This window comes from Ignavibacteria bacterium, assembly GCA_041649015.1.
Classification (GTDB): Bacteria; Bacteroidota; Ignavibacteria; order Tepidaquicellales; family Tepidaquicellaceae; genus CAIKZJ01.
Window position 1 is genome coordinate 403,701 of sequence record JBAZNU010000001.1, and the last position, 57,671, is coordinate 461,371.

Annotated in this window: 52 protein-coding genes (2 of these 52 cut by a window edge); 27 read left to right on the top strand and 25 right to left on the bottom strand. The window is 36.1% G+C overall.

Annotation, left to right across the window (positions count from 1 at the left end):
* The 3 genes from WC644_01755 to WC644_01765 form a co-directional block, all read left to right on the top strand.
* On the top strand, positions 1-623 hold the 3' portion of the coding sequence (locus WC644_01755) for a hypothetical protein (protein ID MFA5010653.1). The gene continues 184 nt to the left of window position 1, outside the view; the window shows 623 of its 807 coding nt (coding positions 185-807); its start codon lies off the left edge, out of view; its stop codon occupies positions 621-623.
* A gap of 415 nt (positions 624-1,038) precedes the next feature.
* Entirely contained in the window at positions 1,039-1,812 is a 774-nt protein-coding gene (locus tag WC644_01760) for a hypothetical protein (protein ID MFA5010654.1), read from the top strand.
* A gap of 38 nt (positions 1,813-1,850) precedes the next feature.
* Positions 1,851-2,483, top strand: a complete 633-nt coding sequence (locus WC644_01765; GenBank protein ID MFA5010655.1) for a hypothetical protein — start codon at positions 1,851-1,853, stop codon at positions 2,481-2,483.
* Positions 2,484-2,501: 18 nt separating this feature from the next.
* On the opposite strand, the gene WC644_01770 is transcribed toward WC644_01765, so the two are convergent.
* From WC644_01770 to WC644_01780, 3 genes are all read right to left on the bottom strand, one after another.
* Positions 2,502-3,473: an agmatine deiminase family protein gene (locus WC644_01770; protein ID MFA5010656.1), complete on the bottom strand. Its 972-nt coding sequence runs from the start codon at positions 3,471-3,473 to the stop codon at positions 2,502-2,504.
* Positions 3,474-3,605: 132 nt separating this feature from the next.
* Complete coding sequence (locus WC644_01775) at positions 3,606-4,445, bottom strand: SIMPL domain-containing protein (protein ID MFA5010657.1); 840 nt, start codon at positions 4,443-4,445, stop codon at positions 3,606-3,608.
* Positions 4,405-5,199 (bottom strand): hypothetical protein, encoded by a 795-nt coding sequence (locus WC644_01780; protein MFA5010658.1) that lies wholly within the window; start codon positions 5,197-5,199, stop codon positions 4,405-4,407. Before WC644_01780 ends, WC644_01775 begins: the two co-directional genes overlap by 41 nt.
* Positions 5,200-5,482: 283 nt before the next feature.
* Here WC644_01780 and WC644_01785 point away from each other — a divergent pair, with 283 nt between their 5' ends.
* A complete protein-coding gene (locus tag WC644_01785; GenBank protein ID MFA5010659.1) occupies positions 5,483-5,971 on the top strand; it encodes a hypothetical protein in 489 nt (162 codons plus the stop codon).
* A gap of 27 nt (positions 5,972-5,998) precedes the next feature.
* The gene (locus WC644_01790) at positions 5,999-6,817 is read left to right on the top strand and encodes a hypothetical protein (GenBank protein MFA5010660.1); all 819 of its coding nucleotides are present in this window, start codon (positions 5,999-6,001) and stop codon (positions 6,815-6,817) included.
* Positions 6,818-6,931: 114 nt separating this feature from the next.
* On the opposite strand, the gene WC644_01795 is transcribed toward WC644_01790, so the two are convergent.
* The gene (locus WC644_01795) at positions 6,932-7,726 is read right to left on the bottom strand and encodes a hypothetical protein (GenBank protein MFA5010661.1); all 795 of its coding nucleotides are present in this window, start codon (positions 7,724-7,726) and stop codon (positions 6,932-6,934) included.
* A 132-nt stretch (positions 7,727-7,858) separates the two neighbouring features.
* Here WC644_01795 and WC644_01800 point away from each other — a divergent pair, with 132 nt between their 5' ends.
* Positions 7,859-8,848, top strand: coding sequence for a WYL domain-containing protein (locus tag WC644_01800; protein MFA5010662.1), 990 nt, complete (start codon positions 7,859-7,861; stop codon positions 8,846-8,848).
* Here the strand turns inward: WC644_01800 and WC644_01805 are convergent.
* Positions 8,839-9,507 (bottom strand): hypothetical protein, encoded by a 669-nt coding sequence (locus tag WC644_01805; protein ID MFA5010663.1) that lies wholly within the window; start codon positions 9,505-9,507, stop codon positions 8,839-8,841. The genes WC644_01800 and WC644_01805 overlap by 10 nt on opposite strands.
* Before the next feature lie 163 nt (positions 9,508-9,670).
* Here WC644_01805 and WC644_01810 point away from each other — a divergent pair, with 163 nt between their 5' ends.
* The 3 genes from WC644_01810 (at position 9,671) to WC644_01820 (ending at position 11,686) form a co-directional block, all read left to right on the top strand.
* On the top strand, positions 9,671-10,936 hold the full coding sequence (locus WC644_01810) for an ATP-binding protein (protein ID MFA5010664.1): 1,266 nt from the start codon (positions 9,671-9,673) through the stop codon (positions 10,934-10,936).
* A gap of 128 nt (positions 10,937-11,064) precedes the next feature.
* On the top strand, positions 11,065-11,232 hold the full coding sequence (locus tag WC644_01815; protein MFA5010665.1) for a hypothetical protein: 168 nt from the start codon (positions 11,065-11,067) through the stop codon (positions 11,230-11,232).
* A 34-nt stretch (positions 11,233-11,266) separates the two neighbouring features.
* Positions 11,267-11,686 (top strand): hypothetical protein, encoded by a 420-nt coding sequence (locus WC644_01820; GenBank protein ID MFA5010666.1) that lies wholly within the window; start codon positions 11,267-11,269, stop codon positions 11,684-11,686.
* A gap of 71 nt (positions 11,687-11,757) precedes the next feature.
* On the opposite strand, the gene WC644_01825 is transcribed toward WC644_01820, so the two are convergent.
* Both WC644_01825 and WC644_01830 read right to left on the bottom strand, forming a co-directional pair.
* A complete protein-coding gene (locus WC644_01825; GenBank protein ID MFA5010667.1) occupies positions 11,758-12,549 on the bottom strand; it encodes an ADP-ribosylglycohydrolase family protein in 792 nt (263 codons plus the stop codon).
* 114 nt (positions 12,550-12,663) lie between these two features.
* Positions 12,664-12,990 carry a DIP1984 family protein gene (locus WC644_01830; protein MFA5010668.1) on the bottom strand — a complete coding sequence of 109 codons (327 nt, stop codon included), beginning with the start codon at positions 12,988-12,990 and terminating at the stop codon, positions 12,664-12,666.
* A 263-nt stretch (positions 12,991-13,253) separates the two neighbouring features.
* Here WC644_01830 and WC644_01835 point away from each other — a divergent pair, with 263 nt between their 5' ends.
* The 3 genes from WC644_01835 (at position 13,254) to WC644_01845 (ending at position 15,841) form a co-directional block, all read left to right on the top strand.
* Positions 13,254-14,195 carry a hypothetical protein gene (locus WC644_01835; protein ID MFA5010669.1) on the top strand — a complete coding sequence of 314 codons (942 nt, stop codon included), beginning with the start codon at positions 13,254-13,256 and terminating at the stop codon, positions 14,193-14,195.
* Between the two features lie 161 nt (positions 14,196-14,356).
* Positions 14,357-14,947, top strand: coding sequence for a hypothetical protein (locus tag WC644_01840; GenBank protein MFA5010670.1), 591 nt, complete (start codon positions 14,357-14,359; stop codon positions 14,945-14,947).
* A gap of 387 nt (positions 14,948-15,334) precedes the next feature.
* Entirely contained in the window at positions 15,335-15,841 is a 507-nt protein-coding gene (locus WC644_01845; protein ID MFA5010671.1) for a hypothetical protein, read from the top strand.
* A 135-nt stretch (positions 15,842-15,976) separates the two neighbouring features.
* Here WC644_01845 and WC644_01850 read toward each other — a convergent pair whose 3' ends face one another.
* From WC644_01850 to WC644_01880, 7 genes are all read right to left on the bottom strand, one after another.
* On the bottom strand, positions 15,977-19,084 hold the full coding sequence (locus tag WC644_01850) for a type ISP restriction/modification enzyme (protein ID MFA5010672.1): 3,108 nt from the start codon (positions 19,082-19,084) through the stop codon (positions 15,977-15,979).
* 502 nt (positions 19,085-19,586) lie between these two features.
* Positions 19,587-20,117, bottom strand: a complete 531-nt coding sequence (locus WC644_01855) for a hypothetical protein (GenBank protein ID MFA5010673.1) — start codon at positions 20,115-20,117, stop codon at positions 19,587-19,589.
* Between the two features lie 9 nt (positions 20,118-20,126).
* The gene (locus WC644_01860) at positions 20,127-20,831 is read right to left on the bottom strand and encodes an ImmA/IrrE family metallo-endopeptidase (protein ID MFA5010674.1); all 705 of its coding nucleotides are present in this window, start codon (positions 20,829-20,831) and stop codon (positions 20,127-20,129) included.
* A complete protein-coding gene (locus WC644_01865) occupies positions 20,828-21,172 on the bottom strand; it encodes a helix-turn-helix transcriptional regulator (GenBank protein MFA5010675.1) in 345 nt (114 codons plus the stop codon). Before WC644_01865 ends, WC644_01860 begins: the two co-directional genes overlap by 4 nt.
* Positions 21,173-21,308: 136 nt before the next feature.
* A complete protein-coding gene (locus tag WC644_01870) occupies positions 21,309-22,070 on the bottom strand; it encodes an ImmA/IrrE family metallo-endopeptidase (protein ID MFA5010676.1) in 762 nt (253 codons plus the stop codon).
* Positions 22,067-22,444 carry a hypothetical protein gene (locus WC644_01875; GenBank protein ID MFA5010677.1) on the bottom strand — a complete coding sequence of 126 codons (378 nt, stop codon included), beginning with the start codon at positions 22,442-22,444 and terminating at the stop codon, positions 22,067-22,069. The genes WC644_01870 and WC644_01875 overlap by 4 nt, the downstream gene beginning before the upstream one ends.
* A gap of 40 nt (positions 22,445-22,484) precedes the next feature.
* Positions 22,485-23,228, bottom strand: a complete 744-nt coding sequence (locus tag WC644_01880; protein ID MFA5010678.1) for a hypothetical protein — start codon at positions 23,226-23,228, stop codon at positions 22,485-22,487.
* Positions 23,229-24,186: 958 nt separating this feature from the next.
* On the opposite strand from WC644_01880, the gene WC644_01885 reads away from it, so the two are divergent.
* From WC644_01885 to WC644_01900, 4 genes are all read left to right on the top strand, one after another.
* Positions 24,187-24,873, top strand: coding sequence for a hypothetical protein (locus WC644_01885; GenBank protein MFA5010679.1), 687 nt, complete (start codon positions 24,187-24,189; stop codon positions 24,871-24,873).
* Between the two features lie 404 nt (positions 24,874-25,277).
* Positions 25,278-26,009 (top strand): hypothetical protein, encoded by a 732-nt coding sequence (locus WC644_01890; GenBank protein MFA5010680.1) that lies wholly within the window; start codon positions 25,278-25,280, stop codon positions 26,007-26,009.
* Between the two features lie 611 nt (positions 26,010-26,620).
* Positions 26,621-27,724, top strand: a complete 1,104-nt coding sequence (locus WC644_01895; GenBank protein MFA5010681.1) for a C1 family peptidase — start codon at positions 26,621-26,623, stop codon at positions 27,722-27,724.
* A 140-nt stretch (positions 27,725-27,864) separates the two neighbouring features.
* Complete coding sequence (locus WC644_01900; GenBank protein ID MFA5010682.1) at positions 27,865-28,542, top strand: metallophosphoesterase family protein; 678 nt, start codon at positions 27,865-27,867, stop codon at positions 28,540-28,542.
* Between the two features lie 142 nt (positions 28,543-28,684).
* Here the strand turns inward: WC644_01900 and WC644_01905 are convergent, their stop codons facing one another.
* The 4 genes from WC644_01905 to pstS form a co-directional block, all read right to left on the bottom strand.
* Positions 28,685-30,361 carry a T9SS type A sorting domain-containing protein gene (locus WC644_01905; protein ID MFA5010683.1) on the bottom strand — a complete coding sequence of 559 codons (1,677 nt, stop codon included), beginning with the start codon at positions 30,359-30,361 and terminating at the stop codon, positions 28,685-28,687.
* 35 nt (positions 30,362-30,396) lie between these two features.
* Positions 30,397-33,171 carry a TonB-dependent receptor gene (locus tag WC644_01910; protein ID MFA5010684.1) on the bottom strand — a complete coding sequence of 925 codons (2,775 nt, stop codon included), beginning with the start codon at positions 33,169-33,171 and terminating at the stop codon, positions 30,397-30,399.
* A gap of 171 nt (positions 33,172-33,342) precedes the next feature.
* Positions 33,343-34,650: a hypothetical protein gene (locus tag WC644_01915; protein MFA5010685.1), complete on the bottom strand. Its 1,308-nt coding sequence runs from the start codon at positions 34,648-34,650 to the stop codon at positions 33,343-33,345.
* A gap of 454 nt (positions 34,651-35,104) precedes the next feature.
* A complete protein-coding gene (gene pstS, locus WC644_01920; protein ID MFA5010686.1) occupies positions 35,105-36,139 on the bottom strand; it encodes a phosphate ABC transporter substrate-binding protein PstS in 1,035 nt (344 codons plus the stop codon).
* A gap of 1,003 nt (positions 36,140-37,142) precedes the next feature.
* Between pstS and WC644_01925 the strand changes: the two genes are divergently transcribed.
* Together WC644_01925 and WC644_01930 are read left to right on the top strand one after the other, a co-directional pair.
* Positions 37,143-37,529 carry a DUF2203 domain-containing protein gene (locus WC644_01925; protein ID MFA5010687.1) on the top strand — a complete coding sequence of 129 codons (387 nt, stop codon included), beginning with the start codon at positions 37,143-37,145 and terminating at the stop codon, positions 37,527-37,529.
* 11 nt (positions 37,530-37,540) lie between these two features.
* Positions 37,541-38,437, top strand: a complete 897-nt coding sequence (locus WC644_01930) for a proline dehydrogenase family protein (GenBank protein MFA5010688.1) — start codon at positions 37,541-37,543, stop codon at positions 38,435-38,437.
* A gap of 592 nt (positions 38,438-39,029) precedes the next feature.
* On the opposite strand, the gene WC644_01935 is transcribed toward WC644_01930, so the two are convergent.
* From WC644_01935 to WC644_01945, 3 genes are all read right to left on the bottom strand, one after another.
* Positions 39,030-39,653 (bottom strand): RecX family transcriptional regulator, encoded by a 624-nt coding sequence (locus tag WC644_01935; protein MFA5010689.1) that lies wholly within the window; start codon positions 39,651-39,653, stop codon positions 39,030-39,032.
* Positions 39,654-39,699: 46 nt separating this feature from the next.
* The gene (gene recA, locus WC644_01940; protein ID MFA5010690.1) at positions 39,700-40,767 is read right to left on the bottom strand and encodes a recombinase RecA; all 1,068 of its coding nucleotides are present in this window, start codon (positions 40,765-40,767) and stop codon (positions 39,700-39,702) included.
* Positions 40,768-40,873: 106 nt separating this feature from the next.
* Complete coding sequence (locus WC644_01945) at positions 40,874-42,538, bottom strand: T9SS type A sorting domain-containing protein (protein MFA5010691.1); 1,665 nt, start codon at positions 42,536-42,538, stop codon at positions 40,874-40,876.
* A gap of 517 nt (positions 42,539-43,055) precedes the next feature.
* Here WC644_01945 and rfbA point away from each other — a divergent pair.
* From rfbA to WC644_01965, 4 genes are all read left to right on the top strand, one after another.
* Positions 43,056-43,916: a glucose-1-phosphate thymidylyltransferase RfbA gene (rfbA, locus tag WC644_01950; protein MFA5010692.1), complete on the top strand. Its 861-nt coding sequence runs from the start codon at positions 43,056-43,058 to the stop codon at positions 43,914-43,916.
* Entirely contained in the window at positions 43,916-44,470 is a 555-nt protein-coding gene (gene rfbC, locus WC644_01955) for a dTDP-4-dehydrorhamnose 3,5-epimerase (GenBank protein MFA5010693.1), read from the top strand. The genes rfbA and rfbC overlap by 1 nt, the downstream gene beginning before the upstream one ends.
* A gap of 38 nt (positions 44,471-44,508) precedes the next feature.
* The gene (locus tag WC644_01960) at positions 44,509-45,348 is read left to right on the top strand and encodes a mechanosensitive ion channel domain-containing protein (protein ID MFA5010694.1); all 840 of its coding nucleotides are present in this window, start codon (positions 44,509-44,511) and stop codon (positions 45,346-45,348) included.
* A 245-nt stretch (positions 45,349-45,593) separates the two neighbouring features.
* Positions 45,594-46,859, top strand: a complete 1,266-nt coding sequence (locus WC644_01965) for an aminotransferase class I/II-fold pyridoxal phosphate-dependent enzyme (protein MFA5010695.1) — start codon at positions 45,594-45,596, stop codon at positions 46,857-46,859.
* Between the two features lie 10 nt (positions 46,860-46,869).
* Here WC644_01965 and WC644_01970 read toward each other — a convergent pair whose 3' ends face one another.
* From WC644_01970 to WC644_01985, 4 genes are all read right to left on the bottom strand, one after another.
* Entirely contained in the window at positions 46,870-47,838 is a 969-nt protein-coding gene (locus WC644_01970; protein ID MFA5010696.1) for a DUF3089 domain-containing protein, read from the bottom strand.
* Positions 47,839-47,842: 4 nt separating this feature from the next.
* Positions 47,843-50,668, bottom strand: coding sequence for a T9SS type A sorting domain-containing protein (locus tag WC644_01975; protein MFA5010697.1), 2,826 nt, complete (start codon positions 50,666-50,668; stop codon positions 47,843-47,845).
* Between the two features lie 67 nt (positions 50,669-50,735).
* Entirely contained in the window at positions 50,736-51,572 is an 837-nt protein-coding gene (locus WC644_01980; GenBank protein MFA5010698.1) for a prolyl oligopeptidase family serine peptidase, read from the bottom strand.
* Between the two features lie 3 nt (positions 51,573-51,575).
* Positions 51,576-52,532, bottom strand: a complete 957-nt coding sequence (locus tag WC644_01985; GenBank protein ID MFA5010699.1) for a DUF4835 family protein — start codon at positions 52,530-52,532, stop codon at positions 51,576-51,578.
* Positions 52,533-52,590: 58 nt separating this feature from the next.
* Between WC644_01985 and WC644_01990 the strand changes: the two genes are divergently transcribed.
* From WC644_01990 to WC644_02010, 5 genes are all read left to right on the top strand, one after another.
* Entirely contained in the window at positions 52,591-53,454 is an 864-nt protein-coding gene (locus WC644_01990) for a hypothetical protein (protein MFA5010700.1), read from the top strand.
* A gap of 12 nt (positions 53,455-53,466) precedes the next feature.
* Positions 53,467-54,402: a carbohydrate kinase family protein gene (locus tag WC644_01995; protein ID MFA5010701.1), complete on the top strand. Its 936-nt coding sequence runs from the start codon at positions 53,467-53,469 to the stop codon at positions 54,400-54,402.
* Positions 54,403-55,305, top strand: a complete 903-nt coding sequence (rfbD, locus tag WC644_02000) for a dTDP-4-dehydrorhamnose reductase (protein MFA5010702.1) — start codon at positions 54,403-54,405, stop codon at positions 55,303-55,305.
* Between the two features lie 15 nt (positions 55,306-55,320).
* Positions 55,321-56,601 carry a serine--tRNA ligase gene (gene serS, locus WC644_02005; GenBank protein MFA5010703.1) on the top strand — a complete coding sequence of 427 codons (1,281 nt, stop codon included), beginning with the start codon at positions 55,321-55,323 and terminating at the stop codon, positions 56,599-56,601.
* A 417-nt stretch (positions 56,602-57,018) separates the two neighbouring features.
* Positions 57,019-57,671: the start of a LamG-like jellyroll fold domain-containing protein gene (locus WC644_02010; protein ID MFA5010704.1), read on the top strand. The gene runs 1,573 nt beyond the window's last position; only the first 653 of its 2,226 coding nucleotides appear in the window; its start codon is at positions 57,019-57,021; its stop codon lies off the right edge, out of view.

Here is a 57,671-nt window from a genome sequence, read left to right on the forward strand (position 1 = left end):
TAGATAGAAATCGGGCAAGAAAGGTCACAACCAAGATATACACAATTGATGACTTTTCAGTATGTTACTACGGGAAAGTCACAGTATTTGATGCCGGTGAATTTTACGCGCCGGGAAAGGCTGAGATATACAGAAAGAAAAACGATAGAAAACTTATATGTATCAAATCCAGCACTATAACCGCGGGACTATTTAGCAGCAAACCGAATTCGAATAATAAGATAAAGTACGGTGAGCAAGATGTTATAGTTTGTGAGGATTTCAATTTTGACGGGATAAAAGATTTTGCTTTTCTGGATGGAGATTACAACAAATACTGTACTCCCTCATACACAGTGTACCTGACGTTAAACCGCAAGATAGTTTACAGCAAAAAGTTAACAAACCTAGTCAGACAGAATTTGGGAATGTTCGACGTTGACAGGGAAAGGAAAATATTATCCGTTTATAATAAAAGCGGATACTGCTATAATGAATACAAAGAGTATAAGGTAATTAATAATTCTCCTGTGATTGTTTTTATACAAGAAGAGGAAACTAAAGACAATTACTTTTTTAAGACAACGAAAAGATTATTAAATAACGGAAAGTGGAGTAAAAAGACAACAAAGGAAAAGGCGTAAAAGGATTATAAGAATAAGCGGGTGAGGATATTCCATACGCCCATTGTGATTTCATTTATTGTGTTAGTGGTATATTAAGTATTAAACGACGTTGATGCGATAGCGATAAAGGAGGAGGGGGTTCATGCTATGGTGTCAATTTCAGAAACTATTATATATTTTAGACGGTCATAATCTTTTAAGATTAATTAAAGGATTATCTTTTCTATTATTATTAACTATTTTTAATAAATTGAGTGTATATCATCTTTTTCTTGCTTTAATGAAATGTAACAAATTATTTGTGATTTTTTGTATATTTTAAGATTACCGATTTTATCACTATTAATTAATTAGCATACAATCAGTATAAACATTTGTTTAGAACATTAATAAAATAATTGAAGGAAGTTTATAATAATTAAACCCAACTTATATGACGAATCGAAAGATTTTCGAAAAAGCACAAAACTATTTGCTTTCTTTTAATAAAATTACACCTGACATATTACAAAGGCAATGCGAGTTTCCCGGAACTACCAAGTCTATCCCCGAATTATATAAAAAATTGCTTGAACATGCCAGTAACAGAAGAGGAATGCCCAACTCAATTGGAGACATTGATAAATTAAAAAACATTCTTTTTGAATTTAATCCAGAAAAAGTTTTTAAAGAGTATAATCATTGGGAAAAATTATTTGATAAAATTAAAAGAGAGCTCAAGCCAACAAGTAGAATGCAAATAGACAATAAACATAATTACTGGGTTATTTATTGTAAATCGGTTTTATCAGTAGCAAATTATTTAAACAAATATTCTACTATTAAATCGTTCAATAGTTACGTGAACGAATTTATTTCTTCAAATAATATTGATATAAGGATGTCTTTACCGTTGTTAATGAAAGAGGAACTGTTTGGTTTTCAATTTGCTTTAGCTTGCGATTTTGTTAAAGAAAACATTTCCCCTGAATTTATAAAGCCCGACGTTCACATAAAAGATATATTTAAAGGATTACAATTATCTAATGAAAACGCTAATGACTTTGAAGTTTTTAGAGATGTAATAAAATTTGCAAAATCAATTGATGAACTTCCTTATAAAGTTGATAAAGTGTTTTGGTTAATAGGTAGTGGAAAATTTTATATCGATAACATCAAAATATCAACCGATAAATTTACTTTTATTAAAATGTGCTTGAATTCATAAAATAACCTTATTTAGAGAATTGCAAATTATAAAATATTATGGAAAAAATATTAGATTTAAAATATAATGACAAATACGACCAAAAAAAACTTGAGAGTTTTAATGCAAGGCTTGAATTATATTTGTTTAATTTAGCAAATGGGCCAAACGTGAAAAACATTAATTTTGATGAAGATTACTTTATAAATATGGAAACAAAAGAAGAATACATAAAGACAAACTTAGTTGTAAAATGTCAAGAATATGGTTTTTCATTTTCTAACAATTCATTAAAAAACATAAAAATAGATTCCATGATTGGGAATTGGTGTGAAGTTAATGAAGAAAAAATTGAAAATCTTTACAAAGACTACGAGGTAAAATATAAAGAAACATTATTTCCTAAAGACAAATTTGGAGAACTGCTAAAGCAAAATGAATGTGAATATTGTAAAATCAGTTTAGATGAAATAAAAAAACTGTTCGAAAAAGAAAAAATATATGGAAAAAGGTATACAAGGGGAAAGAGTCTTGAACTTGATAGAAAAATACCTAATTGGGAATACTCCAAAGATAATACAGTTGCTTGTTGTTATTGGTGTAATAATGCAAAAACGGATGAATTTTTTGGTGATGAATTTAAGAGTATAGGATTAGCTATTGGAACTATGTTAAAAAATAGATTGAAATAGCAAAAAGATATGTTGATTTCAAAAATTCCACGTTACACAATTCAATACTCCGCCGTCTTTTGAGATCTGGCGGATGTCTTTTATGTTAACGCGGATTATTTCACATGCAGGGAGTTCGTATTTCAGAGTTTTATAAGCTGTTAAATCTTGATATATTCCGTACTGGGGAAGATAAATCTTACTGCCGAGTTTCAGAAAGTTGATATAGTTTCCTGTTGCTGATGGTGTTACTGCTCTTGAGCTTTCATCACTTATGATTTCATTTTCAATTTGTATAATCTTATAATTATTTCCAAGCTGTTTGTTTAATTCTTTAGTAAGATTAAAGGTATAGAGATTTTCACTTGAATACTTTTTGAGGTAAGCTGCTATGACAACAGTTTCTTCATCGATAAAACGAACTGTACCGTCTGTGTGTCCTGTTACATCTCCAGGTTCTACGGGAATGAATATGACTTTTTCAACTCCGGGAATCTGTTTGAAAGAACTTTCTATCTCCCCGATAGAAAAAGAATCGTTATTTGAAATTATTCTGTTTGTTAATATTACTGTATCCTTTCCGTTGTAAGCAAAGTTACCCCCATCGGATTTAAGAGGAAGAGGGATCGTTTTAATGCCAAGATACTCAGCAAGTTTGCTGCCTGCTTTATTAAGTTTTGGAATATAGCTTTTATACGAACCGTTGTAATATCCGGTTGTGAAATCAGGTTTAAGATATGTAAATTCTCTGTTACCGGTATTTAACGGCAAAGGAGCCCAGTCCCGAATCCATATATCAACGGCTTCCGGAATAACCAATGTTTCATAATTATTTTCTGGAAATTTATCTTTTATTAACTGTTCAGACTGAATGCTGCATACAATAATTATAATTCGGATTTCATCCTGTAATTTGAATATATAGTCCCTCAGAAATTCATCATAAAATTTCATGTATCTGTTTAATATACCGTAAGGATATACCAATGCTAATAAATTCTGTTGTGTCATGGCTTTAATTTAAATAAGATTATACTAACGTTGACAAGACAAATAGTGTCCCTGATAATGAAAGCTTAATAATGTAAATAAGAACACCCCTCCTTCTCAAAAGAAGGAGATGTTTTGTTCAATTAACGGTTATCACTCTATGGCAAATGTAACATTAACAACAGCGGTTATGGTCTTTTCAAGCGAACGTGTGTCATTGATACCGTAATCGGATACTTCAGTTGAATTTTTTGCATTTATCTGCATGACTCCTGTTTTTGATGAGCGGACATCGCCGACGCTATTGCCTGTTGCTTTTGCTATCTGCTCTGAACGAATTTTTGCATCCTGCGAAGCAAGACCTATCATTTCAATTTTCAGGTCGCTGAGTTTTGTATAAAGAAATGAAGGTTCTTCTGAGTTAATGTCGATTCCCTGATCGATGAGCTCTGTCACTGTTCTTGAAAGAAGGTCGATTTTATCAACGTCATTTGATTCGACTTTAATATTCTGTGACAAACTAAACCCTCTGGTTTTATCCGATGAGCTTTTTTCAAGACCAAATCCATCAAACGGATTACCTGTCTTTCCTTCATAAAGCGTTTTTGTAGTGATGGAAGAAAACATCAGTTTATCCTCAGGAAATCCGAATGAAATCAAGTAATTTTTCACCTTAGTGTTTGTTTCCTGAAGTTTTGCATAGGCCTCCTTCATTGACGGAGCATCAGCAGAAAAAGAACCCGACCAGATACCAAGGTCTGACTTTATCTGTTTAGATGCTGAGCCGGTTACAGCAATTGTGACATTGCTGCTTGCGACTTTCTTCCATGTGCCTGACATAATAACGGCACCGATGATGAAACCGAGAGAGAGGATAAGTGCAAAGATGATGTAGCTGCGGTAGTGATTGGTTGTGTTGTCCATGTGTTTAATATTTAGTTTTTGAAACATTTTATTTGTGTTGTTGTTCAAACTCTTCGTTGAGAATATCATATCTTTTTGTAAATGAATAATGACGTGTTATAAAACGTTTTGTCATTTCAGGGTTTTCATCGTTTGGTTCCACGTCAAAATCAATTGCTTTTAAAAGCAGAGCCCACCTATTAAGAATCATATTCTTGGGGTCTTTTTCTTTTAAATGTTCAAAAGGATAATACCATGTATGGAATCTTTTTTCATGTATCAGGAAATAATAGTTGAAAAGAATATTGTTTGCATTAACGATAATATCTATAGTTTTAAAGTCTTTCGGATTGTCCGCTCCGATTAAATCATCAATGGATTCATTATCCATTATGCTGAAATTAATTATACTGCCGTTATTATCGATAACTCCGGCAATCTTTTCCTGTGTTTCCCTGATGATTGGATTATTGTTAAAGTATTCAAGGAATTCATATATATCGTTGTTATTTTTGTAAACACTATCAATAGCAACCTCAATATTCCTGAAATACCTGTACACCTCCTTTAGAATCCTTGGGTAATTTATAAGATGAAGATTTTTATCAAGTTTTGTGATGCCGAAAGAATCAGCAAGCTTTCTGAACATGATCTTGGCAACAACCCGGTAATTTAATTGCGGAAAACCTATATCTGTTAAAAATTTTAATGATTCATCGGTTTCTTCGGTATCTAATATGTTTAGATAGAAGTTGTAAATTGTTCTTTCTCTTATACCACCCAGAATAACGTTTAGTTCTTCAAGAGGGAACGCTCTTATAATTTTGTTTTCAACAGTATCCATGGAGCAAAAATAAGAAGGGCAGGGTGACAAAGGATGTCTCTGTAAGGTATTTATTTTAGAAGAGTGGTTTTATATTTGGAAAGTTTTACGTTATTCCATTCGTAAGCAGTGCCGATGACGGAAACGAGGAGCTACTATTTTCTTATTATATTTCATGTATGAAAACAGTTATTTATAAGAACACGAGTACGAGTAAAAGCAATAAAAATAATAAAAACAGCAAGACGTTAAATGTCCCTGTAATAATTTTATATTTGTAAAGTATTAAATTAACATTAATAATATGAAAAACTTATTAGTTGTAATAGTGTTAATGCTGGTGATTTACAGCTGCGGTGATACAAGCAAAAAAACGGTAGAAAGGAAAGAGGTTAAAAAAGAAGCAGAGAAAACCACAATAGATTCACCTGAGGACGCAAGAAAGAATGCAATCGGGACATGGCAATTTATTATGGGAGAAGTATGGTACAAATATGTAATTAAAAACGACGGTAGTTTTGATTATTTTATGGCCGAACCCAAAAACGGAAAGTGGACGCAAAATCAAGGGGGTACCTGGGATGTTGGAAACGAAAGATACAATGATACAGGCAATAAATTTTATTACTTTGCGGTAACACATAAAAGAAAAGCAGGATATAGAAATGAACGAGACGAGTATCACACATACAAGTTTGCCTATAAAAATTCCAAAATGGTGTACTCCCCTAATTATGAAGCCGTGGGAAATCCGCTTGGTATTAAGACAGATGAAAGTCCATGGAAAGATTAAGCGATTAAAAATGATAATCCCTAAAACTTGTTAAAGACAAAGAATATACGAACAATATTGATTTCTGCGGCTGTAATAATATCTATTGCAGTGTGGGTAATCTTTACACCACAGGAAAGATATTATTCAGTTCAGGAAAACCAGATGACAGCGGCTGATTCGACAAAGAATAATACAAGAATAATGGATTCGATTGATACTGCAGATGAGGATGAAAGGAGCCGGGGAAGAAAAGTCACAACAAAAGAATTTATAGTAGACAACTTTTCAGATTATTACTACGGGAAAGTTACAGTATATGATGCAGGAGAATATAACGCACCCGGAAAGGCTGAGATATACAGCAAGAAAAACAATAGAAAGCTTTTAAGTGTTAAATCCAGCACAATAAACTGGGGGATATCTAGCAGCAAACCGGACACGAATATTAAGATAATGTACGGAGAGCAAGACGTTATAATATATGAAGACTTTAATTTTGACGGAATAAAGGACTTTGCTTTTCTGGACGGGGCTTGTAATAAATATTTTACCCCTTCATACACGGTATATCTGATATTAAACCGTAAGATAGTTCACAGCAAGGGGTTTACTAATCTTGCAAGGTATTATCTGGGGATGTTCGACGTTGACAGAAAAAGGAAAATAATAGCTGTATATGAAAAAGGCGGATGCTGCTATACTGCATATAAAGAGTATAAGGTGGTGAATAATTCTCCTGCGGTTGTTTTAATAGAGGAACAGGAAATTAAAGACAATTACCTTTTTAAGACAACGAGAAAATTATTGAAAAACGGAAAGTGGAGAAAGAAGACAACGAAGGAAAAGGCGCATAAGGATTATTAGAATGATAAAGTTTTTATGTAATTCACAAATGTTATAATTGAACATTTCTTATATAACAGACCGCAACCAAGATGGTTGCGTTGCACTAATAAATAAATATATGAGAGAAATATTTTAAATATTTAGTTGATTAATAAAAGATCGCGTCCTTTTCCATACAACAATATTATCATCGATGTGAATACCATGATTCATCATAAACTCGGAGTAAAGCATGTATTCTTCCCAAACCGGAATATCGTGGTTGTTCCTTGCATTGTCACCACCTCCTATAAGAACAATTTTAGGTTTACCGTAAGGATTAATTATTACAGCATTATGAAGTTGTTCGCCTTCATCGGTCAATAGTTCGTACCTGCTGTTATATCTATTATAAATTCTTGCAATAAATTCCGGATAACTCTTATTCGAATAATACAATGCCTGATACGTACTGACTGTTTCTCCGCATATATAAAACAACCTGAATCTGTTATGTCCATAATCCTTGGGTGAATGTTCTTTCAGGTCGTAAACTACGTAATATGCAAAAGGTTGTTTTATATCATAATATAATTGCTCTTTGTTAAATACAGGGTCGTTAAATCCTTCCATAAATGAAGGAAACCACTCTGTCGTTATGATTTCATCCAAATCGACTTTTCTGTATCCTATTACTTTATAGTCAGGTGCGGTATCCATTTGCTGCAAAAACATTTCCTCTGTCATTTTAGAGCCGCAAAACACCAAACTTCGAGTAGTTTTTACAAACATCGACATTATTCTCACTTCGAATCGTTCTGCCGCATAAAAGAACGAAAAGGAAAAGAAAGTATTCAACCTTAAACCATCTTTTTCCATTGACCAACTCCTCCATTTGTTTCTTTCGTGGTTGTTTATTTTGTATATCCACCTTTTGCGATGTTTCATTGTACATTAATTGCTTTTATTTGTCTGCTCATAATATGAAAATTAATAAGAGACAAGTTATGTCCCTGTAAGGTGTTTATTTTTGTTAATTGAATGCATAATTTTAATATGAACATAAACCTCGGTACAATTATGGCAAAACAAAATAAAGCGGTGGTAGGTAAAGACCTGCTGAGAAGAATTTCAAAGATAAACAGGGAGATAAAAGACGGAAGGTTTCCGAATAAGGAGAGGTTGGCGAGAAGTCTAGAGGTATCCACTAAGACGATACAGAGGGATATCGAATACATGAAGTTTGAGCATAACGCTCCGATTGAGTTTGATAAGCTGCGCAAAGGATTCTATTATACAGATGACGGATTCAATCTGAACCCGCTGACGGTTGATGCGAGCGATTTTCTGGCTGTTGCCGTAACGGAGAAGGTACTGGAGCAGTACAAGAATACGCCATACAGCAAGTATTTCAAGAATTTTTACAGGAAGATTGAGAATATATTTGAGGGGAAGCTTTCTGTTAATATAAATGACATTGATAAAATACTCAGTTTTTATGTGGGACCGGTGAGGTATGTATCTGAAGAAGTGATGAACGTATGCGAGCGGGCACTTAGGGAAACCATAAGATGCAGGATGACTTATTTGACCGGTTACAGCGGTGCTGTTTCTGAGAGATTAATAGATATATATCATCTGAAAAACTTTAACGGTAACTGGTATATAATAGGTTACTGCCATAAAGCTAAGAGAATAAAAGTGTTTGCAGTAAGCCGTATCAAGGAAATTAAATTAACAAACCAATATTTTAACGTTCCTGATGATTTCAGCATAGAAAAGTATTTTGAAAACAGTTTCGGGATCTTTGAGAGCGATAAACTCTACAATGTTAAACTGAAGATAATGAATGAATCCGTCAGGTATGTAAAGGAAAAGAAAGGGCACAGTTCGGAGAAAATCACTGATCAGAAAGACGGTTCGATTATTCTGGAATACAAGGTAAACAATTTAACAGAATTAACCTTCTTCGTGCTTTCGCTTGGAAGAGACTGCGAGGTGATAAGTCCCAAAGAGTTCAGAGAGGAAGTGATAAAGGAGCTGAAGGGGGCGCTAAAGAATTATTTGTAATCCTTTATTACACTATAAAAAGAGTTCAACATTCCTGAACAAGCTTTAATTAAATCTTCACTAAATTCAGCTTCCTGAGTATTGATAATCTGTAAAATCCAGAGTTGTGAATTTTTATTTAAAGTTTCTATTTTATTTCTTAGCTCTTCTCTAGTTGAGAATTTCGGGGGCATTCGACTTAAGGAAATATAATGATATTTAAACTTCTGATACTTTATGCTTTCGATTTTACTAATATTCTCTTGTTCAACAAAATATTTTTCAAATCCGTCCTCAAAATTAGTTTTCATTTCTGCGCACATAAGTAATATGTTGCTATTTTTAACTTTTATTAATAAATCAATATTTACTTTTTTATGTCCTTTTGTTTTCCAAGGACAGTCAAGTTGGTATTTGTTAATAATTTCGATTTTGTCTGATTTATTAAGATTCTCTACACAAACATCTAAGGCAAACTTAAAAATCCATTCTATTAGAATTCCACCGAAACTACTGTGATTTAGTTTGTTATTCTCAGCAAAAGTTAAATATTTTTCACGATATTCTTTTATTAATTGTAGAAATATTTTAGAACCCTTGTCATCGTCCCTTTCAAATACATTATATTGACATGTTAATTCTTTTAATATTTCCCTTTTGAAGTACTTTAAGAAACCCATTTTTACTAAATAATGCTAATTAAGTAAAGCCTTAATAAGCATTAAAATTATAAAAAATATTGAGGAATACAAGACCTAATAATCGCTGATATTAAATATTGCTTATACTAGGACACGCCTTGTCCACCCCATCCTCGTATATTTGTATAAAATAAATCATTATATGGAAAACAAAGCAAATAGCGAGGCGTACGTGAACGGAAACGGGAAGGTTCACTTCGGTAATAGGATTGATTATTCTACCAAAAGGATTAACTATGAGTTTAATAAGTTCTATTTCAAAGAAATTCTGAAATTGTTGCAGAATGTTTATGAGGAAAAAATCGCAATTCCCGAAATTAAAGTAAACCGGTTATTTTCTCATAGCAGTGATGGTTATATGAATGTTGTCTCATATTTAGATAATACCACCATACTGGAAATCGGTTTGGACAATATAACGTGTGAATTTGAATGTAGTGGTGTTATGTATCTTCTTAATATGTACACAGAAATTGACAGGTCAAGGTTTATGCATTACTGCTTAAATTTTTCATACCCCAAAGACCATATTCCAAACGAAAGAATAGGTCACGAACTTCTTAGACTGGCATTTCATTATACATCCGCTTTTAAAAGGGGATGCTGTGAAATCAGTTTATTTAATAACGAACGTGAAGCAGTTAGTCATCTTAATGTAAATTTTATTAAACCTCCCGAAAGTGATATCAAAAATATTTTTCTCAAAGATGAAATTAAATCCGACATTGAAAGGTTCATTTATACTTTTAATAACTTCGAAAAGCACGAAACGCCTTTGCGATATCTTCTGTCAGGTAAACCCGGTCTTGGCAAAACAGAGATTATCCGTTCTATAATAAGCAGATGCTCTCCGAACGGGTGCGTCGTCATTCCAAAGGATATGAGCGGTGCAGACTGGCTCGTATTTGAATTTGCAAAGTTGTTTTCTCCGGTACTCGTTTGTGTAGATGATATTGATTTAATATTCGGCAAAAGGGATGAAGGATACGGAAAGAGAAACCTTAACAAGTTTCTAACAATGCTTGACGGCATAATGCAGAATAAATTCTTCCTTGTTGCAACCACTAACGATAAGAAGCTCGTCGATATGGCAGCTTCGCGTCCCGGCAGGTTTGATGAAATAATCGACTTTGGCGACTTTGAAAGAAAGTTCTATATGGATTTAATTATGAATCATACCAAAGAAGAGAAAATCTTGAACCTATTCACTGATGAAGTGATGAACTTTATGGAAGGTAAAAAAGTATCTGGTGCATACATAGTTAATTTAATCAAGCAGATAAAGATTATGTTCGAATTGAATCCTAACTTTTCATTCGATGACTTGATGAAATATCTTAACAGAAACTATAAAGGGTTTTATAAATCACAGGTAGAAACCGACCGTAGTTTTGGTTTTGGAAAATAAGGGAGGAAAGAAAATGGGTGAAAATACAGAAAGACTGGCAAAGAGATTCCTTATTATGCAGAATGTATCGATTGGGTGTCTGCTATTCCCGCTTGCGTTACTGATTTTGTTTGGGTTGATATTGATGTGTGCATATATGGGACGGTGAAGAACAGGGAGAGCAGCAGATAAAGATTATGTTCGAAATGAATCCAAGCTTTTCATTCGATGACTTGATGAAATATCTTAACAGAAACTATAAAGGGTTTTATAAATCACAGGCAGAAACCGTCCGTAGTTTTGGTTTTGGGAAATAACAAACTCAAGTTAAGTAATTAAATAATACTGTAAATGACAAAAATATCAGAGGAGTTAAAGTATAGGAATGATGTGAGGAAAAAAGTAAGTGATAAAGTATCTAAAGATATTTCAACTCGTATTTCGTCACAAATTGTATTTAACAAAATGGAAAACTCATTGCTCAATTCCAAAATAAACGGAAAGAAGTTCTCCAAAAAGAAGGCAAGGGATATCGTATTTCACATGCGTGACTGGATATTTGAATTTATGGAGCTCGTTTCATATTACAAAAATCCTGGTAATTTTTCAGAAGATGAGATATCAGTAATACTTATGAACTTTCTCATCCACGCACCTGCACACATTGCTGCAGCAAAAAAACTATACACCGGCGAAGCTTTATCCGACGTGTTTGGGATAGATGCTGTTAATGCATTCCCGAAAAGTACAAATAAGAGAATGAAATTATAAATAACCGGTTATCATTCAAATTCAGCGGAGGTGGATCCCCAAATTCACCATTTTAAAATCTCAAGAATTTCTTATAATAAATTAAATTGCATAATAATTTCTTTGAATTCCTTTGGTAATAAACTCCAGACCTTGTTTGCAATTTCAGCAGATAGTTTTTTGTAGTATGCGAGTGCTATTCCGCCTGTGATTGCCGCTATTGTATCACTGTCTCCGCCAATTGATATTGCAAGTCGTATTGCATTTTCAAAGTCTGTGCTTTCAAGGAATGCGATTATTGCTTCAGGTACAGATCCCTGACAACTTTCATCAAAGACATAAACTTCTCTGATATCTTTAATCTTTCTTTCTAAATCATAACGAAAGGTGTCTTGTATATACTGCTTAATTTCATCTTTACCGGAGCCGGTTCTTGCAAGAAATATTGCTGCGGCAGTTGACTGAGCACCTTTTATTCCCTCTCTGTGATTATGTGTCGGCAGGGCACTCCTCTTAGCCTCGGCAAGAGTATCTTCAAGCGTATCGTAAAAACAACCGCAAGCGCTGACTCTCATGGCAGAACCATTTCCCCAACTATTATATGGTTTAAGGTCTTCTGAATTTAACCACTGATTAAAATATCCTCCGTAACCTCTGTTTGGGTATTTTCTTCCGTATTCTTGATAAGTCTTTGTATAATCTTTTCCGTTTAACAAACAATCAGCAACGGCAATCGATAGAACTGTATCGTCTGTAAAATCCGATTTATCACAAAACAAATCAAACTCCGTTGACTTTACATTATTCCATTCAAAAACAGAACCGATTACGTCACCAATAACTGCTCCAAAAAGTGGAGTTAATATATTAGATGCATATTCCATTTTCAAAAATAAGTTTTTCCTTTCTTTAAATTGATACAATTATTTTCATTAACAATATTTTTAAAAAGTTCTGATAAGTGTTTATGGTCTTTTATCAGTGCAAATATATTAACGCTAACTGAATTGAGCACCAATATCAGTTGCTGAGAAAATCAATTTGGTTGTTAGGTTATACTTTTGTATCAAAACATCCCTGTACGCCAGAATTTCCGCAATTGTTCGTATATCATCAAACAGAACCTTTGCATTTGTCTTATTGATCTTCTGAACTAATTCAGTCAGTTCATTAAAACAATCCTTCAATACTTTATAAATATCGTCAGGATTTTCTACAGGTTTATCTCCCTCCTGCACTTTCGCATACCTGAGTAATTTATCCCTCAGGACTTCAATTCGCTTCTGAGAATTACCTCTCTTTATTAATGCTTCTGCTAGTTTCATTAATTTATACTCCTATTTTTCATAAATGTAATCCTTCTACGTGGACATATTCTGTCTTTATGTTATTCTTATATTTGATTAACATTAAATGAATATAAATGGAATGTGCCTTATATAACCGTTACATGAAAAGTACTTTTACGGTACAGATTCATTTTGTTTTAGCGAGTTGACGGAATTATAAAGAGATAATATATAGTATTATATTTAAACGTTATTTTTTATACATTTGATAAACCAAATAATCAACCAAGTAATCAAATATGAAAACACTCAAAGACAAATTAATATTAGACAAATTAACATTCCTTGCTAATATTCACAGAGTTCCTGCTACAATATTTACTGATGAAGACTCTATGAAACAATTTAAATGTCCAGAGTCAGCGTTAAAATTTTTTTTGAAATATGCTTTTGAAAGATCTGGCTCTGCTCCTGCATTTAAATACATGGCTAAAGAAGCATTAGAAAAGGCAATAGACAATTTTAATGAAAATAGAGACTTTAAAGAAAAGGACTTTAAGAATCTTTGGAAAGAATTTCGAAAATTAAAAGAGAAAAACAACTTAATTGGTTCTTCTAATAAGAAGTATGATGGCGATGAAAAGGATAAAGGATTAAATAGAGAGAGAAATCTCTTTTATAACAAGGGTATTTGTGAGAAAAATAGAAAGTGTAGTGTATTGCAAATCTTACAAATATTAAAAAAGGAAGCGAGCACAAATAATCTATCTTCTTGGTGCTCAAGCAAATTGGAAAATAATGAGATTAAAATTGCATATAATAAGCTTTTAAAAATTAGAGGTATAGGGCCAAAGATTGCATCTTTATATCTAAGGGATATTGCTTATTTGAAAGGAATTAGATATGACAAGCAAAACGATTTTTCTCTATTAATGCCGATTGATACTTGGATAGCTCAGGCATATAAAATAATCTTTAATAAAAAAGAAAGTACAACTGAGTTAATAAAATTAGAAAAGGATAGAAAAAGAATACAAGATGAAATTGTAAAAATATGTTGTGATAATGATATTTGCCCAATTGAATTCAATAAAGGTGCATGGTATTTTGGAAGTAAGATTGCAAAAACATACGATAGGTTCCAAATGGCTCTTGAAGATGATTCTAAAGCAAATGAGTTTATCAGAGAGGCTTTTACTCTGCTCGAAAAGGAGAAATCGGCACTTTCAAAATTCTTATAATGACGATCCCTGCCTCAAGCAGCGGGGTATCTTATTACAAAAATATACTTGATAATTTTAATTAATTCTTTCGTTTTTATATAGCAATATTAGAAGCATTCATTGGAAGTAACAATCAAGGACAACATACTATAATAATATTCTTATAATAAATATTAATTATGACTTCAAAGGAAATTAGTGATACACTTAAAAGATTTAAATGGAATAATCTAAATAGAATTTATGGTTGTGCTCATAGTTCGATAATTGGATTTTTATCATACGAGTGGATATCTCTTGCAAAAGAAAACTCTGTTTTAGACGGAGCACCTTCGCCAATTATTAAACAAGAAAGTGGTAGAAAAGGTCAGAATAATTCCGACCTTCTATTATGTAAAGCTTCAAAACCGTTAATACCAGTAGAAGTTGAAACAAGTGTTATAAAATATAAGTTAAAATTGGATTCATTAAACAAATATATTGATAATTTTGCAGATGTTAAATTTGGTCTGTTATATATGTCTAATTTGGTGAATGGAAATAAAAAATACAAGCATAATTGGGACAGTATCAAGAGTATTATTACCCAGAAAAGACGATGCATAGCATTAGTATCAGCTGAAAAAGCGCAAATAAATTTTGAAGACAAAAATAATTGGTCGAAATTGTTAAAACGGAATGACTATAACAAATGGGAAATTGTAAATATCAATTATTGGATACACGATGAAAAAGGGAATATAGCCGAAGGTAACTTATACTCAAAATAACGGATAGAAAGCTAACTGCAGTTTTGTGCAATTCCGGATAGACGTATAATTTGGTAATTTCGTTCTTATAAATGTATCTAACCTTTGGGTTGGATGAGTATTTTGAATCCCTTTGCACAAGCCCTCCCCAACGATAGTTCTATACAAAACAATACTGTTATGCTTCAGTTGGAATTGGACAAATTAGATCATTATATTTTAGGAAGGTGATTTGAAATGCCCAAGATCAATATTATCTCATCGCCACGGATTGTGTTATTGGCGGGAAACCTGTAGTGATAGGGTTAAATGCATATGTGAAAAAGTAACGGTAATTTATTTCCTCCAATAATTTCGTTTAATAGAAATTTATTAATACGTTTATTAATTAAACGAAAGGAAAGTGTTATGGAATTTGCCGGAGATCCAACATTCGAATCAATCTTCACCAGCCGTAAAGTAACATCTGTATTTGAAAGCCTATCTAAAGAGGAGAACATATTAGAAACCGAGTTATTTAGTGTAGTGGAAGAAGAAATCATACTCCCCTATTATGTAGAAACTTTTGACTTTTACGATTGTGCTGTTTGTTATTTTACTAATGCACTGAGAAAAGACTTATTTGCTCCTTACATCAGGGTATACAGCAAAGACAAAATACACTTTGGTTGCAAGACTGAATTTCCTCCTCCCAAGTTTAACATTAAAACATTTTTTAATATCCCCAAAAGATATATTATGATGAATGTTGATGATATTCACTACGTGTTTAATTTATTGTCTGTTAAAAAAGAGTTAAGGACTTATGCTATTTGTGACTTTTTATCATGCTTTGAGGATTTCAGTTTTCATGTTAAAGGAAAACGTATGGTTGATTTTGTGGAGAGGTGTTTGGGGAAGTATAGAAGAAGATAAATAGGTAATCACAAGATAAAATCATAATCTGAATCCATCCAATTAAAGGAAAGCTTTCTTTTACGAAATATTCCCATGTTTTGTCAATTTAACCGAATCTCCAGAGTTTCATAATAATTTATTTAAATTTTATAATTAACTATAAATTTTCTCTTTCTCCATTTCCTTCACTATCTTCATCGTTTCCACACTCACCGTGCAGACTCTCATCAGCAAATCTATTACCTTTTCCTTGTAATCCGCAAACTTGTACGTGTTGAATTTCTCTCGTATTGTCGGGTCTTTCGGTTTCTTTTCTTTATACTGGTCGAGTATCCATTCCAGAGCCGAACGGTTCCCCAGCTTGTAATCCCACGCTTCTTTTGGAATTCCCGCGAGGGTAGTCAGTTCGTCAATCTCTATCGTTCCGTTTTCTTTGTTTGCAGTCAGTTTTGTCTTTACCTTTGGTTTGTAGGTAGGCAGTGCATCAGACTCTTTCACTTCCTCAATTAATTTCTTCTTTTCTTTTAAATGCTCAGCCTTCGTTTCGCTCGTTATTAATTTTAGTTTGTATGGTTCCGCACTCTCAAAGTTTATGTGCAAGTCCATCAGCCTTTTTCCTCTGTCACACCATTTCTTAAAATTATCATAAAACGGTATTCTTGGAAACTCACGTTTTAAATTAATTTCGTATTTCTCTCTGTACTCAGGATTATGAAGTACGGCATACACATAATGAAATATATCTTCCTTCTTTATTTTCTTGTCTTCGTAATGATTTTGAAATTGCTCTAATCCCCAGTCTGTAATATTATCTATTCGTTTATTTGTTGAATCATATCTATAAAGAGGAAGGCATTGTGTCTTCTCAAGCAAGTCATAACAGTATCTGGTATTTGTCATTAATGTTGAAAATGGTTTTGAAGTAGATGTTCCTGAATGACAGATTACAATATTATCTTCTTCTTTAAAAACATTATTTAACTGATACTGCATTTCATTTAACTCTTTACTAAAATACAGTTTTCTTTTATTATATGGTCTATATAGACTATCTACAATTAGTTCTTTATTAAACTTATAGTCCTTCCCTTTAAATAAATCATTTTTAACAGCTCGTGACCATTTAATATCATAATTAACTTCATCTTTTATTTCAGTTTTAGATTTACCTTTTAATTCTTTTAAATCAGTATTATATACATCTATTAGATAATTCACCTTTTGTTGTAATCGTTTTGAGTTGTCGTCATAAACCCATTCATCCCTTGCCGTAACAACCCCTAAAGAATATAATTCAAAAATTGCTTTTTGGTCTTTCCTTAACTTTACATCTCTGCTTGCAACAGGAATAAGTTCTTCCCAATTGTTTTCGGTTAGATTAATCCAATTATTATCCTTGTCAGGGATTATATGTGCAAAATCTATATCCTTCAATTTATGTGATTTTAAATATTCCTTTTTTTCTTCTGCTTTTGCATAATCTTCTATAGCATTGTAGTAAACTTTAAATCCTGGTTCTCCATCTTTTTTAACAAGAAAATACACTGCTACACCAACACGGATTAAATCACTGAATATGTTCCCCCCTTCTTGCTTTCTGCGTTCACCGCTTGTTCGTGCATTACCTTTTAAATCAATTATATGAATTTCGTTAAATTCCTGTGAGATGACTTTTCTAAATCCATCATAAGTTCTCGAATCAATAAAAGAACTATTTGAAACAAAAGCAATTATTCCGTTTTTATCTATTCTATCGCTTGCCCATCGTAAAAATCTTGAATACATATCATACAGTTTAGTCTTCTGTGCAGTGCTGTTCTTTATATACGTTTCTTTTATTCTTTTATCAATTTCATGATATTCTCTGTTTTTATTGTTTTCGTTCTCATTTTTCTGGTTTGCATTGTAAGGCGGGTTACCGATTATCACAGAAATCTTTCTATCGTTTTGCTTTTTAATCCTTTCCGTATTTTCGCTCGTGAGGCTGAAAGCATTAGTTTGTTTACCATAGCTCATTGGTAGTGTATTATCAAGTGTATCAACAAAACATATATTCGAGAACTCTTCAAAATATCCCATCTTTTGCTTATACGTGTATTCAATGTTTAAACTCGCAATGTAATAAGGGAGTATAGCAACCTCGTTAGCGTGTATTTCATTCTTATACTTATAAGCAAGGTCTTGCTTTGGAATTGTGTTCTCAATTATCTCTGAAATGAATGTACCTGTTCCCGTCGCTGGGTCGAGTATGTCAACGCTCTTATCCGATAGAGTTTTACCGAAATGTTTATACAAAAGATGATTAGTGCTTTCTATCATAAACCTTACAATTTCGTTCGGAGTGTAAACCACTCCCAGCCTGTCCGCTGCCTTTGGATTATAACTCTTGTAAAAGTTTTCATATAATACTTTCAGAAACTTCTGCTTCTCGTGATGGTCTGTAATTGCAGCGGCTGTTGAGTTTATAGTGTCGTAATAATGTTCAATGCTTCCAAGCAAATTTCTTCTTTCCGAATAAGTAAATAGAATATCTATAAGTTTTTCAAGTTCAGCCGCTATCGTATTATGCCTGTGAAAATCAGGGTCGTCGAATATTTTATTAAATATGTCAGAAGTGAGCAAATGCTGTATCATCATTTCGCGAACATCGGCAAGTGTGATTTCGGGATTGATTTCAGCTTTGCACAGTGCTAAGAAAGTATCACGCACAGAAATGTAATTCGGGTTTGTATCGCCCACTTCTTCAATCTTAGAGCGGAGTTTCTCTATTATTGTGGGAATATCTTCCTTAAACTTTTCAATCGCATCTTCAAACTTATAAACAGTCTCGCTCTTAAAATTAAAAAACTGTTTTAATATTGTATCCAGATTATCCGCATTGCGAACAGGAACTGACATAACCCGTTCACCTCTTTGAAAAAGAACCGCCGTGTTTGTATCTTCAAAAAGAATGTTTGTGAGAGGGTAACCCTTTTTAATCTTCTTATCTATCTCTTCATTAATATCATCAGCCTCATCCTTGCTTTCCCAAAGCCCCACATCCAATCCCCACAGGTTTTTAACTATTCCGTCAGGATAAACCTTCGAGCCTTTCGTTCCCATCGTGGAAACTTCGGGAATAACCTCGTAATTATTATCTTTTGCGTAATGATTAAGAAGCATCCAGAAGTAATTTCTTACGGCAGTTTCATTTTTGGATTTGCCGTATTGAAGGGCTCGGTCGATATTGATATAATATTGGTTGATTAATGTTCTTGACATAAAATCCTGTATTGAATAAAGTTGTAAAAATTTATATAATAATCTTTGTAGCGCTGTAGTTTAGATAGTTCAACTTGTTTTCCAGTATTTAATGTATATTTTAATCTCAATCGTATAATTAAATTAATATTTAGTTTGTCAACCCGCATTCAATTCTTTTAGACGAATGAAGGTTTACCATCAGAAACACAATCCGTAATAACATTAACTTGAGTGGTTGCGACTACAAACGGTTTTCCTTTGAAGTTTAATGTTGGCATAAGATTTTATCATTTTATTCGTTAATTTAGTTTTTATTATATTCTTAAAAAACTCAAAATATAATCTTACAAAATTAAATTGATGTGTTTATTCTTTCGCCCCATCTTTTAACTGGATTATTTGTAACGAAATGAATTCCATTCTGAACCGAATGAAAAAGTTATAACTGTTTGTATCCTAAGTGATATTCTAATGCTTTTGTAAGTCAGGAATCAAAATTGATATGTTTAGATAATCTTGCTTATTTAAATCTTGTTTTCAGATACTCTTCCCAGCTCTTTGCGGGTAATTTGCTGTCTTTTTCTATGCACTTCTTAATAAATTCATCTACCGTTTTTTTTGTAATAAGCTTTTTATTCAATGCTTCCCTCAGCAATTCCATCGTGGGAATATTTATAATTCCATACTGTTTGCAGTATTCATGTACATCTTTTATGTTACTGCTCGATATGTATTTTTTCCTAAACCTTGCAAACGCTAAGCATGCGCTTTCCCCATCACCGAGTCTTTCACTTATTAATCTGCCGTATTCAAATAGTATCTCCATATCATCATCAGGGAACTTTATCTCTTCAATTGCTTTTGTCTTTAATATCTTTTCTACTTCTTCTTTTGTTTCCCTTCTTTTGTACAATTCTGCTTTTACTCTGTCTAACAAACAAAATCTGTTGGGATAGATTTTCACTAATAAATCCAGCTTCTCGCCGTTTATGAAATTTATCACAACATCCGCATCAAGTAATATTTTCGTCTCGTCTTCTTCCGCGCTCATGCTGTTTCGTCAATTCTTTTCAATTCGTGCATCCATAAGTATATTTAAATAATGCTGCTCTGATATCTTTTCCGCATCATAAAGTCGTCTTGCTTTTTCTCCGTAGTCTCCGATTATTTTTCCATCATTTCCCTTCTCATAAAGCTCTGTCGTGTATCCCAGCTTCTTTGCATCTGTTATCACGCCTATCCTGTATTTTTCGTATGCTTTTGAGTCTATGTATTTCATTCTCTTTAATGCCGTAAGTAATCCGGCCCTTGAACATGAATAGTATTGTTCAATCTTTATCAGCGTCGCCAGCTTTATCTTATTCGTTTTTTTCTCATCATCTGGTATTAATTCGATTATTCCTTCTTCGGGAAGTAATAAATAGGAAGCAAACAAATCCGCCCTTATCTCAGTATCTGTTCTTTTCCGTTTCGTCTCAGCATAACAAATATTTTTCTCGAATTCTTTCTCAAAATATAAATGATATAATTCGTGACATATCGTAAAATGCTGCCTGCCTATAGACTTTAATGAGTTTATTAAAATGAATCTGTTCTCGTTTATCTTTATCGACATACCCGAAATTTTGTCGTCAATTTCCCTGAAAAAGGTAATTACATTTAATTTCATAAGCAGGCTTGTAAGCCTGATTGGCTCGTTCGCACCGAAACCGTGTTGCTTTCTGAAATTTGCCGCCTGCATCCGCATTTCAACTTCATGGCTCATTGTCTTTTCTCTATTCTCTTCATTTTTAAATAGTTCTTAACAACTTTGCCGAATTCGCCTATCGCCTTGTATCCTTCCTTGCTAAGCTCGTCTGCTCTGAACGATAATGCAGCTCTTTCTTTTCTATCTTCTTCATACATTTCAAGTAAATCTATAAGCTCCACTTGAAATAAATCTGAAAGTTTATTCAATATATCCAACGGCGTCTTCCTTTCACCCGTTTCGTAATAACTTAATTCTGCACGGTTTATACCTAAATATTCAGATAGGCTTTCCTGCGTCATATTATTTAATTTCCTGAAAAAGGCTATATTTTTCCCTATAATTTTTTGTTTTTCCATGGTTTGTTTGATTCTAAGTATGTTACAAATATATAAAATATAATTAATAATGTCAATATGTAACATTATATGTGTTAATTGTGAGCTAAAAATGGGGGTTTTTGATAGAATGGTGAAAATATATTACAACGTATCGCTATTCATCCCAAACATATGTCAATACTCCGTTATATGCTTTCATCGGTATATTCTGCTCGTGCAAATATTTTCCTTTTATGTAATTTCGGTCTTTTAAAAACCATGCATCTGCTAATATGTCGTTAACTTCTGTATTAATTTCTTTCCCCGAATAAAAATCGTATGCTTTTGAAAAATTATTTACTTTTTGTCCGTTCTCTATCCACTTAAAAGGGAAGTATTCATTTATGCAAGACCACTTCACCCTCGTATCCTCACTGAATATTACTGCAATCGGAAACCTTCCGTGCTCTGCATATCTTATTGCCATGGAACTTATCGAAGTGTTGAATATTTGTGCTGCTGTTTCAACTGTTTCCTTCGCTTCATATTTCCATTTTACAAATTCTTTTACCCACTCTTCAGGCATCAGTAATTCTGCCGCAAATATATTCGCCTCTTTTTCTGGATCTTGTGTACTCAAAAAATAGTTAAAATCTGCTTTCTTGCAGAAATATTCTCTTGCCTTTTCTAAACAATAATGTCCTACTTCATGGGCTATAGTGAAATTTTTTCTGCCCTCTTCTTTTATCTTTTTATCTATCGTTATTAATCCGCCTTCTTTATCAATAAATATTCTCCCCGCATGTCCTTGTGTATCCTCTTCTTCTATCATTAGATTTTCACCGTTTGCAATTTCTCTTACGTTTAAATCCGACGGCTCCTTTATGCAGTATTCATCCAGCAGTTCCCTCGCTCTTGCCTTTGCTCTTGCACTCATTCTTTCTCACCCCCTTTGTTCATTACTCTGAACCTCTCCAGCTTCTTCCTGTCCCTTTCTTCTATTTCTTTCTTTTCCTCCTCGCTTATCTCTCCATTCCTAAACTGAAGTGCAAGACTATCTATGGAAATATCTATTGTTTCGGTTTTGTCATTCTGCTCTGTGCAATCTATTTTGTTAAATTCTTCTTGAAGCCTTTTTCCTTCAGTTCTTTTTCTCTCGGCACGTCTTTCTTTTATATCTTCGAGTGCTTTTTTAATAGCGTAGTTTGGGTTTATTCCGGCATCTGCTAAATATTCTCTTATTTGCTCTTCGGATTCCCCCTCTGTGCTTATTAAAAAATTTACTAGATTATGACTGATTTTTTGCTTCATAAATTCCTCTTTAATTTTCCTAATTTTGATTTTTATAAGTTTATTTTTGAATGTTTTCTTGTGTTTTTATATTCTTAATTATGTCTTTCATCCTATAGTCTATTTTGTAATTTTCAATCTCTTGTTTTTCTGTTTCCGGTAGTTTATTAATTACCTTGTTTCCCGCTCGTTTTATCCTGTCAATCGAGTTACGTACTTCCCTCTCGTTTAATTTCAAAACCTCAGCAATATCTTTTTGTTTTGTTGCTTCTCCACTTTTTATTACTTCCATAATTTCAATGGAAATTAAATCAATGTCTCCGTCAATTAATGGAAGCTCTTTCTTAACCATCTCGGATATTGCATTATCATCAATTTCTTGCATTATGTATGTCCCGCAGTTTCCATTATTGTCTTCGTCATTTGAAGCTATTCCATCTCTGTAATAAACTGCTTCACTATTATTGTTGCCCTCTCCCTCAAGGTTATTCAAAGAAATTAATTGTATTTTACTATTAATCTTTTTCTTTAATTCGGACGTTAGATAACTACTCACTGAATTATATATCATCGCTTCTATTTTCACATTCTCAAAACCCCAATTCCTTACTCCCTTTTCTATTTTGTCTGCTGCTTTACTAAAAAGTTCAACACCATTATGTTCATCCTTATCATGGTATTTTCCCATTATACTTTTGCCCAACCTGTCAAGCTGTGCAATTAAAGCTACATAATCATTTGGTTGTTTTTCAATAAATTCATGTATTTTGTTGCTGATTAATTCAGCCTGTTGGAACTCGTTCATCTTTCCTCCCTGTTAATTATAATTTCTTGCAATTTTTGAAGCAAAATACTTTTCATTTTGATTCTTTTTAAATTAATCATTTTTTAATTTTAAATTATTATACTCATTTAATCTTCTTTTTATGATTTATTCTATCATTTTATCTGTTTTTCTGTCTATGGTGTCCTATTTATTCTTGATCATTCCTTTTTGCTCCAATTTTCACTCTTTTCTCTGATTTCTTCCCCCGGCTTCCCCCTTTCTTTTCTCACTAAACGTCCTGTTTACATTATATTTTCTAAAAACTTCAAAATTTATTGTTATTCCGTGATTCATTTTCTTTTCAATATAATTATTTACCGTTATCTGCCTCTTACTATAATACTTCTCTAATTTCTAAAATTTAACGTTCTAATTCTTTTATTATCATTGTGCCTTATTTTTAAGCGACTTGAGAAGTTTTGATGTATGACTAAAATTTGATTAATATTTAATTATTTTATTTTGCCAGCATCTTATTATAATACTTCTCTTTTTCACGAAATTTAACGTTCTAATTCGAAAAAATATTTCGAGCACTGTTTTTTCTCTTTTTGAGAAGTTTAACTGTAGAAACGAAAATTAAGAATCAAAAAATGTACAGAAAAATTAAAAATATAATGAAAAACAAAGAAAATGAGAGATTTTCTAGCTCTTTCTCGTATGCTCCTCGAACATTTCAGGTATGTTTCGGCTCTGAGATGCGTCTCAGTTGCGCTTACGATGGCTTTATTCTTCGTTTCGTCGTTATTGTCCATTTTCACAAATATACAAAAGTTGTTTTTAATTTGTTGCATACTTTTATTCTCATAATTTTAATACATGTATTTTCTACCGTGCACAACCTCTTCGGCTGGAGGTTCTTAAACAAGCCGGGGGAAACAAAATTTCTCCTGACTCTATCAATAAACTCATTTCATAAACTAAACTCATTTAAATCATGGGTGTTCTGAAAAAATCTGTACTTGGAAAACCAAGTGGTGTAGTCGGCGACATTCTGTTCCGCTACAAAGACGGCAAGACCATCATCGGTACCAGACCCGTCTCTTACATGCCCGGCATGGACGTTAATTCAGTTAACCGTAGAAATCGTTTCGGTATAACTGCTAAGTTCTCAAGGGCTGTAAATTCTTTACCTTCCTTTAAGAATCTGTGGGATAATGTTACTCCTAATAACATATCTCCCTTCAACGGTATCTTTAAGGCAAGCTATCCTTTTGTTACACCAACCGACGTCACAGATATGGCTAATATTGTGCCGCAGTTGTTTGGCTTCGATGTAACGACAACCGATGTTTCTATCGACGCAACAGAGGTTAGCGTTTCTATCGACCCTATCGGAACTAATGCAAGTATTGATACGAATGTCGAAAAGTTTATTCAGCTCGGCACCGTTATCAAATGTACCGATGGTACAGTGGATACTCTTCCTAAATTAGTATTCATTCCATTAAAGTCTTCAAATGTAGTTTTGAACCTGGCGAACCCGCTCAGTTTCACTATTACTCTTTGCGACCAGGACAGCGACTTGTATTCTTATTTCGATACGCATGTGTCTTATCTTGCTTTCGTCACTCTCGATGAATTCGGTAAGGCAATTCATTATTCAAAAGGCTTTAATGCATAATGAGTGATGATAACAAAGTGTAAAATATTGATAAAGGTCAAAGTAGAATTGCATCCTGTTACACATAAGTCAGTTTCTGTGTCATCTGCGTGCTTCATGCAATCTCTTTCCTCTCCTTCATCTTGTTTTACCTCATCCATCTCTGGGGGTGCTCTGCACCCCCAGATTATTATCCCTAATTCGTTCTTAATCAATATGCGCTCTTACTCTTATTTTCTTAATCAGTGTGCATCATAATCAATCATAAAAATCAGTGTGCGTTCTTGTTCTACTCGGTAAAAAGTTCTTTAAAATTAATACTCGCTCTTAATCAGTGTGCATCATAAACAATCATAATAATCAGTGTGCGTTCTTGTTCTTTACGATATACAATTTTTTCAAACTAAAAATAAAGGATTACAAAAATGGCTAAACTCATATCTCCAATGCCCTTCGGCAGACTTTCAGGTAAACTCGGTGAACTGGTTTTTAGAAACTATCCCGATAAAATTGTCGTAAGCAAACGTCCTCTTTCATTCAAACCGGGCTCTGACCCTGCATCTGTAAACCGCAGACAAAGATTTAAACTTGCTTCTATGTTTGCAAAATCAGTTAAATCACTGACGGTTGCTTATGAAATATGGGCAAAAAAAACCCAAAATAAAATGTCTGCTTATAATTGTGTATTCAAGCATAATTATGATGCTGTCGAACACAATGATGTTTCTAAGTACGTAAGAATATTCCCCGATTCTCATTTTCTCGTTCATCCGGATTCGTTCATCTTTACTAAAGATTATCTTCACGTATCATTTAATCCCTCTGACTTAAACATCCCTGATTACTATGATGTTAAATATATGCAGGTTGCCTTGATTATATTCTGTAAAGAGTCACTTGTGGACTATCGCGATGAATGCAGATTCTTAACTCATTTAACCGCTCCTGTAAAAATATCTGCTGATGGAAAAATGTCTTTCAGTCTCGCTCTTAGTAATAATGAAATATTAAACCCTGATATTCCATCTTTGAATGATTCTCAAAAATCAGTATTTGCTTCATACAACAGCCATTCTGTTTTCATAGCATTCATGGCTCTCGATAGTTATAGAAAGTATGTCCGGAATTCACAAACGCTCAGCATCCTTAATCAATAATGCCATTCACAAATCCTTCCCGTATTTTGTATCTCCCAAAATGCGGGAAGGTCCTTTCTCACATCATGCGGGAAGGTACTTCCTCACATCTGTAATTAATCGCGTAGCGATTATATGTTGGTAGCAACTCATGTTCACATAAGCAAACAATGCCGTAGGTATTGCATGTCAATTCATTGCTGTTACTTTTCAATATGGAATACTTAACGGCATTCTCTTCAGAGCTGCATATAATAATTAATCGCGTAGCGATTATATGTTGGTAGCAACCCATGTTCACATAAACAAACAATGCCGTAGGTATTGCATGTCAATTCATTGCTGTTACTTTTCAATATGGAATACTTAACGGCATTCTCTTTAAATGCTGCATATAATAATTAATCGCGTAGCGATTATATGTTGGTAGCAACTCATGTTCACATAAACAAACAATGCCGTAGGTATTGCATGTCTATTCATTGCTGTTTATATAAATATCTTGTATTCAGAAATAATCTGTGTTAATCCGTTCCAGACGTGAAAATCCGCGTTCTATTATTAAGTAAATCATGTCTTTAAAGTCTCATATTAAAAAGTTAATTTGAATAAATTTATTTAATAATTACATTATGAAAAATTTCAGAATATTCTTAGCTGTCTTATCTCTTTCCTTCATATTTAACACACTATATGCACAGGAATTAATCGATGTCAAAATAAACGATGCTACAGGAGTAAAGAATCAGGGAATGAGCGGTACATGCTGGTGCTTTTCTGTGGTTTCAATCCTTGAATCGGGTATGATAAATGCAGGTGTCAAATCTCCCGACCTTTCCGAAATGTTTATTGTCAGAAATATTTATTTTGATAAGGCAAAAAATTACATTCTCCGTCAGGGATTTACAAGGTTTTCTGAGGGCGCTTTTACTCATGACGTAATTCCCGCTATTACAAAATATGGAATGGTTCCCGAAGAAGTTTATCCAAACTCATCCTCAGGAATGATTAATCACCAGGGGTTTGACTCAAAACTTAAAAAATTTCTAGACAGCGTAATCGCTAAAACACCTGTTTCACCAAACTGGCAGATTAATTTTAATAAAATGCTTGATGAAAAATTCGGACAGGTTCCGTCAGAATTTACTTTTGACGGCAAAACCTATAATCCCTTGCAGTATTCAAAAGAAGTTTTGAAATTTGACCCTGATGATTACATAGGTCTTACTTCATTCACTCATCATGAATTCTACAAACCGTTTAATGTCGAAGTTCCGGATAATTATTCAGGCGGTTTGTTTTATAATGTCCCTATAAATGAACTTCTTGAAGCAACTGAGTATGCAATTATGGAAGGGTTTACTGTCGGATGGGATGCCGATGTTTCAAACTCTTATTTCGAGCAGGACAAAGGCTGGGCTATGGTTCCAAAAGATAAAACTGATTTATCAGGAACGATTAATCCCGATGAAAAAGAAATTGATTACTCTCAGCAATCACGTCAGGAGCTTTTTGAAAACCTTACCACGCAAGACGACCATTTAATGCATTTAACAGGAGTTAAAAAGACCAAAGACGGCAAGAAATTCTTCTTCGTAAAGAATTCCTGGGGACCGATGGGACCGTTCAAGGGTTTCATTAATGTCTCCGAAACATATTTTGGTATTAATACTATCACAATCGTAATGCCGAAGGCAGGCTTAAAGCCGGATATCAGAGCAAAGCTGGGTGTATAATTAATGTTAATAATTTATTAACAATCAGCTTACGATTCAATATAGCTGGTTTGTTAAATTGATATTCTAAGATTATAATACTTATCGCTACGGATACACAAAATATTGCATCGCAAAGCATCACTGAAATTGATACTATTATTTTATCGGATATCCATCTCGGCTCGGAAGTTGCAAGACCAACTGAAGCCATGGAAACTCTTGAAAAATACAGGTTTAATAGATTAATACTCCTGGGCGATATTTTTGATGACCTTAATTTTAATCGTCTGGAAAGAGAACACTGGAGTTTTTTATCGTACATAAGAAAACTATCCAACCCAAAAAATAATATTGAAGTAGTCTGGGTAGAAGGAAATCACGATGAAGGTCTTTCAAAAATCACATCACATTTTATCGGAATAAAAGTTTACAAAGAATATTCGTTTCGAATTAAGGACAAAAACATTCTTGCAATTCACGGTCATCAGTTTGACCGCTTCCTCAATGAAAACGTTGTAATAAGCAATATCGCAGCATTTATTTACGAGAAGATTCAAAAAATAGGGGGCGAGAAGCAAACTATCGCAAGATGGATTAAAGGAAAAAGCAAAGGATGGCTTAGACTCTCAAAGAAAATTTCTATAAGGGCATCAGAGTATGCTGCAAACAAAGGGTTTAACACGGTTGTCTGCGGTCATACTCATGACCCGATGGATTCATACATTAAAGCAAAGAACATTCAGTTCTACAATACAGGCTGCTGGACTGATATTCCCTCATCATACATTATAATTTCAACAACTGGAGAGTTCACAATTAAGTACGACCCGGCATAGTTACAACACAGCTATTTAAATAAAAAACCCGCTGTGTTTAATGCAGCGGGTTTTCGGCTATGAGAATATAAATAAGGGTATTTAGCCTTCTTTTTAATAAAGGGGAGTATTATCTCCTTTTTCTTCCCCTTTGTTGTTGCTTTTATTTTATTAACATCATCTTCTTCGTTGCAGTGAAACCTTCTGCATTAATTCTATAGAAATAAATTCCGGAATTCAATTTCGATGCGTTGAAATCATATTCATACGTTCCAACGTTTAGGTTTCCATTGATTAATGTTGCTACTTCCCTTCCTGTTACATCAAAAACCTTCAGAGAAACGAATGATGACTTCGGCAATGCGAAGTTTATTTTCGTTGATGGGTTAAATGGATTTGGATAGTTTTGATTCATTCTGAAAACAGTCGGTATCTCTGTTGATATCTGCTGAATCCCAACCGGTGCAGGAGAATAGTTTTTTGGATTAAAGTTTGCCCAGCCGGCTGTCCAGTTAGTATTTCCGAATGCGCCGACAAATGTTGTTGTTTCGAAACCTGATAAATTTGGGTTTGTGAAATTACCACCTGATAATGCAGGTGAACCGCCAAGAGGCATCCAGTAATTAACATTGTTTGCAGGTAATCCAACAGTATAGAATCCGAACATGTTTGTTAATTGCACATCTGTATTGTTCGTAAGAACTCTGTTTGAAAATGAACCTGAGTTTAACCAACCCGTCGGATCATTGAATCCTGAACCGCTTGAAGCCGCAGTGTCACCAAGCTTCGTGAAACCTGCATAAATGCTATTCCTTAACTGTATTGTATCCCCTAACGCTGCTTGCTGAACTCCTTTACCGTCAAAAAGTACGCCTGTTGAATAACCGGTCAATATAGAATTGTAAACACAGGCAAGCATGTTTCGTCTTATATGTGCTGCTCTTTTAAAGTTCGGACTTACTACTGAAGAGGTGGTTATTTTTGGTCCGATACCTGTAATATTCGAAAATACTGGTCTTGTTCTGGGTGTATTAAAATTACTTGGGTTGTTATTGTTGTTATCAATTTCAAAAATGTGTGACGCACTCACGTCGCTGATTGCCGTATCCCTTACTGCAAGACCGTATTGGACTCTTCCTCTGTATCCGTTATCTGCGTCAAAATCATCATCTACGCTTCTGTATGAAACAAGATATTTAGCGTTTACCGTACCGCCAAACCATTCAAACGAATCGTCACCGCAGTAAGAAACCATAATATTTTCAAGTACTGTTTTGCTTCCAACGCCGCCCATCGTTAAACCGTTTATTTCGTTGCCTGAAATACCTGTCAGGTTTACGCCGGGAAACTCAAGTCTTACATATCTCAAGACACCTGAGCTATCGGTATCTACCACAGGCTGTCCGCCGTACCATGGACCCGTTCCCGGAGGAAATCCTTCTATCTGTGCTGAGTCTAATCCTGTTGAAGTATTTATTCTTGACCTTCCAAGAACAATAAGACCTCCCCAGTCACCGGGACCTCTTGTACCGATAGGTAAACGGCTTGTAAAAACTATCGGCTGATTAGCAGTTCCGTCAGCAATAATCTTTCCGCCTCTTTCAATTATCAAAGTGCCTGTGGTTGGTTTATCTCCAAGGATTAACGAACCTTTTTGAATTACAAGCACTCCGCCGTTTCTCACATAATTAAAACCTTTCATTATGTAAGTCTTGTTGTTCGTTAGATTCACGACACCTGTAATGCTGGCAGAATTCAGTGTTGTAGAATCAATTGTTTGCGCTGTTAAATTACTGAAAAAAACAGCAAATAAAGCTAGTAAAATAAGAGTTCTCTTCATTTTCTTTTTATTTAGATTAATTAATGTTTTTATGATTAAAGTTTATATCCAAGTGTTAAAGCAAATCTTGTTCCTGATTCATATTTCCTTACAATCTTTTCAATTCCCGATATATCCTGTGTATATATTTTTTCCTGATTCAGTAAATCTTTTACCGTAAATTTAACTTCGAATCTTTCAAATAGTCTTTTCGATACTGAAAAGTCTATTACATCATTTCCGTCTTCATAAATATCATTGAACCCGTTATTACCAACTTCAGATATTCTGCTTCCGAACTTATTGTAAAGCAGGTTTACACTCGTTCCAAGATCATAGTTATCGTAGAACAACCCAAGGTTGATTGTATATGGTGATTGCCCCTGCATTCTGCGTGTCTTCTCCGTTGATACTGTCTGCAAATTCTCAAGGTTTACAGATGATTGTATTAAAGATATATTTGCATTAATAGTAAAGTCTGAAAAAACTTTGCTTATAAAGTTAAGCTTTTTTCTTACTTCCAGCTCTATTCCATAATTGTATGCACCACCTCTTGCATTGTCAAATGTCTTCTCAGGATTGTTCTGACCGGGTGAATATATTTCCTCAATAGGTGAGCTGTAACTCTTATAGAATAAACTTGCGGAGAATATTTCTCCTGCATTAGGGTAATATTCATAACGTACGTCATAGTTGTTTACTAAACTTCTTTGAATGTTCGGGTTACCTGAAGTTTTTAAACCGGTAATATAATCAACGTATCCAAACGGTGCTATTTCTCTCAACTCCGGTCTTGATACTGTCTGCGATGCCGAGCCCCTTATATTCATGTTTTCTGTCAGTGAATAAACTACATTCAATGATGGGAGTATATCTCTGTTTAACAGGTCTGCTTTTATCGGTTCGTTGATTCTTCCAAGTGTTGATACTTGCTGTCTGTTATATTCGTATCGCAATCCGCCGATAACTCTTAGTTTATTCATCGGTACATCAACCATAAGATATCCGGCGAAATTTTCTTCTCCCGCTGAATATTTATCTGATTCTCTTGTTAGTTCTTCATAGTTAATCCTGTCAGGACCAATATTGTTTTCTGCAAATATCTGGTCTAAAGATAGGTAAGGTATATATGTGTAGAAACCATTAAGCTTTGGAGCAAAATTCCTTGCATCAAAGTTTCTTGATGTGCTGGCTCCATATAGACCAAACTTTAGTTTTGACTGCTGGCCCATTACTTTGACGAAAGGTAGTGAGAAATCCAGGGATGCATTCCTTAAAATGTCTTTTAATTCCATAAATAATCTGCCCCCTCCGTCTGAATCAGCAACAGAACCCATTCGTGCATTATATTCATCTTCCGTTCCTGATAATCTTTCATACGTCATTGTCTTTACGTCCGGCTCGCTCTTCTTTCCCACATTGTATGAGGCGTTCCATTTCACGCTTAGTTTGCCGAGTTTTTCTATGAAGTGGTCTCCCGAAAGTATAGATGAAAATAATTGCCTCTCTGAAAACTTTGTTTGATAAAGCCTGAAATCCTTATTGTCTTCAGATGTAAGTAACTTTGACCCCTCTAAGAAAGTTGTTATATCTTCAGAATTAATAGTGTAAGTAGTCTTTAAACCAATTTTATTGTTGCTGCCGAGTTTATAACTGAAATTTAGTATCCCGCCGTTAAGGACAGAAAATTCGGAGTTTCTTCCGTCAAATGATTCAAGCGTCGAGAGGTCATTATTGTATAGCGATCTGCTCACATCCTGATTTAAAAACCCTGTTCTGTATGAGTAGGCTGCATAAAACCCAAGAGGATTGTTGCCTACATCAAAATTATTGCCGACAGCTATCTGCATATTTGCGTTTAGTGGTGCTTGTCTGTTATTTTGTGCCCAGTTGTTTCTGAAGAGCTTCGAATAATCAGATAGCTGCTCTGCTGAATAAGTCGTATTAATTAATCTGTCCTCGGGAAACTGTGATGGCAGCTGTCTTCCGCCGTCATCTAACCCTGTGTTAAAGAAAAGAAACTTGTGCTGGCCGGCGTTATAGGTTAGGAAATTTTGGTTTGTGGTATTGTCGGTTAATCCCATACCCATATTGTAGTTTAAAGAAAATTGGTCGGGAAAATCTTTAGTTGAAATTTGCACAAGTCCGCCGGAGAAATTACCCGGTTGATCGGGGGTATATGATTTTGAAACGATTATATTTTCAAGCAGATTGGAAGGAAACAGATCAAAAGAAAATGATTTCTTTTCGGTTTCCGTACTTGGAAGCTGAACTCCGTTCAGCGTTGTTAAACTGTACCTGTCTGATGTACCCCTTACATAAACATATTTATCGTTCACTATATTAACTCCAATAATCCTTTTCAACACATCAGACGCTGCCGCATCAGGAGCTCTTTTAATCTGCTGCTCAGAAATTCCGTCCTGTACTTTATCCGAGTTCTTCTGTTCGACAAGCATTGCCTGTTCGTTAGCAAGCGTTGTGTTTGCCTCTATTACTATTTCCTCTGTCGTGAGTCCGTCAACAGTTAAAGAAATATTAAGATTAACAACATCTTTCCCTTTAACTTCAACACCTGTAATAATTTTGTCGTTATATCCTATGTAGGATACTTTAAGGCTGTAGACCCCTGCAGAAATATTTTCTATTTCATAAGTACCGTCAACCTCTGCAACTGCCCCAAGGTTGGTACCCTCTATTCTAATCGTCGCTCCTACAAGCGGCTCTGAATTTACGGCATCTGTTACTTTTCCTTTTATTGTCTGTGCAGACAACTCCGCGAAAGAAAAGACACTAAATGTTAGTAAAATTGTAATTAATACCCTTTTCATATTCTTATTTAATTTATATTCTATTACAAAACTACCTTTGTAATGTTAAGGAAATATAAATTATGTTAAGAAATTGTTAAGATGTGATTAAGTAATTGTTAAATGAGTTGAACAAAAAGAAAAGGCAGGTGTTAATTACCTGCCCTTATAAAAATTTACTTTGTTTGTATCTTAAAAATCCAGTATTATATTGAAATAAAGTTTGCTTACGTTATTCGTTGGTGTACCGTCATACTTTACCGCAAAATCTTTCTCGAATGAATGCATCTGATAATTTAATCCGAACGTTACTATATTAACGGGCTTGTAAAACAAACCCAACATTAACAAATTTTGCTTTCCGTTATCAGCCGTAAAACCCTGCGCATTTGTTCCCGGTTTATTCGTGTTCGGGTCAAACATATCATAACGCGCAACAAGCGAAACTTTTTCTTTCAGCTCTTCTATCGGAGGATTAAACTCCAGCCATGTGGAGATGCCCCTTCCGTTTACTGTCGTATCAAGTGCTGTAGTACTTGCTACTTGATTTGATGACACACTGAACTCGCCGCCGACCTTTATAAATCCTGCCTTATCGAAATTAAACTTGAAGTTCGCCATTCCTCCAAACCTTGTCTTTGCTGTCTGTCCTTCTCCGCCTCCAAGCTTTCCTATGTAACCAAAGCCTCCAAAAGTTAAATCGCTTACTCCGTTTATTCTTGTTCTTCCCGTTTTCTTTGCTGCGTCGGTTTTCTTTGCTATTTCACCCGCAAGCGGATAAACAAAAGCACTGAACATTACATCCTTGAACCTGTTGTCAAATGAAAGATTCCTGAAACCGTTGCCGTTGTAAACTGCAACAGATACATCCGCATAATTTCTCGGAAATACTAATTTTGCAATCAACCCAAGGTCTGCTGTCGGAAAATAAGAACCAGTCGTTCTTGTCACATCACCGCTCGTTGTGTTTACAGCCGCTGCCTGCGTCCATGTGTAGTCCGTTAAAGTCTTTACAGCGCCTCTGTAACCAAATGCTTTATCAATCTGTCCTACCCATAAATTTGGTACTAAACCCCCTGCAAATGAAAGCGCCAGCCCATCTTCAGTCTTTAAAGGTGTGTAATCTAACCAGGCAAATTTTACCTGATATGAATACTGCGTAACACCCTTTCCGTCGGTTATTGAATAAATATCGGGTGTAAATCTTGCTTTTATCTGCGGGCTGATTGTCGCAAATACGTTTATATAAGCCCTCTCAAGATAAAAACTATTCCTGTTAGTCTCGAATTGATTCTTTGCAGGCTTGTATCCAAACGGCTGGTTTGCATCCGGCGAACTTATATCCACACTGTTAATAAACTCGGAATTACCGATGTTGTACTCCCAGCCCGTAAACAATGTACCGCCTATTTTTACTTCCGGCTTGAATCCTTCTTTGTCCTGAGACATAATAGATGATGTTACTAAAAACATCACTGTAATTAATAATAATTTTCTCATAGCGTTTAATTAATTTATATTTTTCCGGTCACCCTTTTTAACCGGTTTTGATTGTAATATTAAACTAAATAATAAGTAATAAAAAACGTATCCATTATAAAATATAACACATATACTAACCCCTCTTGTCTGTGCGTTCTCTGTCGTAGATTCGCCGCGGAGAACATCCCGATTCTCTTTATCGGGACTCTTAACTGTGCGCTCTTTGTCGTAGATTCGCCGCGGAGAACATCCCGATGCTCTTTATCGGGACTCTTGTCTGTGCGTTCTTTGTCGTAGATTCGCCGCGGAGAACATCCCGATGCTCTTTATCGGGACTCTTAACTGTGCGCTCTTTGTCGTAGATTCGCCGCGGAGAACATCCCGATGCTCTTTATCGGGACTCTTAACTGTGCGCTCTTTGTCGTAGATTCGCCGCGGAGAACATCCCGATTCTCTTTATCGGGACTCTTTCTTACTGCAGCGTCTTTAACTTTTCAATTGCCTTCTTGCTTAGCGCATCGGGCAGCGGAGCGTAGCCAAGTTCCTTTGCAAACCTCTGTCCGTCTCCGAGTGCCCATTCTACAAACGTTTTTACCAACTTTCCTTTTGCAGGATTCCTGTGCTTCTCGTAAACAAGCAGATATGTGTAACTGGAAATCGGATATGCTCCTTTTCCTTTTGCGTTTATTACTGACATAGTTAGAGTCTCTGGCATCTGGTCAACTGATACTTCCGCTGCTTTTGTAACTGACTCAAGCGTTGGCGAAATAAACTCGCCCTCAGAATTCATTATGTTTGCATACTTAAGTTTGTTCTGTAATGCATAAATAAGCTCTACGTAACCTATCGAATACTCGAGCTGTTTCACAACTCCCGTTACTCCTTCATTACCTTTGCCGCCCTGTCCGAACTCAAACTTTGCGGTCTTTGATAATCCGATTTTTTCCTTTGCCTCAGGACTTACAGAGCTAAGGTAATCCGTAAAAATATACGTAGTACCGCTGCCGTCTGTTCTGTAAACCACGCTTATATCTTTATCGGGTAAAGAAGCTCCCTGGTTTTCTTTTACTATCTTCGGGTCGTTCCATTTCTTAATCTTACCAAGGTAAATATCGGCAATATTCTCTCCGGTAAGGTTTAGTTTTTCAAGACATGGAACGTTGTAAGTCATTACGACCGCACCCAAAACAGTCGGTATATGATGTATCTTCGTACCGCTCTTTGTTTCTGCATTAACCTTTTCCTCCGAAGTCATTGGTGCATCTGTCGCACCGAAATCTACCGTACCTTCCGTCACCTGTTTAATACCGCCGCCGCTGCCTATCGACTGATAATTAAACTTTGCATCCTTGTTTATCTTTGAATATTCATCAAACCACTTTGAATAAAGCGGAAAAGGAAATGTCGCTCCCGCTCCGTTGATTTGAGGTGAACCGCCTTCCTCTCTATTTCCGCATGATGCAGCTAAAAAAGAGAATACTAACATTAAGATTGCAAGATATTTCATAATTTTATGTCTTTTAATGTTCTTAAAATATTTGCTTAAAAAGTTCTTAACAAGTTTATCATCTGAGGTTACGAAATTGTTACGCCAATGTAAACAAATTGTAAATAAAATTATATATCAGAAATATGTACCTTTAAACAAGCAGCATATTGGTCATTGTCAACATCAACAATATTGATATATAGTTTCTCTGAATAGATTAAACATTCTTCATCATTTATTACCATAATCAAATCTGTTCTTTCAGAGTGCGTTCTTGTTCTTTACTCTATCGCTTTATCACCGCTCTCAAAGCTCTTTGCAATAATTTAATAGTTCTTAATTTGTGTAATTTGTGAGCCAATCTTTTCTCTTAAAGCTCTTTGCAATAAATTTAAAGCTCTCAATCAGTGGAAATCATAATTCTTCAACTCTTTCAGTGTGCGTTCTTTTTCTTTACTCTATCGCTTTATCATCGCTCTCAAAACTCTTTGCAATAATTTAATAGTTCTTAATTTGTGTAATTTGTGAGCAAATCTTTTCTCTTAAAGCTCTTTGCAATAAATATAAAGCTCTCATTCAGTGAAAATCATAATTCTTCAACTCTTTCAGTGTGCGCTCTTGCTCTTTACTCTATCGCTTTATCATCGCTCTCAAAGCTCTTTGCAATAATTTAATCGTTCTTAATTTGTGTAATTTGTGAGCCAATCTTTTCTCTTAAAGCTCTTTGCAATAAATAAAAGTTCTTAATCAGTGCAAATCATAATCAAATCTGTTCTTTCAGTGTGCGCTCTTGCTCTTTACTCTATCGCTTTATCACCGCTCTCAAAGCTCTTTGCAATAAATATAAAGCTCTCATTCAGTGAAAATCATAATTCTTCAGCTCTTTCAGTGTGCGCTCTTGCTCTTTATAAAAATCAGCCTGCCTGGCGCAGACAGGTTTGCAAATCTTTTACTCTTTCTGTTTTGGCAATTAATTTGACTTTAAACATTTATTAAATAGAGTTAATTTACAACATATAATATGAGCAAAAAATTATTCTATTCGGTTGAAGAAGCACAGGAACTTCTTATTTCCCTGAAACCAATGATTAAAAAAATGGTCGAACTGAAAAGGTTACTCGACCAAATGGGCTTTGATGTTTACAAACATCAGTATTATGGCGGTAGCGGTCCCAACGGTACAGGTAAATTCCCGAAAGAAATGGATGAATTAATCGAAATCGTTAAACACATCTCTTCTCTTAACGTTGAAATTAAAAGTCTTGATACAGGTTTAATAGATTTTCCACATATTAGAAACAACGGCGAGCAGGTGTATCTTTGCTTCATGCACGGCGAGGAACGCATTGAATTCTGGCATGGCTTGTACAGCGGATTCGCCGGTAGATTGCCTCTTAATGAAATTTAAACTTATACATTATGAATCCAATTAATACAATTTTAGTTAAAACTCTTCCCTTGTTCCCCAAAAAGCTGGTGAGAGTCTTTGCGAATAAGTACATTGCAGGCGATAGCATTGAAGACGCAGTTAAAACCACTCAGATGCTTAATTCTAAAAACATCATGGCTACTATCGACGTCCTCGGGGAAAGCATAAAAGATAGAGATGAAGCTCGCAGGTCAAAAGACGAGTCTCTTGAAGTGCTCGATACAATAGTCAAACATAATCTTAACGGCAATCTTTCCGTAAAGCTTACCATGCTTGCACTTGCTATGGATTATGACCTTTGCAAAAGTTTGTTTACTGAAATTCTTGATTCGGCTAAAAGCAAAAACATCTTTGTCCGTATTGATATGGAAGATTCATCCGTTACAGATATTACCATAAAGATGTACAAAGAAATGCGTGCAAAGTATGACAACGTTGGACTCGTGCTTCAGTCATACATGAGAAGAACGGAAAAAGACGTTCTCGAACTAACCGAGGAAAAATCAAACTTCAGACTTTGCAAAGGCATCTACATCGAACCCGAAGCCATTGCCTTCAAGGGTAAACAGGAAATCAGAGACAACTTCCTGAAAGTATTAAGAATAATGCTCGAACGAAATGCCTACGTCGGTATTGCTACCCACGACGATTTTCTGACCAAAGGCGCTGAAGATATAATTAAAGAAATGAAACTCGAAAAAGACAAATTTGAGTTTCAGGTTCTTCTTGGTGTAAGAGAAAGGCTAAGAGATGAACTGGTCGCTAAAGGTTACAGAATGAGGTCTTACGTCCCTTTCGGCAAAAGATGGTACCAGTATTCAATAAGACGCTTTCAGGAAAATCCTAACGTCGCAGGCCAGGTCTTAAAAGCATTATTCACAAGATAATATATTTACTTTTATATCATACTCCTCCATCCTGTGAATATCAGCTATTAATTTGCCTAAAAACTTGTTTTTTTCTGTCATTCCGGCGAAAGCTGGAATCCAGCGCATTACCTATTGATCCCTATTACTCTGTGGACGTCACCTTCCCGCAAACAGCATATATGTCAAACATTTTAGTGCTTTTGTGTTTTGGTGGTAAACTCTCATTGTATAAATTCAACGCTCCTAATCAGCGTTAATCATAAACAAATCGGTGAATATCAGTGTGCTGATTTTTTATTTCTCCTGTTCACTGTTTACAGATTACAGTTCACTGTTCTAACTCTCTTTGCAATAATTTCAACGTTCTTAATCAGTGTGCATTTTTGCATTTCTCATTTGGTACTTTTGTGCTTTGGTGGTAAAAGCTCTTTGCAATAGATTCAACGCTCTTAATCAGTGTTCATTTTTGCATTTCTCATTTGGTGCTTTTGTGCTTTGGTGGTAAACTTTCCTTGCAATAAATTCAACGCTCTTCATCAGCGTGAATCATAAACAAATCAGTGAAAATCAGTGTGCGTTCTTGCTCATCATCGAGGCTCTCTGACGAAGACTACACCGCATCCTCAATTTTCATTACTTCACGTATAAGGTCATACGAAAACCCCTTCGACAAAAGATACCTGTAACACTTCTGCTTCTTGTCTGCTTCGTTCTTGCCCCTTACCTTTTTTCTGTACTTCTCGTATAACTCCTTCGCCTTGCTAAGCTCTTCCTCCGCCGTATAGTTTTCGCTTACACTTATCTCTGAAAGCTCTTTATTTATACCCTTTTTCGCCAGTCTCATCCGTACGCTTCTTCTTCCCTCGGGTCTTAATACTTTCTTGCTTTCAACATAAAGCTTTGCATAGTTCTCGTCATTTACAAACTTAAACTCTTTCAAAAATATCATTATCTTTTCAATGGATTCCTCCGAAAGTTTAAAGCCCTTCAACTTGTCGTGTACTTCTTTCTCCGTCCTCTGCTTGTAGTTTAAAAACCTTATAGCTGCTTTCTTCCCGAAATTAATCTCATCGTAACTCTTTAATTCTCTCACCTTTTCCTCTGTAAGGTTATCTTTTACGCGGAGTCCGAAATCATATATTGTTTCTTTATAAAGACCAAAGGCAAACTCCCCATCCAGAAAGATGTTGAACCTGCCTTTTTTCTTCTGCTCTTCTATCGAAGTTATTATCAAAGCATACGTTTAATTTTACTGCTCTTTAATATTTCCGAAACAATTATTATTTCGACTTCTTTTCTTTAACTTCTTCTTTTGGTTTATCCTTTGAAACATCACCGTTGTTTCCGTTGCTGTTATCGAATCCAAGTATATCCTTCACCTCTCCTAAAAGTTTATCACATAATGCCGGCTCTTCCTGAAGCAGCTTCTTAAGCCCGTCGCGTCCCTGAACACGGTTTTCTCCGTACGTGAACCATGCCCCGCCTTTCTTTATAATTTCTTTCACCACTGCCACATCAATCAAATCGCCTATCCTCGAAATACCCTCGTTGTACATTATGTCGAACTCGACTTCTTTGAACGGAGGTGCCACTTTGTTCTTCACTACTTTCACCTTCGTCCTGTTTCCTATTACGTCTGTACCGTCTTTTATCGCCGCAATCCTGCGTATATCCATTCTGATAGAAGCGTAAAATTTCAGTGCCTTGCCGCCCGTCGTCGTTTCAGGACTTCCGAACATAACACCTATCTTGTCCCTCAATTGATTCGTAAATATCAGGCAGACATTCGACTTCGAAACTGCCGCCGTCAGCTTTCTCAATGCCTGCGACATTAAGCGTGCCTGCATTCCCATCACAGCATCTCCCATCTCCCCCTCTATCTCAGCGCGCGGCGTTAAAGCAGCAACCGAATCAACTACTATAACATCCAGCGCATTGCTTCTTACAAGCGTCTCGCATATTTCAAGCGCCTGCTCTCCGTACTCTGGCTGCGATATAAGAAGATTGCTTATATCTACCCCAAGCTTCTGTGCATAGTTTGTATCGAGCGCATGCTCCGTATCTATAAAAGCAGCAAGCCCTCCCGTCTTTTGTGCCTCTGCTATTACGTGCAGACAAACCGTCGTCTTTCCCGATGACTCTGGTCCGTATATTTCTACTATCCTTCCGCGCGGTACACCGCCTATCCCGAGCGCCGCATCAAGCGATATCGAACCCGATGAAATTGCCTCAATCTTTGCTGCCGGCTTATCTCCAAGTTTCATTATGGAACCTTTTCCATGGTCCTTCTCTATCTGATCCATCGCCATTTCAAGCGATTTAATTCTCATTGTTCTGTCGTCATTCATATTTTTATAATTTAATTTTTAAACTTCTATACAAAATTAATCATTTTAAGCATACAAATATTCTCATTTTATGATAATTTTTTCAACAAAAAAATACTCGCCCGAACTATTTAAGCAATAACAATTTCCTCGTTGTCGTAAATTCGTTAACTTCCATCTTATAAAAGTACACACCTGAGTTCAGTTTAGCCGCGTTTAATACAAGCTCATAAATCCCCGCCTGCTTTTGTTCGCTGACTAAACTCATAACCTCTTTCCCCAATACATTATACAATGATATCTTTACAAACCCTGCTCTTGAAATACTGTATGAAATCTTTGTTGAAGGATTAAACGGATTCGGATAATTCTGCGATAAGGAATACCCGTTCGGTACCTGTACCTTAATTTCTCCTGCTGAAACAAGGTCTTTGTTATCATATACACCGTTATGTCTTGCGTTGTACTGCCACATAGGTGTTTGTGTTTTTGCTGCAGAATATGAAACACCTGAGTTCCATAAATAAACATTGGTCTGTTGTGAGGGGCTTGTACCCGCTACACCCGCTCCGATTATATCAAGAATTCCGTTCCTGTTAATATCTGTTATGCATGGTGTTGTAAAAAATGTTGTTCCGTTAGTTTCTATGTTTCTGTTAAATGTACCGTCGTGATTATAAACAAGATACTTGCCCAATCCACCTGTTTGAGTATTGTCGTCGAAAATTAATTCCGTATTATTATCACCGTCAATGTCTGCTAATACAACCTGTGAGTTCACAGCATTAATCGGTCCGATAGGAAATCCTGCCAGCTGTATTCCGTTTTTATTCCAGGCATAGACGTAGTCCGATGGAACCCCCGAAAGCACCTGATCGCCAACAGCAACATCAATTATATTGTCATTATCTATATACCCGACCGAAGGCGGACCGTAAATCCAGTTCGATGTTGTTTTTGGCCAGCCCGATAATACCGTTCCGTTGTTCTTTAAAATATAAACGTAACCGCCGCCCCCCGAAACATGCGTACCGAAAACAATCTCCCTTATATTATCATTATCTACATCCGCAAGTACAGGCGAAGAATATGAGTTCACATCGCTGTTAGGCATCATATAAGGAAATCCCGGAATGGAATCGCCGTTCGATTTCCATGCATAAAGTCCTGTGTAAGATTCCATCACTATTTCAGGTATGTTGTCTCCGTCTATATCACCGACAGCAGCACTCGATGCCGGTACGTGTCCCATCGCTTTTGGCCAGCCTGCTATTATCGTCGCATCATGCTTGTAAACATATACCGAACCCGTTGGATAAGTTCTTTTATTCACAATTATGTCAAGCTTTCCGTCCGCATTAATATCACCAAGAACTGGAGTCCTCGAACTGTATCCGTGATTAATCGGAAAATTAGGAAGCAATGTCCCGTCTCTCTTGTAAGCATAAATAAAACCGCCCGAAGTTAATCCATGATTCGTTACAACTATTTCACCGTATCCGTCGCCGTCAATGTCGCCGAATGCAGGTGCACCCTCTAACGCATAAGAGGAAACCGTCTTCGGCCAGCCCGGTACAGACGTTCCGTCAAGGTTCAAAGCCTGTACTGTATAATTTACATTGAAAACTATCTCCAGCTCGGGATCGTTATCCATGTTGCAGAAAATCCCTCCCTCAAATGTACTGCCCGTTATCATCAGCGGAAATCCCGCAAAAAGCGTAAGTGAATCCGATTCATAATATAAAGTCTGCTGATACTTTAAAGAACTGTTTAGCACATTAACTTTATTCATTACATCCGGAAAACAATTATTTACCGGTTGTGAATACGTTATGCCTGATGTTAAACAATAAAATATTAATAGAAAAACTGAATGAAGAATAATTTTTTTCATATCGTTGATTTAGTTTTAAGAAATTGAGTACTACACAATTTCTCAATAATTTGCTTATAAATGCAAGTCAAAATTTTTTATAAACTTATCGACTAAGCACATCCGTCATAATAAATTAGAATTAAAAATAAGTTACAATTCTTATCAAAATTTAACTGTCAAATTTGTCACAAACCCCCTGCTTTTAACTTATCCCTAACTTGCCTCTAACTTGCCTTTTGATAGCCTTGTTTGCATTCCGTTTATTCAGTGACATTTTGTCACTTCTTAAAAAAATCCGAATCAAAAAAGGTAGATTGTATTACCACCCCCGCATAATTCTATAATCCGTCCCCCAATGAGTAAACAAAATGATTTACCGTGAATAATATACTTAAAAAAGCTATTTTGAACATTAATTTAATCTATTGTATGTATGAAAGGTATTATTTTAGCAGGCGGCTCCGGAACAAGGATGTACCCCGTCTCAAGAATTTATAGCAAACAGCTTACTTTAATATATGACAAACCATTGATTTATTACCCACTTTCTATTCTTATGCTCGGTGGTATTAAGGATGTTTTAATCATTTCAAACGATGAAACTATTCCTCACTATAAGAAACTGTTTGGCGACGGTACACATATCGGAATGAATATAAACTACGCAGTTCAGTCCGCTCCGAATGGTATCGCTGAGTCTTTCATAATAGGTGAATCCTTTATCGGTAATGATAGCGTTACCCTCATTCTCGGTGATAATATCTTCTACGGTAAACTCGATTTCCTTTACAACGGTATCAAGAACAATGAAGGCGCAACTATTTTCGGATACAGAGTCACTGACCCCGAAAGATACGGTATCGTGGAGTTTGATAATAATGGTAATGCAATCTCTATCGAAGAAAAACCCAAAAACCCGAAATCTAACTACGCCGTTCCCGGTCTCTATGTTTATAACAATGAAGTGGTTCATATTTCAAAGAACCTGAAACCCTCGCCAAGAGGCGAACTTGAAATCACCGACGTCAACGTAGAGTATTTAAAGAAGAAGAAACTTAAAGTTGCAAAAATCGGGCGCGGTGTCGCTTGGCTCGATACAGGCACACCAGTATCCCTCTTACAGGCTTCGAACTTCTTCGGCGTTATCGAAGACAGGCAGGGACTTAAAGTCGCATGCGTAGAAGAAATAGCTTATCACATGGGGTTTATTTCCTTTGAACAGCTTGAAAAAGTTATTTCCGAAATGCCTAAATCAGATTACAGAAACTATTTAGAAAAGATTACTAAAGATTAATGGAATTTATTAACACAAAGTTCGAAGATGTTCTTATCATAAAACCAAAAGTGTTCCCCGACGAACGCGGTTACTTTTTCGAATCATTCAGCGAGAGATTTTTCAACGAACAGGGCTTGTTCTTAAACTTTGTTCAGGATAATATTTCATACTCGAAGAAAGGAACTATCCGCGGTCTGCACTATCAGGTCGGCGAATACGCACAGGGCAAACTCTGTCAGGTAATATCGGGCTCCGTGCTCGATGTGGCTGTCGATGTAAGGTTCGGCTCGCCGACATTCGGTGAATATGTTACAGCCGAACTATCAGACGAGAACCACAATCTCATCTGGATACCGCCCGGTTTCGCACATGGATTCTCGGTGCTTTCAGATTCCGCAGTATTTCATTATAAATGCACTGCGTTCTACAGCAAACCCGATGAACGTGCCATCTTATTTAACGACCCTGACTTAAACATCGATTGGAAAGTTGCACCAGAAAATATTTCAGAAAAAGACCTTAAGGGTAAAAATTTTAAAGATATAGATAAAGACTTTTTATACTCTGATTAATTTAGTAATATTATTTACACTATTAAATTTTTAACAATATGACTGAATTCATACATTCTGTTACAGACCCTGTTAACCATCTGTTAAGCGCCTTCTTAAACTCAATACCAAACCTGATTGTAATACTAATTGTTGTTGTAATCACTAGATACTTTGTAAAACTTATAAAATTTATTGTAGAAAAACTCGAAACAGATAAAAACGGCACTAAAAGAGATTGGGTTATCCCTGTATATAAAGTAATAAGGTTCTTTGTATTTGTGTATATGTTTATGATTATATTCCCATATATTCCCGGCTCAGGCAAACCTGTGTTTCAGGGGCTGATAATTCTTATCGGATTGTTTCTTTCTGTCGGCTCTGCATCATTTATGTCGAATATCTTTTCAGGACTTGCTATTGCATACTCAAATCCTTTTAAAACAGGCGACAGGATTAAAGTCGGCGATATAACAGGTGACATAACAGAGAAAAGATTACTTACAACAAAAATCCGTACAATAAAGAATGAAGATGTCTTTATTCCTAATTCTTTAATCATGTCAAAAGGCATTTTGAATTTCAGTTCTTCTGCAAAAAGCCTCGGGCTTATCGTTCATTCATCGGTAACAATAAGCTATGACGTACCGTGGAAAACAGTTCATACTCTTTTAATTGAATCAGCAAAAGCTACAAAAGGAATCCTTGAAACACCCGAACCTTTCGTTCTCCAGAAAAGTCTTGATGATTTCTACGTGAGCTACGAAATCAATGCCTACACCGAAAAACCAAACTTACAGGCATCTATATACTCTGAACTTCATCAGAACATACAGAACAAATTTAATTCAAACAGCATTGATTTAATTACACCTTATTTTAACGTAACAGCCCCGTAAGACGGAAAAGTAATGCATCAAAAATAAACATGTAATCTTATTGTTACCTCTGTTAATCTATTCTACCGTTCACTCTCTATCGCGTAGCAATTCCATATCGGTTGCAACCAACGCCCTCACACAAACAATGCCTTTAGGTATTGCATGTCTAAATGGGCAGTAAATCAGTGAGTAATTAATAAGTGACTAACTTTTAAAATTCCATTTTACTATTTTTGTATTTACTTCAAATTTACCTATAGAATATGGACTTAATATTATCGAAAACAGCGCAGGAACTCATTCCGTCAGGAATTAGAAAAATATCCGATAAAGTAAACGAAAGAATTGAAAAAGGAGAAAAAATCTTTAATCTTACCATAGGTGATTTCTCCCCGAAAGTTTTCCCTATACCGTCGGTCTTGAAAGAAGAAATAAAGAAAGCTTACGACGAGGCACAAACAAACTACCCGCCCTCTAACGGTGTCGCAGGACTGAGGGAAGCAGTATCAAATTATATTAAAGTAAGAGGAGGATTTAGCTACGGGAAAGATGAAATCGTAATAGGCAGTGGTGCAAGACCGTTGACCTACACATTAATGAAAGCTCTCGTTAATCCCGGTGAAAAGATAATATATCCAGCACCTTCATGGAACAATAACTGTTATGTCCAGCTTGTTGATGCAGTCCCCGTAAAAGTGCTTACTAAGTTTGAAAATAATTTTGTACCTACCGCAGATGAAATCAAGCCGTACATAAACGACGCTGCCCTTATTGCACTGAATTCACCGCAGAATCCAAGCGGTACAGTTTTTACAAAAGAAGAACTTAAAAAAGTACTTGACCTGATAGTAGATGAAAATAAGAAGAGGGCAAAGGAAAACCGTAAACCTCTCTATGTCTTCTATGACATGATTTACTGGATTCTTGTTTATGGAGATACCAAACATTACAATCCCGTAGAATTAAACCCTGAAATAAGAGATTATATAATCTTCATAGACGGCATATCAAAATGCTTTGCAGCAACGGGTGTCAGACTGGGCTGGGCTTTCGGTCCGAAATCAATTATTAAAAAGATAAGCGCAATTCTCGCACATATAGGAGCATGGTCACCTAAACCCGAACAGGTTGCAACAGGAAGATTCCTGATGAACACATCTGCCGTTGATGAGTTCTTCGCTGATTTCAAGAATGAACTCTTCACTCGTCTTAATACCTTTTACGAAGGTATAATGAAAATTAAGGACTCGGGCTTTGATGTTGACGCTATCTTTCCACAGGGTGCTTTATACCTTACTGTTAAACTTAACCTCATCGGCAAAAAAACCGCTGACGGTAAAGTCCTGAATAGTATAGACGATGTTCTCGGATATATTCTCGAAGAAGGCAAGATTGCACTTGTACCTTTCTATGCATTCGGCGCAGATAAAGATTCTCCCTGGTTCCGGCTTTCCGTAGGTACGTGCAGCAAAGAAGAGGCAAAAGAAGCTGTAAAAATTCTAAAAGAATCTATTGAGAAACTAAAATAACAAAATATCTTTATTGCAGTTTATAAATAACCCGGTTAAACAAACCGGGTTTTTGTTTCATTAAATAACTTCTGATTCGTTCTGCAGCGTTTTTTCCCAGATTGTTATAGTAAAAAGGATAATCAAAACTGTGATATACTCCTCTCGGAAACAAAGGATTCCCGAAATCCAACAGCTCAGCATTTACCGTGCTGCATACTACCACACCCCTCTTTTTGTCAACTCTTGCATCAGCATAGTTCTTCACTCCCGTTTTTAATATTTCCCACTTTTCGTTTATTAATAGTGACCCAAGATTATCTCTTTCAGATGCTATCGTCTCTTCCTGCGTCCATGAAAGCGGGTTTATTGCTTTTGCACCCGGCAATAATGTTATATTCCTTCCTTTTACATCAGGTGCTTCGGTGTTGTATGAAATAATAACCCCCGTATCATCATACCCCTCAGCAAATTTCAAATGCGGATACTTTAGAAACAGTTTTTCAGTGACCGGACATCCGATAATATAAGCAGCTGCCATATTTTTATAAACTTCAGGATTCTCTTTCATGTAATTCACAAGTATATAAAGCAGTATGGCAGAACCTTGCGAATGTCCTGCAAGTATGAACGGTCGTCCGTTATTATAATTCTTAATATAGTAATTAAATGCAGATACTGCATCGGGAATTGGTACGTTCAACAGGATTTGTGCAATATCATTTATCGGTTTTAAAAATACTTCAACTGATGCCTGTCTGTAGTAAGGTGTGTATATGTTGCATGATGTCTCGAACGCTGAGGCTTGTGCTTTGTATGTTATTGCCGCACCTTCAAGCAATGAAGGATTATCTAATTCGCATATGTCTGGTTCGCTGGGATTATTTTTTATCCATGCAGTCGGGTAAAGATAAAATACATCCGCTTCTTTGTCATTGGAATCAGGCAAAGAAAGCCAATGCCTCGGATTCGAATAATCAATTCTTTTATATAAAGCCATAGGATTATTTTATAACCACCATCCTCCGCGTTTCCGTATAACCACCAACACTCATCCGATAAAAATAAATCCCGCTTGAAAGCATCGTCGCATCAAAATCAACTGCATAACTCCCCGCAGACTTCTCTTCATTCACAAGCATAGCTACCTCCTTACCAAGAACATCATAAACCCTTATCGTAACATCACTAACAGCGGGCAACTGAAAACGGATAACTGTTCTTGCATTAAATGGATTCGGATAATTCTGACCCAGCGAATACTTCTCTGGCACTCCGTACCCCGGCTCATCTCCGCTCGTTAGAACATTCAACGCAAAACCCACATTCGGCCTGTTCACCTGCAAACCGCCTCCCATTAAATCAGTACAGCCGCTTCCCGTCGCAAGGTCTAAAGACTGATGCCATGTCACTCCCGCCTTATTCGTCGCAGCAACATTCGTATTCGCACCAATACTGTTGTTATTAAAACAAACTTCCATAACCAAATTACTGGTACCGTTCCACACAAAAGGACTAAACGGAAAATACACCCAGCCCGAACCAAGCATAGTAAAATTTCCCGTATAAACAGTATTCCACTCCGAGTTTAAAAATCCTGTCAGCGAAGTAAGCGTCGTCTGCTGAACCTTTATCGTTAAACCGTTCATAACCTGAGGTGATGCATTTAGCACATTAAAGCTCACACCCATAATACGCGCAGGAGAATTGCCCCACACCGCATTTAGTTCACTTGCATGAAAAAGCATATCAGTCCTTGCATCCATATAAAATGTCTTAAAAGGATGAGATGCCGTCAAAGAACCATTGCCGATGTAAACAAAAGAAACAGCGTCAACTTTAAACTTAAATAGAGAGGTTGAGTCTGTATTATGGTTTGAGGAATTATCCCTTGCAAACACTCTGTAATATATCGAATCATTCGGCTGAACATCGGACCCTGTGGAATTAAATATCCCTTTATAAACATCTCCTGTTATATTATTAAGCTTAAAATGTTTTATCCCGGTTGATATATCATTTCTGTACCATCTTACCCAGACAGAATCTATGCCAAAATTATCTGAAACAAACGCATTAACCGTATCAGGCCAGCGAGACCAGCTCGACACCCCTATCGGTGCATGATTTATCACAGGCTTTGTATTATCGCCTCCTGTTACAAAACTAAAAATGTTTGCCGGAGCGTTAACCGGTAAATTCGATACAAGGTTATTCTGGTCAATAGCTTTAATATAATATTTATAAGTTGAAGCTAAACCGTTTCCCGGAATTGAGGCTGTGTAAGTATTACCGGCTGTGTTAACCATTACAACACTGTCCGTCAATGAACCAATACCGTAATAAACCTTTGTAGAAGATAATGCCACCCCAAACGTGAACACATTTACCGTTACCGGATAAGGACCTGTAAGACTTTCCGAATCTTTGAGCGGATTGTGAACTACATACGGCTTTAGTTCCATTTTTGCAATGTATATCTGTGCAGTACCGTTTCTGTTGTCTGCCCAGACAGGATATACAATGTTGTTATTAGATGTAATACCAATATAATCTGAATAGTAACCGTCTGCATAACCATTAAGAGGAACCGGCCGGTGAGGCATGTCACTTGCTTTAATGTTAGTGAAAGACAGTCCGCTATTCGTTGAAATCGCAACATATATATCGCACGAATCAATAGTATAAGAATCCCGATTATCATAAAATGCGACAGCAATATTACCGTTCGAATTGTCAACTGTTATCCATGGAAGGAACTGGTTCTTACCGTTATTTATTGCATCATCATTCACCCTAATCGGTGATGAAAAACTTGCTCCGCCATCCGTCGAATAGCAGAAACATACATCATCATCAGTTCCCGCAGGTAAAAGATTCTTCTGTGCCCACGTCACAAATATAATCCCCGTATTGTTTATCGATACTGATGGAAACGAATTTACTCGAATTCCATTCGGCGTTAGATATCCTCTTATTCCGCTAATAGTAACAGGATATGTTGGTGCAGACCATGTTACACCGCCATTAGTTGATTTTGTCAGGGCTATTTTATCTTCTATACCGCTCAATAAATCAGGTGTAGCCCACATACAATAGACGGTTCCATTCTGAGCAATAACAATCTTTGCACCCTGTTCATAATGACCTGCAATTGGCAAACCTATCTGTTGAGCAGCGCTAAAAGTCAGTCCGTTATCAGTTGAATAAGAAAGATATATTCCGGGCTGAGCCAGATTAAAGTTGCTCCAGGCAGTATAAATTCTATTGAAATAAGGACTTGAGGGTGTTTTATCAATCGCGATAGTATTCATATCATAAAGGGTAGAAGATGGTACAACAATCCTTCCTCCCCAGTTTATTCCGTTATTAAAAGAACGGTCAACTACAATATAATCATCAAGATAATTTAAAAATAAGCCCCCTGTATTATTGTGTGAAACATAAGGATTAGTGGAATAATAAACTGACCCCGGAATAATATCACCCCCCGTCCAGTTACTTCCCGAGTTAGACGTAGAATAATATCCCATTCCGTAATCAGTATTCGCACCGATGAAAATATTGTTCGGATTGGCCGGTGATGAAGAAATTGAGGGTTCAGATTGATTATAAGAACTTGGAAAAACTCTTATGTTCGGATACTGTGTAACGACTTTATTTCCTGCAACTGCGTAACCGCTGGTATTAATAATATTGTATTGAACATTATAGACTATTCCATTCGGCACAAAACCTTCCGGCTTAACAATCATCCTTTCCTGTCCAAGAACAGCATAGGTGACTGAAAAGACTACGAATAAAGCGGTACAGTATTTAAAAATATTCAATTAAATGTAATCTTAATTTAATTAAGCTATGAGCACAAAGATTTTACAATTATAAAATAAAACTGATTTACATTGAAAATGAAATCACATCTTCAATAACCCTCTCAAGATGTTCCGTCGTCCCGGCAAAAGGATGAACCGCCCCAAAAGTATGCCCTGTATTTTCAAGAATTTTAAGCACGGATGTATCCTTGCTTTTTAGTCCGTTATAAATATCGTGTGCCTCGCTTGGGTCAACAGCCAAATCCTCAGAACCATGAATAATAAGCGTCGGAATATCAACCCTCCCCAACGCTCTTTTAATGTTAAGCCGCTCTGCATTCTCTTCAAGGTCTTCAAGCAGTGTAATATTCATTCTCATTTTTTGCTTGGTGCGTGTGTTCAAAACCTCAATAAAGCCCCTCTCTCTCCAGATGCGTTTCGTTTCCTCCCCATATCTGTAGAAATCCGACACCGAAGCGAGTACAACCAGTTTCTTGATTCTTATATCCTCGGCAGCTTTAAGTATTGCTATTCCACCGCCCCGTGAATGACCCGCAAGCATTAAATTGTCAAAGTCATAATCATAATTATCTTTATGTTTTTCAAGGTAATCAATAACACACTCGAGGTCATCAAGCTCTTTCGAAAACGTGTTAATCGCAAAATTGTCGAGACGCTCGAAATCAACAGGATTGTCTTTTTCATTATCGGTACCGTTAAGAGAAAAATTGAATGACACCGTAAAAACACCGCGGGAAGCAAACTTGTCAAACATATATGGAAAACATCCCCAGTCTTTAAACCCTTTGAAGCCATGGCAGAAGATAAGTAGCGGCATCTTTTTATCCGGCATTTTTGAATAACGGAAATCCATGTTGATGGTATTCCCGTCCTTATTCTTAATCTTTATGTTCCTGTACATATGCTACTTGGCTTTTTTCTTACCCTCTTCATAAATACGCTGATGAGCGGGGTCGAGTTGTGCAAGCTTGTCGTATATACCTTTGTCTCCATAATTCAGGAATGAATCAGAAATTTCCTGTGCTTTTGTCTCAAGAAAATAATCAACACTGTAAGCTCTCACTTCCTTCTTCTTAATCTTGGATATTTTTTCCACTGCATTATAGATATAAGCGTATGCATTCCTTGAAAGTCCTAAAGAGTCAATCCCAAGCCAGTGATATTCATAGAATCCGTTCCTGAAATCATCAAACCTTGGATTCATGAGTTCTTGTACCATAACGAGCCTCGATGGTTTCGAACCGCCACCGGTTTCTGTCCATCCCGTTCTGTCAACCATAGGCTTATTGCAAATATCCATCGCTTTCTGGAAGTATATGCTCCTGTTCATCGGATGGTCTTTCGGAAAGAATGAGTCCTGGTCATAACCAAGCATCATGTATGCATAATAATCAAAGAAACTTATGAATGGGTCAAAACGAAACTCATTCTTAATAAACTGAATCGAACGATTATAATTAAACTTGAATCTCTCGTCTATGTACTTGAATAATGTCGTGTATCTCGGATTTTGTCTCTTGTCCTGAGTATCAATTATCCTCTGACTTACAAAAAGAACCTGTGCGTCATACTGGTCTATCCCGTTCGTACCCTTAAAGGTAATCTGTATTGCACCTTTAATCTTATACAATTCTGCACCCGGCTTATTCTGTTCGTTAAAGATGGCATTATCGTAAAATTTGTTCTTATTAAGGTAATCTTCTAATTGCTGCTTCATGTCCTTGACCTTGTCCTTTGCATCGGGGGGCAAAGCGTCAACATTTAGCGTAACTGTTATATCAAAATCCTGAGCCTTTAAAAATCCCCCAAATCCCGTCCATAACACACAAAACAAAAGATATACAAATAGTTTTTTAAACATTAAATCCTTTATTAATTTCTAATTAAATTTTGAATTCTTATTTTAATAATCAATACCAATGAAACGCTTTATTTTACCAATATTATTCCTATGTGCTTCTTATTTACAGGCGCAATTTGAAAACACTGATGTAGGTGCCAGACCGTCTGCAATGGCAGGAGTGTTTACTTCAATATCCAATAATTCTCTCGCTGTTTTTTATAATCCATCGGGACTCGGACAGATGAAATACAGAGAGTTTGCTGTATATTACAGTCCTGCTCCTTATGGATTAACAGACCTTTCAACCGCTGCTGTCACTTATGCCGAACCGACTAAATTCGGTACAATAGGGGCTGCATTTAAAACTTACGGCTTTGATTTGTACAGGGAAAATAATTTCATAGTATCATACGGCAACAGCTATAAAGACAGAATATACTACGGGGCAAATCTGAACCTGTACAACCTTCACATTCAAAACTATAACAACGCAACCGCATTCGGTTTAGATATCGGTGCATTGGTATATATTGCAAAATTTCTTCAGTTCGGGTTTTTTGGAAAGAATATAACCGGTACAAAAATTGGTGAATCTAAAGAAAAGATAGCTCAGGTGTACAGAACAGGATTGATGTACCAGCCGGAAGATTTCTTCAGAATAGCCGCAGAAGCAGAAAAAGACGTTCGGTACCCGCTTTCTATTCGGGGAGGAATAGAGTATAATATAATTGAGTTTATCGACCTGCGGTTTGGAGTCGGAAGCGAACCTACTCTTTTTTCCGCGGGAGTCGGAATTAATTATAACATGTTTTCTTTCGACTATGGATTCACAAAGTCAGAAGACCTGGGCTTCACTCACCTCGGAACAGTTTCTTTTAATTTCGGTGGTGCGAAAGGGAGAAAAGAATCACGAGAAAGATTAAAGAAAGCTTTAGAATAATTAAAACTTTAAATGATTTATTTAGTAATCGGCGAACCGTGTGTTGACCTTATCCATAAGGATGATGGCAGTATCGAGCACAGCTACGGCGGTGTTCTTTATTCGATAATATCTCTTGCAGTACTTAGCTCGGCAGGAGATGTAATACGTCCGCTCATGAACCTCGGAGAAGATGAGTATGAAAACATTACATCCATACTAAAAAACTACCCAAAGATTCAGCTTGACGGAATAAATAAGGTATCACACCCCACAAAGAAGGTTCATCTCTTTCTTTCCAACTACGGCTCTGGCAAGAAAGCAAAAATTGAACATTCTGATGCAGATACTTATACCCTCGGTTTCGAAAGAATTCAGCCTTTTCTCGATAGTGCGGATGCAATGCTTATCAACATGGTTTCTGGAGTCGATATTTCTCTTGATACGCTCAAAAAAATCCGCTCGGAGTTTAAAGGATTCATGCATATTGATGTACATAACCTCGTTATGCGCACAAATGAATTGGGTTTCAGAGAGCATACCAACCTCCCCGACTGGCGTGAATGGTGCACTAACTCTGATACCGTTCAGATGAATGAGTTTGAAGTCAGCATAATTTCGCGCGAAAAACGAAACGACTACGAAATTGCAGAAGAAATACTTATTAACCTGAAAAAGGAAATGAAAGGAGTAGTTGTCACAAGAGGAAAGCTCGGCGTCAGCGGATTTACTAAAAAGGAAAAATCGTTCGGAGGTGAAAAGTATTTTGACCTCGACAAGCATGACGTACCTGCTGTTGAAAACCCTAAATTTGTCGATACCACAGGCTGCGGGGATGTCTTCGGAGCATCATTCGCTGCGGATTATTCGCGTTTAAAGGATTTCAAAAAAGCTCTGCACTTTGCAACCCGTGTTGCTTCTTATAAAACAGCCCTCTCAGGAATACATGAACTTCATAAGCTCAAATAAATGAAAAAGGGCAAGATACTTGTAACGGGTGCAAACGGTTTGCTGGGACAGGCTGTATCAGCTGTTTTTAAAAGAGAGTCGGATTTAGAACTCTGCCTTACATCCATAGAAGAGAAATCTTACACAGGCAGAGATGACACTTACCGCTCGCTCGATATTTGCGCAAAAGAAGACGTTAAAGCCGTTGTCGCTGATTTCAAGCCCGATGTAATTCTAAACTGTGCGGCTTTTACGGACGTTGATAAATGCGAGACGGAAAGAGAGGCATGCTGGAAATTAAACGTTGATGCTGTTAAAAATCTAATAATCGCCGCGAGACCTCATGGCATTAAGCTTGTACATATTTCTACAGATTATATCTTCGACGGAAAAGCGGGTCCATATTTAGAAGATTCTTCACCGAACCCGATTTCATTCTACGGTAAATCAAAGCATGCTGCCGAAAACGCTATCGTTGCAAGCGGAATAAAACACGCCATTGCAAGAACGATGGTACTTTTCGGTGTTGGTAAAAATGTCAAACCTAACTTTGCAGTGTGGCTCGTGAATAAACTTGCAGCAAAGGAAAAGATTAATATAGTTGATGACCAGATAGGTAACTCAACAATCGTGGATAATCTTGCATACGGACTGCTTAAAATCATCGAACAGGAAAAAACGGGCGTTTGGAATATCGCGGGGAAAGACATTGAATCGCGATATGATTTTACGATTAAACTTTGTAATATCTTCGGTTTTGATAAATCACTCATAACTAAAATCAAGACGGCATCACTGAACCAGCCTGCTCCGCGTCCGCTGAACTCAGGACTTATAACATTAAAGGCGGAGACAGAACTTCTATTCAAACCGATGAACACAGTTGAATCGCTCGAACTTTTCAAACACAACTTAAGAAATTAAACATAACCATTATATATGCTTGATATAAAATTAATAAGAGAAACACCTGAACTTGTAAAAGAAAAGCTTTCTCTCAGGAATGAAGACCCTTCTGTAATAGATAAAGTACAATCCGCAGATTCAAAGCGCCTCGAAGTTACAAAAAAGTCTGATGCACTCAAAGAACTTCGCAATAAAGTATCCGATGAAATCGGCGTCATGAAAAAGTCGAAAGCGGATGCATCGGAAAAGATTGCAGAGATGAAGAAGGTTTCAGATGAAATCAAGAACCTTGATGCAGAGCTGCGAGCTATTGAAGAAGAAGTAGAAGAACTGCTTTATTATATTCCCGCACTTCCGGCCGAGGGGATTCCTTTAGGCAAGAGTGCTGACGAGAACGTGGAAGTTCGTGTCTCAGGAGAGAAGAGAAGTTTCTCTTTTAAAGTGAAAGACCACATAGAGCTTACTAAAAAACTCGATATACTCGATTTCGAACGCGGTGCAAAAATCACGGGCAGCGGATTCCCATTGTATAAAGGCAAAGGGGCGACGCTCGAACGTGCGCTTATTAATTTTATGCTTGATACTCACATATCAAAAGGATACAGGGAGGTTATGACGCCCGTGCTTGTTAACCGTGCGTCAATGGCGGCTGCGGAGAAAGTGCCGAAATTTGAAGAAGATATGTACCACATAAATGAAGATGATTTGTTTGCAATCCCTACTGCTGAAGTACCGATTATAAACATACACCGGGATGAAATTCTTAAAGAAGAAGAACTGCCGCTGAAGTACTGCGGATATACTACATGCTTCCGTCGTGAAGCAGGAAGTTACGGCAAGGATACAAAAGGGTTCCTGCGGGTTCATCAGTTCAACAAAGTAGAGTTGATAAATTTCTGCACACCCGAAAGCTCTTATACTGAAATGGAAAAAATGCTCGGAGATGCATGCGCCATACTCGACGCCTTAAAGGTTCATTACCGCATTATCGAGCTATGCACGGGTGATATTGGTTTCTCGGCGTCCAAGTGTTACGACATAGAGGTATGGTCTTACGCAGAGAACAAATGGCTTGAAGCATCATCTGTCAGCAACTGCACCGACTTCCAGTCGCGCCGCGCAAAGATACGTTACAAAACATTGCCAAAAGAAGGCAGTAAACCAAAGACAGAGCTTGTGCACATACTAAACGGCTCAGGTCTTGCAACTTCGCGTCTGATGGTTGCGATGCTCGAAGCAAACCAGACAGAAGAAGGTTTTATCACCGTACCCGAAACACTTAGGATGTACACGGGGTTTGATGTGATAAAATAATTGTAATCATTGGATGTATTTAGGCAGATTAAATATTTGTTTTTATATGCATATAATTTTCGCTTGATTTTTTTTATTGCAAATATTAATTTATCATGACAAGCCATCTAAACAGAGGCTTTATGTAGATAGATTAGGAAGAATAATCATGATACCTCTCTTTTCTTTGACTTGCCGCTTAATTATTTATAGAAAAAATTTTTCAGAGAATAGAGTGGCAACAATATGTAATTTTTTCCGCTGTATTCCTGCGGAAGGAAACCTTAACCTTTCATCAGGAAATCAAATTCTTTTATACACCTTTGTAAACATCTCTTTAAATATTAATCGCATAAGATTGCAGCCGCACATCCAAAAAACCGAAAACAGAATACTATATTTTTTTAATATTATAAAACAAATTTATCGGGAGGAATTATGAAGAAAATTTATTTACTCATTTCGATCTGCACAATATTATGGTGCTTAAGTAATACACTTTTTGCCCAGCCGTACGCGGCTAATCTTAGTAGTAGTAACAGTTTGTACACTGTTTTTAACTCTCCGGAAAATTCATCTTCCGGCAAAATTACATTGGATAGCTATGTAGAGATTGGTACTGGAACCTCTATAAGTATTGAGCCGTTTTTTGCTGACTATGCGGATCATAGAACACAATTTTTCTATCTGGCATCAGAGATGGTCCCATTAAGTGCCGGACCAATCACTAAGATTGCATTTAATTTTGAATCAGGCGGATCCAATATGAATAATTTTAATATTAGTATGTCACAGACAAGTAACACAAATCTTTCGGGCGGCTTTGTTACATCGGGACTCACTAATGTTTATTCTAATGCGAATTTCGCTTACCTGGGAAATGGATGGCAAACTATCACACTGCAGACGCCATTCAACTGGGATGGAACATCGAATCTTGTCATTCAAATCTACCTCGATAATCCGGATAATAGTTACGGTTCTAGTCACTATGTTTACGGAACATCTAAAACTGCTAGGATAACCGAAGCAAGTACGGATGTATCTGGAGCAGCAGGTTGTTCATTAACTGGTCCATATATAATAAATTA

What these genes read in the sequence shown, in the direction of transcription:
- WC644_01760 (MFA5010654.1), top strand. Translation starts at nt 1,039, where the DNA reads ATGACGAATCGAAAGATTTTCGAAAAAGCACAAAACTATTTGCTTTCT.
- WC644_01765 (MFA5010655.1), top strand. Translation starts at nt 1,851, where the DNA reads ATGGAAAAAATATTAGATTTAAAATATAATGACAAATACGACCAAAAA.
- WC644_01770 (MFA5010656.1), bottom strand. Translation starts at nt 3,473, where the DNA reads ATGACACAACAGAATTTATTAGCATTGGTATATCCTTACGGTATATTA.
- WC644_01775 (MFA5010657.1), bottom strand. Translation starts at nt 4,445, where the DNA reads ATGATATTCTCAACGAAGAGTTTGAACAACAACACAAATAAAATGTTT.
- WC644_01780 (MFA5010658.1), bottom strand. Translation starts at nt 5,199, where the DNA reads ATGGATACTGTTGAAAACAAAATTATAAGAGCGTTCCCTCTTGAAGAA.
- WC644_01785 (MFA5010659.1), top strand. Translation starts at nt 5,483, where the DNA reads ATGAAAAACTTATTAGTTGTAATAGTGTTAATGCTGGTGATTTACAGC.
- WC644_01795 (MFA5010661.1), bottom strand. Translation starts at nt 7,726, where the DNA reads ATGAAACATCGCAAAAGGTGGATATACAAAATAAACAACCACGAAAGA.
- WC644_01800 (MFA5010662.1), top strand. Translation starts at nt 7,859, where the DNA reads ATGGCAAAACAAAATAAAGCGGTGGTAGGTAAAGACCTGCTGAGAAGA.
- WC644_01805 (MFA5010663.1), bottom strand. Translation starts at nt 9,507, where the DNA reads ATGGGTTTCTTAAAGTACTTCAAAAGGGAAATATTAAAAGAATTAACA.
- WC644_01810 (MFA5010664.1), top strand. Translation starts at nt 9,671, where the DNA reads ATGGAAAACAAAGCAAATAGCGAGGCGTACGTGAACGGAAACGGGAAG.
- WC644_01820 (MFA5010666.1), top strand. Translation starts at nt 11,267, where the DNA reads ATGACAAAAATATCAGAGGAGTTAAAGTATAGGAATGATGTGAGGAAA.
- WC644_01825 (MFA5010667.1), bottom strand. Translation starts at nt 12,549, where the DNA reads ATGGAATATGCATCTAATATATTAACTCCACTTTTTGGAGCAGTTATT.
- WC644_01830 (MFA5010668.1), bottom strand. Translation starts at nt 12,990, where the DNA reads ATGAAACTAGCAGAAGCATTAATAAAGAGAGGTAATTCTCAGAAGCGA.
- WC644_01835 (MFA5010669.1), top strand. Translation starts at nt 13,254, where the DNA reads ATGAAAACACTCAAAGACAAATTAATATTAGACAAATTAACATTCCTT.
- WC644_01840 (MFA5010670.1), top strand. Translation starts at nt 14,357, where the DNA reads ATGACTTCAAAGGAAATTAGTGATACACTTAAAAGATTTAAATGGAAT.
- WC644_01845 (MFA5010671.1), top strand. Translation starts at nt 15,335, where the DNA reads ATGGAATTTGCCGGAGATCCAACATTCGAATCAATCTTCACCAGCCGT.
- WC644_01850 (MFA5010672.1), bottom strand. Translation starts at nt 19,084, where the DNA reads ATGTCAAGAACATTAATCAACCAATATTATATCAATATCGACCGAGCC.
- WC644_01855 (MFA5010673.1), bottom strand. Translation starts at nt 20,117, where the DNA reads ATGAGCGCGGAAGAAGACGAGACGAAAATATTACTTGATGCGGATGTT.
- WC644_01860 (MFA5010674.1), bottom strand. Translation starts at nt 20,831, where the DNA reads ATGAGCCATGAAGTTGAAATGCGGATGCAGGCGGCAAATTTCAGAAAG.
- WC644_01865 (MFA5010675.1), bottom strand. Translation starts at nt 21,172, where the DNA reads ATGGAAAAACAAAAAATTATAGGGAAAAATATAGCCTTTTTCAGGAAA.
- WC644_01870 (MFA5010676.1), bottom strand. Translation starts at nt 22,070, where the DNA reads ATGAGTGCAAGAGCAAAGGCAAGAGCGAGGGAACTGCTGGATGAATAC.
- WC644_01875 (MFA5010677.1), bottom strand. Translation starts at nt 22,444, where the DNA reads ATGAAGCAAAAAATCAGTCATAATCTAGTAAATTTTTTAATAAGCACA.
- WC644_01880 (MFA5010678.1), bottom strand. Translation starts at nt 23,228, where the DNA reads ATGAACGAGTTCCAACAGGCTGAATTAATCAGCAACAAAATACATGAA.
- WC644_01885 (MFA5010679.1), top strand. Translation starts at nt 24,187, where the DNA reads ATGGGTGTTCTGAAAAAATCTGTACTTGGAAAACCAAGTGGTGTAGTC.
- WC644_01890 (MFA5010680.1), top strand. Translation starts at nt 25,278, where the DNA reads ATGGCTAAACTCATATCTCCAATGCCCTTCGGCAGACTTTCAGGTAAA.
- WC644_01895 (MFA5010681.1), top strand. Translation starts at nt 26,621, where the DNA reads ATGAAAAATTTCAGAATATTCTTAGCTGTCTTATCTCTTTCCTTCATA.
- WC644_01905 (MFA5010683.1), bottom strand. Translation starts at nt 30,361, where the DNA reads ATGAAGAGAACTCTTATTTTACTAGCTTTATTTGCTGTTTTTTTCAGT.
- WC644_01910 (MFA5010684.1), bottom strand. Translation starts at nt 33,171, where the DNA reads ATGAAAAGGGTATTAATTACAATTTTACTAACATTTAGTGTCTTTTCT.
- WC644_01915 (MFA5010685.1), bottom strand. Translation starts at nt 34,650, where the DNA reads ATGAGAAAATTATTATTAATTACAGTGATGTTTTTAGTAACATCATCT.
- pstS (MFA5010686.1), bottom strand. Translation starts at nt 36,139, where the DNA reads ATGAAATATCTTGCAATCTTAATGTTAGTATTCTCTTTTTTAGCTGCA.
- WC644_01925 (MFA5010687.1), top strand. Translation starts at nt 37,143, where the DNA reads ATGAGCAAAAAATTATTCTATTCGGTTGAAGAAGCACAGGAACTTCTT.
- WC644_01930 (MFA5010688.1), top strand. Translation starts at nt 37,541, where the DNA reads ATGAATCCAATTAATACAATTTTAGTTAAAACTCTTCCCTTGTTCCCC.
- recA (MFA5010690.1), bottom strand. Translation starts at nt 40,767, where the DNA reads ATGAATGACGACAGAACAATGAGAATTAAATCGCTTGAAATGGCGATG.
- WC644_01945 (MFA5010691.1), bottom strand. Translation starts at nt 42,538, where the DNA reads ATGAATAAAGTTAATGTGCTAAACAGTTCTTTAAAGTATCAGCAGACT.
- rfbA (MFA5010692.1), top strand. Translation starts at nt 43,056, where the DNA reads ATGAAAGGTATTATTTTAGCAGGCGGCTCCGGAACAAGGATGTACCCC.
- rfbC (MFA5010693.1), top strand. Translation starts at nt 43,916, where the DNA reads ATGGAATTTATTAACACAAAGTTCGAAGATGTTCTTATCATAAAACCA.
- WC644_01960 (MFA5010694.1), top strand. Translation starts at nt 44,509, where the DNA reads ATGACTGAATTCATACATTCTGTTACAGACCCTGTTAACCATCTGTTA.
- WC644_01965 (MFA5010695.1), top strand. Translation starts at nt 45,594, where the DNA reads ATGGACTTAATATTATCGAAAACAGCGCAGGAACTCATTCCGTCAGGA.
- WC644_01970 (MFA5010696.1), bottom strand. Translation starts at nt 47,838, where the DNA reads ATGGCTTTATATAAAAGAATTGATTATTCGAATCCGAGGCATTGGCTT.
- WC644_01980 (MFA5010698.1), bottom strand. Translation starts at nt 51,572, where the DNA reads ATGTACAGGAACATAAAGATTAAGAATAAGGACGGGAATACCATCAAC.
- WC644_01985 (MFA5010699.1), bottom strand. Translation starts at nt 52,532, where the DNA reads ATGTTTAAAAAACTATTTGTATATCTTTTGTTTTGTGTGTTATGGACG.
- WC644_01990 (MFA5010700.1), top strand. Translation starts at nt 52,591, where the DNA reads ATGAAACGCTTTATTTTACCAATATTATTCCTATGTGCTTCTTATTTA.
- WC644_01995 (MFA5010701.1), top strand. Translation starts at nt 53,467, where the DNA reads ATGATTTATTTAGTAATCGGCGAACCGTGTGTTGACCTTATCCATAAG.
- rfbD (MFA5010702.1), top strand. Translation starts at nt 54,403, where the DNA reads ATGAAAAAGGGCAAGATACTTGTAACGGGTGCAAACGGTTTGCTGGGA.
- serS (MFA5010703.1), top strand. Translation starts at nt 55,321, where the DNA reads ATGCTTGATATAAAATTAATAAGAGAAACACCTGAACTTGTAAAAGAA.